Genomic DNA, 57,358 nt, shown 5'->3' with positions numbered 1-57,358 from the left:
CTTGAACCGCTTAGGGCCGCTCATCAATGTCTGAATAATAAGTCCATTCCAACGTTTGCCTAAAAAAGAAAAGGCCGTCTCGAATCTCGGGCACATCGTCAGTTGATGTTCTTCCATTGTTTTTCACCTCTCACTTGTGAAGCTTACTATTAGTTAGTATATATAATTTTACCACATTTATTCTGTAATGAACATCGTTTACCAAAAAAAAGTTCATTAACCATAACTATTATATCTTCGTTGTCAATCCCTTGTGTCTGCTTTCTGCTCCCGCTGATGAATCGCCTCAGTTACCACGTAAGCGAGGTCATCATTGCTATATAGCGATAGTACACCAAGTACGGTGTCATCGGAGATAAAACCGGCCTCTTCCTCGGATACAGTCAGTGCCAGCGCATTGCTGAGCGCCTGATTGCCCTCCTGCTGCGGATATGCCTGTAAATACAGTGCGTGCGGGTCCAGCTTGTTATTCACGCACCACTGGGCAAAGACCAGAATCATCATTTCCTCATCCCGTTTGTAGCTTTCGATAATTCTCTCTTCCATTGACTTGCCGTAATCCTGATCCTCCATGTTGTTCTCCTCTCTGCTGCTAATCTGAAATTTCAACGGCTGAGCTTCGCTGCCAGCTCATGACTCGGCAGTACGGCTGAGGCGGAAATGCCGCATTGCTCCGGTGTTGCGATGTGACTCAGGTAATGGCTGACGGCTCCGCTGAAGCCTCTGCGCTCCAGTATAGTGTCCCAGCTGCCGAAATTCTGCGTGCGCGGCAGGGAGCCCTGCTCATATAATATCGCCCGTTCCATGTCTGTCACTTCTACCGATCTGCCGTTTCCGTGCAGCTCCAGCTTCTCCAGATCAGCACCGGCATCACGCACCATGCTGTATATTCCGGTTGCTCCGCTCTTCCAGTCCAGCTGCCCCAACGACTGCAGCAATCTGTCCTCCGCATCTGTCTTCAGACTGCTGTGAAGCAATTCATAATCGCCGCCGCACAGCCATAGCAGCAGATCCAGCATATGGATCAGATCATCATGAATGGTTTCATGGCTTGTACCCTGCTGCAGCTTCGTCCGGTGCTTGATTGCGCTGCATTGGCTAATGCCTCCGGCTTTCAGCAGCCAGGACTTGGCCGCCATATACATCGGAGCATAGCGGCGGTTGAAGCCAACCCCCAGCAGAAGGCCTTTATTCTCTGCGAGCTCAGTCATCCGCCGGGATTCTTCCAGATCATAAGACAGCGGCTTGTCCACATATACGGACACCCCATGCTCCAGGCAACGGGTAACCAGTTCATAATGTGTAGGTGTTGGACTATGCACGAATACAGCATCAAGATCCCAGGATAACAGCTCATTCAGTTCTGTTGTCCCTTTCTGTAGACGATAGGTTTGAACTGCCCGCTGCACCGTCGCAGAGGAATGGCTGAGTACCCCTACAATTTCCGCCTGATCATGACGGGAGAGCAGCGGCAAATAGACTTTACGGGCAATATCGCCGATGCCGATTAATGCCACTCTTTTGCGTACAGGTATATTCATTGAGGTATCTCCCTTAAATATTGGGGATTTCTATCCCTTATAGGTGTATTATACCGTGACAAGCGGCGGCGACAATGATCTTTGCTTCAATAATCACTTTTTTTTCAGTATGATGAAATGTATGGAGTGAAGAAGGGGCATAGTAAAATGAGAAAATGGCTGACGGTAATTCTGTATGTTTCGTGCATAATCCTCGCGTTTATCTACAGGTATGAGATTCTGGCCTGGCTCAAAGAGGACCATAACCTGCTTCTGTCCATGCTTGCAGCCACTGTTCTGGCCTTGTTTCCGGTAATCCCCTACAAGCTGATCATCGGTCTGTTCGGATACGCCTATGGAAGCCTGGCGGGAGCGTTAATATGCTGGAGCGCAACCACATTGGCTGCAGCGATCGTGTATGGTCTTGTTAAATTTATGTTCCAGAATAAATCCATGACTTATCTGAACTCGATTTCGGCGCTGGATAAATTCACCGGGGCCGTGCAGCGGCGTCCGTTTGCCTCTGTAGTCCTCGCCCGGCTGGCGCCTGTAATTCCGCAAATGGCCGTAAATATCTACGCCGGTGCTGCCGGACTGCCCTTCTGGAGTTATCTTGCAGCAACCGGCCTTGGTAAAATCCCGGGGATTACCCTGTACGCCTTCCTCGGCGGCCAGATGTTCCAGCATCCGCGCAGTGCGGCCATTGCCGTGATTCTCTACATCGCCGTGCTTGCAGCTGCCGGATTCTCCATGCGGCCGCGGTCCGCTAAACTCTGAGCGGGACCCGTCAAGCTGGCAGAGCGCAGCTATTTGATTTATAATTAAATTGTGATCTATTTAATTGCATTCTATAGATGGAGGGATATTAATGAGTGAAGTTCAATCTGATTCTATAAACATCAAGACGGAAAAAGCTACGTTCGCCGGAGGATGCTTCTGGTGCATGGTATCCCCGTTTGAAGAGCTTCCCGGTATTGTCGAGGTAATCTCCGGCTATACAGGCGGTCATACTGTTAATCCGACTTACGAGGAAGTCTGCTCGGAAACGACCGGACATGTCGAGGCTGTGCAGATTACATTTAATCCGGATATTTTCCCATATACCAAGCTGCTTGAGCTGTTCTGGCAGCAGATTGACCCTACCGATGCCGGAGGGCAATTCCATGACCGCGGAACCTCCTATGGTACGGCGATCTTTACCCATTCGGAAGAGCAGCGGCAGCAGGCCGAGGCATCTAAGGCAGCACTGCAAGCCAGCGGACGTTTCTCTGCTCCTATTGTGACTCCGATTCTTCCGGCTAAGCCTTTCTATCCGGCCGAAGAATACCACCAGGGATATCACCACAAGAATCCCGGCCATTACAAGCGTTACCGCAAGGGCTCCGGGCGGGAAGCTTTTATCGAAGCCCACTGGACTCACAACGAGGACAAAAAAAGCCTGAAGGAGCGCCTGACTCCGCTGCAGTATGAAGTTACACAGAACAGCGCTACCGAATCCCCCTTCCGCAACGAATTCTGGGACCATCACGGGGATGGGATCTATGTGGATATTGTTTCCGGTGAACCCCTGTTCAGCTCACAGGATAAATTCGATTCCGACTGCGGCTGGCCGAGCTTCATGCGCCCGATCCGCGATTATGCAGTCAAGGAGAAAACTGACCTCAGCCATCTGATGATCCGCACAGAAGTGCGCAGTAAAACAGCCGATTCCCATCTCGGCCATGTTTTTAATGATGGTCCCGGGGCAAACGGGCTGCGCTACTGCATCAATTCGGCGGCTTTACGTTTTGTTCCCAAAGAAGATTTGGAGAAGGAAGGCTACGGCGAGTACCGCGTTCTTTTCCAGCATGCTTGACGCAGGTCGATAACGGCCGCCTCATCCACCCATAAGTCATCGCTACAGCAGAAAGCCTCCAGACCGGTAATAACAGGTTTGGAGGCTTTTTACATGAGTGTTATAGCCCTTATAAAAACAAACTCATACCGGGTGACCCGGCAGGCCGTTCTGAAATTCTCTGACCGCTCCAGTCAGCTGCTTATTTGTTATCCTTATCACTGTTATCCTCTTCTGGAGCTGGTGCAGCAGGCATCTCAACATCACGGTCCAGCAGTTCCCGGTTCTGTTCACGGGTGCCCTGGCGTATCTGTTCGAAGTGCTCCCGCTCCCGGCGCTTAAAGATTCTGCGGAACCAGATCACAACCGCCACAACCACTGCAGCCACGATCAGCACCGGAAGTGCAGCCGCCAGCACAACTACAAGCCACTGGAACATTACAGATAATGCCTTCATGCTGCCCTGCAGCGCCTCCGAAGCGCGTTCACCCAGCGGTCCTTGTTTTGTCACTTGCGTGACGGCGATGCTCTCCTCTGTCTGGTAAAGGCGAAGCTCCACGGTCGAGAAGGATACGTTCTGGTCAATATAACGCATTCTGCCCTTGATCTGCTCGATTTGCTCCTGGATTGCACCCAGCTGGTTGGCAAACTGCACGAGATCTGCCGGTTTGGTCGCTTTTTTCATGAAATCGATATATTGCGTCTCCATCATCTGCTTAGCCTTGAGGCGTGACTCCAGATCCACGTACTCTTCCGAGACATCCTGCCCCTGAATACTTCTCTGCAGCTTCTCATGTTTGACCTTCTCCAGATTGTTCAGAAAAGAAGAGAAGCCCGACGCCGGTACCTTGAGGATGAAGGTTCCGCCCTGTTCATATTCAGACATATTCTCTGAAAATTCAATAATGTAACCGCCTGCCAGTGTGATCATATTCCGTACTTCGGTCTGTGCCGCCCCGTAATCAGCTACCTCCATGTTGAGGTTAGCCTTATAGATCAGCTTTTTGTTCAGACCTGCCACCACATCAGTTCCTGTGAACCCGGCTGAAGCGTCTGCCGCCTGCTCTGCCCCCGGATTAGGGACCGCAGGATTCGCACCTCCGCCTTGCACCGCATTCTGATCATTCACAGCCACCGCGGTGGTGGAGTTGAAATTATCGGTCATTTCCTTTGCCGCCGGTACACTCGCAGCTGAGCCGTCTTCCGCCGCAGCCGCTGATTCAGCGGTCATCGCACTGTTTGCTGTATCCGCCGCCGAATTGGAATTGTTATTGCCTGCCCCGCAACCCGCCAGAACCACTGCCAAAACAATTAAACACAACAAAGAATGCAGACCCCATTTTCGCATGTTCATTCCTCCAAAAGTGTAATTGCGAAAGGCCGTTATATCTATAGATCTCTTCCGCGCTTATACCCTTTGACGTTCCAAAAGCTGGAAGGTTGCAGACAATTAGGAGGATAGCAGCCTTTTTTTGTGTTTTTTCCCATATCGGTAAAAATACCAAACAGGACCACTCAGCAGCTGAATGATCCCGTTGTTTGCGTAATATCTCTTTTTTTGTTACAATTGTAGTGTCTGAAAAAGACAAAAAACACCAAATACCCTCCATTCTCAAGGAATAAGGGTAGGGTGCTGTTCGGACAAGCTCCACCTTGCCGGACAGATCTATTCAATTGCTAACTGATTTATGATGCCAACTACTATAAGAGGAGGTGAAACCTCATGGCAAAAGACGTATTGTGTGCAGTTAACTCCTGTACTTACTGGGCTGAAGAAAACAAATGCAAAGCTGAGTCCATCTTCGTTGCTTACCACAGCTCCAAAGAACCTACTCAGTCTGAAGAAACAGATTGCAAAACCTTTGAAAGCAAATAATGGCTGAAGAATATTGAAGGGACCCTCCACGGTTCCTTCTTTTCTTTTTCTCATTTTATCAAGAATGATAATTATTATCAAGTGTTTCTTGCAAAAAAATGAAAATAAATCACTATAACCAGAGTGAATTACCCTGAATATAGTGATTTATTTGTGCCCGGCAGCTTTTACAGATTAGCTAAAATGTTTACCGGCTGACTGCTCCGCTCTTCTCCCGTACAAGAACTGCCGCCTTCACCATATTACGCAGCGCAGCTGTGGTCTCTTCCCATCCGCGAGTCTTCAATCCGCAGTCCGGATTAATCCAGAACTGCTGCACATCCAGAGCGCGCAGCGCCCGCTCGATAGCTGAGGTCATCTCCTCTACGACCGGAACCCGCGGACTGTGGATATCGTACACTCCGAGTCCAATGCCCTTGTCATATTCCTGCTCCTCGAAGCTTACGATCAGCTCCCCGTGGCTGCGGGAGGTCTCAATCGAGATAACATCCGCGTCCATCGCCGAGATCGAACCAATCATGTCGTTGAATTCGCTGTAGCACATATGCGTATGCACCTGGGTCGTATCTTTGACATGGTTCGTCGCAATCCGGAACGATTTCACGGCCCAGTTCAGGTAATGCTCATGATCTCCCGCCTTCAGCGGCAAGCCTTCGCGGATGGCAGGTTCATCGACCTGGATCATCTCAATGCCCGCCTCCTCCAGAGCTGTCACCTCATGGCGCAGCGCAAGTGCGATCTGCCCTGCGACGGCTTCACGGCTGAGATCATCGCGGACAAAGGACCAGTTCAGGATCGTCACCGGACCCGTCAGCATCCCCTTGACCGGGAGCTTCGTCAGCGACTGGGCATACAAGCTTTCTTTGACGGTCATCGGCTGGATAAAAGCAACATCGGCATAGATAACGGGCGGCTTCACGCAGCGTGAGCCATACGATTGAACCCAGCCGCCCCCGGTGAAGAGATAACCGGCCAGCTTCTCTCCGAAGAATTCGACCATATCCGTCCGCTCGAACTCACCATGTACCAGCACATCCAGCCCTAGCTCCTCCTGAAGGGTGATGGCCTCAGCGATTTGACGCTTGATGAACCCGTCGTAACGCTCCTGGGTCCATACCCCCTTACGCCACTTCAGCCGGGCCTGGCGGACCTCAGCCGTCTGCGGGAAGCTGCCGATGGTGGTTGTAGGCAGCAGCGGCAGACGCCACTTCTCCTGCTGAACCTTCACACGCTCTGCAAAAGGAAGACTGCGGTTGTCCGGCAGCTTCGCAAGCGACTGTACCTGCTCCGCTACATCCTCACGCCCGCGTTCCGGGAGGGCACGGAATACAGCAAGCACTTCACGGGTTGCGGCCAGCTCCGCTGCATAACGTTCAGTGCCCCCGTCTGCAGCTGCAGCAATAAGAACCAGCTCCGCAAGCTTTTCATTGGCGAAGGCTAATGCATTCTTGACCGCAGATTTCAGCTTGTCTTCCCCTTCCACTGTAACCGGCACATGCAGCAGGCTCGAAGCGGGCTGAAGAATCAGCTGCTCTTGTGGCACATATTTCTGCAGTTCAGCAACCAGCTCCAGCTTGGCATCTATATCCGAACGCCAGATATTGCGTCCGTCGATAATTCCAGCAGCCAGGGTCTTATCCTGAGGCCAGCCCAGGCGGGCAATGGACTCCAGGTTTTTGCCTCCGTCATGGACGAAATCCAGGCCCAGGCCTTGCACTGGCAATTCCAGCAATGCCTCCAGCGGCTCGGCAGCTTCGAAATAGGTCTGCAGAATAACATTAAGGCCCGGTACTGAAGCGGCGATCTCCCCGTAGATAGTCTTAAGCAATGCGATGTCCTCTGCCGTTAAGCCCGTTACAATTGCCGGCTCGTCGATCTGTACCCAGGCCACGCCTTCCTGCTGCAGCTCCTGCAGCAGCTGTACGTATACCGGCAGGAAGCGGGCAGCAACTGCGGCTATTTCGGCAGCCGGGAATCCCTTCGACAGCTTGAGGAAGGTATAGAGCCCTACTATAACAGGCTTGCCTTCAATGCCTGCCCGTTCTTTGGCAAACCGGTAGGCAGCCAGCGGCTTATTCTCTGTCAGGACAGGTGTAATGCTGCCAATCTCAGGCACGATGTAATGGTAATTCGTATTGAACCATTTGGTCATCTCGCAGGCCGTAGCTCCCGCATTGCCGCGTGCCATGGCAAAGTACAGGTCGAGCGGAATCTCTCCGCCCTGATAACCGTAGCGCGCCGGTACAATTCCGAACATCGCTGCGGTATCCAGCACATGATCATAGAAGGTGAAGTCGCCCACCGGAATCAGCTCGATGCCGGCCTGCTGCTGGGTCTGCAAATGCTGGAGCTGAATTTCTTCCATCTGTGCGCGGAAATTCTGCTCATCTATTTTCCCGGCCCAGTAAGCCTCCAATGTCTTTTTCCATTCACGGTTCTTGCCGATTCTCGGATAGCCGAGGCTGCTTGTCTTAATTCCTTTGCTCATTTATGTCCGCTCCTCTTGGGTTAAGTTAGGTGCTGCATCCTTAATCTGCTGCCATCTTACTTCACATTTTCTGCGGTCCGCAACAGATTCCGGGGAGTTTGGCTATACAGATTCCTTATAACAAAAGCAAATTCCCCCACAAAGCTGGGCTATAGCTTCGGGAATCACTCTTTTACTTTCCGGGGACTCCGAACATAATAAAAGCCGCACGCTCCAATGAAGGAGGTGCGGCTGTGGCTACCGTGCAGACGGCTCAGAACCAGATCAGATAGACTACACCGGCGAGAATAATCCGGTAGATGGCGAAGGGCAGCAGCTTGATTCTGTTAATCAGCTTCAGGAAGAAGCGCATCGACAACAGCGCGAACAGGAAGGCGCTGATAAAGCCGGCGATGAAGAACGGCAGGGCATCCAGCGTGAAGTACTGCCAATTCTTCAGCAGCGAAATCAGGCTCGCTCCGGCCATAATCGGCACAGCCATAATGAAGGTGAAATCGGCAGCCGCGCGGTGGCTCATCCCCAGCAGCACGCCGCCGGAAATCGTCGAGCCGGACCGAGAGAAGCCCGGCCACAGGGAGACACATTGGATCAGTCCGACCGATAGCGCCTGCCTATATGTAATCTGGTCAACACTCTCTGTTTTGATGGTTTTGGGTGCAAACCGGTCGGCGCAGATCATAAATATGGCCCCAACGACCAGTCCGATCAGCACTGTAGAAGTGGAAAATAAATGCTCATCAATGTAATCCTCGAACAGAAAACCGAAGATTCCGGCGGGAATCAGACCTACGATTACCTGGGCTAACTTCAGACGGCCTTCGGCAGGCGCCTGCGGCTGCCCCTCTGGCACCACCGCCAGTTCCTTGCGGCTGAATTTCTTCAGCCCGAGCAGATCGATGAACCGGTTACGGAAAATGATCACTACAGCAAGGATGGAGCCTAGCTGAATAACAACCTTGAACGTGTTCGCCGTATATTTTCCCAGAAATTCCTGCGACTTAAGCCACATATCATCCACGATGATCATATGACCGGTTGAGGATACCGGAGCAAATTCAGTCAGTCCTTCTACAATTCCCAGTATGATTGCTTTGACAATGGTCAGCAGCTCCATGGTTATCCTCCTTTGATTATTGAAAAATTATCCCCGGACCTTGCCGGCATTCAGTCTTTTACGGTAATACAGGAATCCGAGCAACAATAGTCCTGCAGCAATGATGGCATATACTACACTGGAATAGGTGCCGATAATACCGGCAATATCCTCCCACGACTCCCCGAGCGCGGCCCCCAGCAGCACCAGCAGCACATTCCAGCCCAGTGTTCCGATTGTTGTAAACAGCATGAACACGCCGAATTTCATCCCGGACATCCCTGCGGGAATGGAGATCAGACTGCGTACGAGCGGAATCATCCGGCAGAAAAGCACGGTCCAGTAGCCGTATTTGTCAAACCAGGCATCCGCCTTGCGGATATCCTTCCCGCTGATCCGCAGCAGGCCGCCCCAGCGGTCTACGATCCGCTCCAGTCTGTCCACATCCAGCATCCGTCCGATCCAGTACAGAATCACTGCACCCAGCAGTGAACCGGCGGTTGAAGCGATCAGCACGCCGGGAATCGTCATGTCAGTCGTAGTGGTCATGAATCCGCCGAAGGGGAGAATGACCTCTGAGGGAATGGGCGGAAATACATTTTCCAGCGCCAGCATCAGAAAGATGCCAAAGTATCCGAACTGCTCCATAAAATCCGTAATCCATGTTTGCATATGCGGGCCTCCTGTTTAGAGCAGATTTTTCTTGAGATTTCGTAAATAACGGCTGCGGATGAAGAAGAAATAGATTCCCTGGGCTGCCAGATATCCGGCCAGCACTGCCCCTGTCTCGGCTGCAATCGACAGATAGAACAGGCGCTGCAAGGCAATGAAAGCAAAAACACTGTGCAGGATGGCCAGCAGCACCGGAACGAAGAACATCAGGGCCAGCTGCTGGGTGACGCTGCGGTCCAGCTCCTGATCGGTGAAGCCCATTTTGGACAACGCAGAGTACTGGAAACGGTCATGCTCCAGATCCATGTACAGCCGGAAATACAGGAAGCTTCCTGCTGCGATGAAGAAAACGGTCCCCACCAGGAGGGAAGCAAACAGCATCGTACTGTACAGTGTCCGCTGAATCTCAAACAGTGTTCCGCTGACCACGACAGCGTAATTTGCCTTATGCTCATAGGCGACCTTGCCGCCGTCCGCAAGCCTTGAAGCAATGCCTACCGTCCGGGGGAAATCCTCCATGTAAAAGCCGTAGTATATATCCTGCTGGACCGGAGCTATAGAGTTATAGAGACTGTCGCTGACCACCAGGCCGCTGAAATCTCCTCCGCCCCGCCCGTCCAGCTCCGGCAGCAGATATTCGGCAACCGGCACATGCTGTGTGTAGCCAATTTCCCGGATATCTGTTCCCTGCTCCAGCGTATAAGTGGCTTTGACACGCTCACTGATCAGGCTGCGGTCCCGCTGGGAGCCGATCATCACCAGACCGTCGTGGCCTTCCAGCGGAGGTTCAGAGGAATCGAAGCCGGCATATTGGAGAGCCAGCCTGTAGTCACTGTAAGCCATGAGCGGTAACCGTTCAGTATGGTCCGGTCCGCTCTGCGCGGCCACATCGGCATATTTCACCGGGATCGACAAGGTATCATACGTTAGTCCCAACTGCTTCAGCTCCGACTCGATGCCGTCCAAATCCTGCACTGCCGTGGAACTGGCCGCTCCGCCTTTGGCGACGTAGCCTACGGCTGCGGGATAATCCAGCTTCAGCTCCCGTGACAGGGTATGGATCGACGCGAAAACACCCACCGAAGTGAAGGATACCGCCGAGACAATGGTCACCATGAAGAACATCCGCCCGTTATCTTTCCAGCGGTACGATAAACCCGAGAAGGTGATAATCCGCATCCGCTGCCAATAGAAGTGCCGGAATCTTCTCAGCTGTTCCACCACGTATAGACTCAGCTGTGTATAGAACAAGTAGGTACCCACAACCGTGATAGCCACTACCGGGAACATCATCACCTCCACCGTGGTGGCTGTAGTCAGCACTGCCAGCACATAACCGCCCAGCAGCAGCAGTGCGGAGAGCAGCGCCTGCCAGCGGTGAACGTGCGGCTCCGCATCTCCTCTGCGTCCGCCCTGGAACATTCCCCGCGGCGACTCATTGCCGATAAAAAAGAAGGTGCACAGTGAGATCAGTACGAACAGCAGCATAAAGCTGATAATAGTCAGCACAGGTGCCTGCCAGCTTAGATGGAAATCCAGCGGGGGAATGCCGAGAAAGGCGGAGCCGATCATCAGGAACAGCTTGCCGAGCAGCATCCCGAGCAGTGTGCCGGTGAGGATGGCCGAGCCGCCGATCAGCATATTTTCCAGAAACACCATCTTGTTGAGCTGCTGCTTGGTCATGCCATGCATCAGCAGGATACCGAACTCCAGCTTGCGGGACTGCAGGAAGGAGCCGACGGATACCAGGACAAACAGCGAGCAGAAAACATAGATGATTCCTTCCGCCATCATCATTGTCTTAGCCGCAGTATCCAGGATGAGAGCTCCTGAAATAACAGGATGAAAGATAAACAACGCGCACAGGAAGAAAATCATCACCGAAAAGGCACTGCTGACGAAGTAGGCGGCATACTTGCGCTTGCTCCGGGTTACATTCCTATAGGCGAATTGCCGAAAGGTCATGGCCGGCTCCTCCCAGCAGTGACAGCATGTCGATGATATTCTGGAAGAAGGCGGCTCTGCTGCTGCCCCGGTACATCTCGCTGTAGAAGCGGCCGTCTTTAATAAAAATCACCCGGTGGCAAAAGCTCGCTGCCACCGCGTCATGCGTAACCATCAGCACTGTCGCTCCCTCGGCTTCGTTCACTTCAGCCAGCAGCCCCATCACTTCTTCCGACGCCTTGGAATCCAGGCTGCCGGTGGGTTCATCCGCCAGAATCAGCGAAGGGCGGTGAATCATCGCCCGGGCAATCGCTACGCGCTGCATCTGGCCGCCGGAGATTTCATAGGTGCGTTTGTGCAGCAGCCCGGCAATGTCCAGCCTGGAGGCCACTTCGGCCAGCCGCTTTTCCATTTCCGCAACGGAACTCCCGCTTAGCGTCAGCGGTAACACTACATTCTCTTCTACCGTGAGCGTGTCCAGCAAGTTGAAATGCTGGAATACAAACCCCAGCTCCTTGCGACGGAACAGCGCCTTCTCTTTACGGCCCAGCAGGTTAGGGTCCCGGCCGCTAATCATTACCTGGCCTGAGGTGGGTTCATCAATCGTCGCGATGACATTGAGCAGCGTGGTTTTGCCGCTGCCGGACGGGCCCATAATTCCGACGAATTCCCCTTTCTCTACGGCGAACCGGATATGGTTCAGCGCGTGAATGGATACCTTGCCTTCATATATTTTGGATAAATTGTGTACGTCTAATAGGGGCAAGGGCTACCGCTCCTCTTTCACCTGGATTGCTTACATTATACAAACTGTAAACTAATGCTGCTATTTCTGAAACTTACAGCTACCTTACAGTATTGTAAGCACAGTTGTAGTTGACAGTTGACAGTGCAGAGATAAGGCCTTATATTTAAATGCATGAGCATGCATGTATTTTTGTAGAGAGCCGATTTGTTACCTAATCCCCCTGCCGCATGCCAATTCCAAGTTAAACGAAGGAGCGCGACGAATAATGAAGGATCTGTTCACCCCCTATGAGATTAAGAGCCTGAAGCTGAAGAACCGGGTAGTTATGCCGCCCATGTGCCAGTATTCGGTCACCAATAAAGATGGAATCGCTACAGATTGGCATTATAACCATTATGTGAGCCGTGCAGTCGGCGGTGCCGGACTGATTATTGTAGAGATGGCTGATGTTGAACCGGATGGCCGTATCACCGACTATGATCTGGGACTCTGGTCCGATGAACAGATCCCTGCTCTGGCTCGTATCGTAGAGGCAAGTCATGCCCACGGCGCCAAAGTAGGTATTCAGGTTGCCCATGCCGGACGCAAGGCTGAGGATGCCGTGCTTCCTGTCTCCTCTTCCGCTATTCCTTTTGACGATAAGTCCACTACTCCGCATGCCTTGACTACGGAAGAGGTGAAAGCTATGGTAGGCAAATTCAAGCTGGGTGTGCAGCGGGCTGTCCAGGCCGGTTTTGATGTCATTGAGCTGCATGGTGCCCACGGCTATCTGATTCACCAGTTCCACTCACCGCTGACCAACCAGAGAACGGATGAGTACGGACAGGACCGGACGCTGTTCGGCCGGGAAGTGATTGCTGCCGCGAAGAGCGTAATGCCTGAGGGCATGCCGCTGATCATGCGCATTTCCGCGCAGGAATACGTTGAGGGCGGCTACGGGCTCACCGAGAGCCTGGAAATCAGCAGAGCTTATAAGGAAGCCGGAGCGGATATCTTCCACATCAGTGCAGGCGGTGAAGGCCCGATAGCTGCAGCCGGCAGACCGGGCACCCACGCTGCCTATCAGGTGCCGCTGGCCAGAGCTATCAAGCAGGAGCTGAATGTGCCGGTGATTGCCGTCGGCCGGCTGGATGAAGCGGTACTCGCCAATGCGGTCATCGGCAATGAAGAGGCTGATCTCGTAGCGGTTGGACGGGGTATGCTGAGAAATCCTTACTGGACGCTGGACGCTGGTGTAGTGCTCGGCAAAGATGCTGGCGTTCCCAAGCAGTATGAGTTAGGGTTTCCCCGCGCCGCCAAATAATTGAGTATACCCTGCGGTGTCCTTCTCTTCTTCCAGATGATATACTAAAGTGAAATTTATATTCATGAATGGCATGCACCGGGAGGATTGAAGACATGAAGAACACCCCTGCAAATGACCTGATAACCAGCTGGTTGTCACTCTCTCATATACAAATGAATGTTGCCGCTGCACTTGAAGCAAAGCTGGTGGAGAACTATCAGTTATCGCTCAAGGAGTTCTACGTACTGCTGTTTCTGTCCGAGGCACCCGAGAAGAAGCTGAAGCTCCAGCAGCTTGAGTCCATGGTCGGGCTGAGCCAGAGCGCCGTATCCCGGCTGGTCAGCCGGTTCGAAGCCAAAGGCTGCGGCGCACTGGAGCGCAAGGTCTGTGATGATGACCGCAGAAGCATCTATACCTCTTTGACTGACATCGGTCAGAATAAGGTCGACCGGGCGCAGGTGACCGTAAATGAAGTGCTGCAGGAAGCCTTTCCTGTAGCCGATATACAGCAGCTGCTGGAACAGCTTGTGCAGCTGAAACAGCAATAGACCCGGGCAGAGCGCCTGCCGGGTGAACCCGCCGTCCCTTACAGGGGCGGCGGGTTTTTGATATGCACCGAACCTGATACGCCCATTGAGCATACAACGTACTAAACGAAGAATAGCGGGGTGTACGCATGCTGTTCACGGTTATGCAGCTGATTGGCGGTATCATTCTCTCTGTGGGCTGGATTCCACAAATTCTGCAAATCATCAAGACCCGGTCTGTCGCAGACCTTAGCCTGAAGTCCTACCTGCTGATGCTGCTGGGCATCGCTCTTATGGAAGCCTATGCGGTTAACCTGGCCGCTCAGGGTGTCGGACTCGCTTTTCTGATTACCAATACCCTGTCGCTGGCGGTCGTATCAACGGTCGTCCTCCTGATTATCCGCTACCGGGCCGGCAGCAGATAGAGCCGAACTGCCTCCCGCTTGTCTCAAAATATAATCCGCACTGCCGTCCCCTTGCCCACCTCCGAGGTAATCTCTACCTCATGCTCCAGCTTGCCGCAGATCTGCTTCACCAGATACAGCCCCATGCCGGTGGATTCCTGAAAGCTGCGCCCGTTGACGCCGGTAAAATAAGGATCGAATACACGCGGCAGGTCACCCGGAGGGATGCCCACGCCTTCATCGCGCACCTCCAGCACAGCCCTGCCCTGCTCCTCTAAATACCCGTGGAAATGCACAAACTTCCCCTCCTCCACTGTATAGCGCAGGGCATTGGTTATCAGCTGGGTTATGACGAAGGACAGCCATTTCTCGTCCGAGGTAATCGAAATCCCGCTCTCCACAGAAATCACCGGAAACACCCGCTTACGGATGAACAGCCGTTTCTGTTCCGAGGTCACGCTCCGCACCACGGCCGAGAGCTCCAGCCGCTCGACATAGAAATCATGCTCAAAGGTATCCAGCCGGGCGGTGTAGAGCACCGTTTCCAGACCTTTCTTCAGCCGGTCCAGCTCATCGCCGATGGCCGTGAACGGAGGCCCGTCTTTATCCTGTATCATCAGATGAATCACCGAAAGCGGCGTCTTCATGCCATGCACCCACTGGTTGATGAAGTGAATATGCTCCTCCAGCTTGTGGCGGTAGTTGTGCAGGTCGTTCTGGTACAGCCGGAACTGCTGGGTCAGCAGCATACGCAGACTCCCGGCCAAAGGCGTGTTCTGCGCCGGCCCGCCGGATTCCTCGAGCGATGCCGGCACCGTCATAAGCCGCTCATAGAATGTACGGTTTGCGAGATACCGGTAGGCAAGATAACCCAGCAGCAGAATTGTACTGAGCAGCGCCGCGTACAGGCTTACCGTGACTCCGCTTCCCCCGTCCAGCCGGTAGACAAGCGTAATTATCATAAGCTGCGCCAGATAGACGATGATCAAAGGCGATTGTTCCCGTATGAACAGCTTCATGTTACCCCTCCTCCCAATTTCCGGTGAGCCTGTACCCTTGACCGCGCACCGTCTGCAGTCCCTCCATAATATCCAGCGCAGCCAGCTTCTTGCGTACCCGGGTTACATAGACGTTCAGCGTGTTGTCATCCACAAAAGCTTCGGTATCCCAAATCTTCTCCAGCAGCCGGTCACGTGTAACGAGGGTACCGGATTTCTGCATCAGCTCATCGAGAATCTTGGCCTCGGTGTGGCTAAGGTCGATTCTGGCCCCGCCCCGCGTCAGGATCAGGCGTTCTACGTCCAGCATCAGTCCTGAAACGGTGAGGCTGCGTTCCGTGCCGCCCCCGGCGTAGGAGCCGTAAGCGCGGCGCAGGTGACTTTTGATTTTGGCCATCGCAATCTCGTAATCAAAAGGTTTCGTGATATAATCATCCGCGCCATTCTCCAGCGCCATGACCTGATCCATCTTCCCGTCGCGTGCGGAGATGAACAGAATGGGACAGGTCGAGACCGCACGGATCTGGCGGCACCAATAATATCCGTCGAATTTGGGCAGGTTCACATCCAGCAGTACCAGCTGCGGGGCGAACGCCTCGAACTCAGTCCGTACCGCTTCAAAATCATGCACCGCCCGTGTTTCGTATCCAAACTTATGTAAGTAGTCCTGGAGCAGGGTTACTAGTCCCTTGTCATCCTCAATGATAAATATTTTGAACATCATAGCCCTCCGGTTGCCGCCTTAAGTAGTCTAAGGGGTTTGCCCCATAATATATACAGTACCTGCGTTCCAGTCAAATCTGCGGTATACTTTCCGGGAAGCGGTGAATGCCAGTGCAATTCCTGTTTCTAAAAAAGAACGGGCTTAACGACCGTTACGGAGGTACACCGTATGAAGCAAAACAAATATGATGAAGCCAGCTTTTTTGAAGTTTACAGCCGGATGCCGCGCTCCACAGGCGGACTTGAGTCCGCCGGAGAATGGGGGACTTTCCGCACGCTACTGCCTGACCTGCAGGGTCAGCGGGTACTGGATCTGGGCTGCGGCTTCGGCTGGCACTGCCGGTATGCCCGTGAGCAAGGGGCCGTATCTGTAGTGGGCATCGATCTTTCCGCGAATATGCTGGAGCGGGCCAGGGCGATGACCCGCGATCCGAAGATTGAATACCTTCAGCTGGCACTTGAAGATGCCGCTTTCGGTGCGGATGAATTCGATACGGTCATCAGTTCACTTGCCATTCACTATGTAGAGGATTTCGCCAGCCTCTGCCGCCAGGTCTACTATTGCCTGAAGCCTGGCGGAGCCTTCGTGTTCTCGGTCGAGCATCCCATCTTCACCGCGCTCGCCGCGCAGGATTGGCATTACAGCCCTGAAGGCGGGAAGCAGCATTGGCCTGTTGACAATTATCATTTCGAAGGACCGAGGCAGGCTAGTTTCCTCGAACATGAAGTTACGAAGTACCACCGTAATGTTGCTACCTACATTAATACGCTGATCGGTTCCGGCTTCACCCTGACCCGGATCTCCGAGCTGCAGCCGACTGCAGCTATGCTGGAGAACAATGCTGCCTGGCAGGAGGAAACCCGGCGTCCGATGTTCCTGCTGCTGTCTGCGGTGAAGAATTAGCCGGTATAGCGTTTGAGAAACAAAGTTGCTCCGAGGGCGCGGATGGCTGGAGCTTCGAGAGCGAGGGGCTGATGGAGCCTCGAGGGCGCGGCTGGGTGGGGCTTCGAGGGCGCGGCTGGGTGGAGCTCCGAAGGCGAGGCCCGGGGGAGCTTCGTGGGCGAGGCCCGGGGGAGCTTCGTGGGCGAGGCCCGGGGGAGCTTCGCGGGCGCGGCTGGGCGGAGCCTCGCGGGCGCGGCTGGGTGGAGCTTCGCGGGCGCGGCTGGGTGGGGCTTCGAGGGCGAGGCTGGGCGGAGCCTCGAGGGTGAGGCGGAGCTCAGTATGCGCGCATTTGCTCTAGCAGAGGCCGGTGGGTTCTTCATAACTCACTCATCAGCTTGTTGAGGACTGAGTTTCCGTTATTTGTGCAAAACGGGTGATTTCACAGGGCAAGCGGACTCAGATTCCGTTATGGTTCCGGTTATTGCTCCTTTTGAGCTGAAATCAACAGGATAACGGAATCTCAGTCCGTTTCAGCCGCAAAAGAAGGCCTTTCCGGGAAATAGGGGCCTCTCAGTCCGCTTCCCTCCGCAGACCAAACAGCCGCCTCCCGGGAATCCGGCGAGGCGGCTGTTGCACTTACCAGGGAATCCCGTGAAGATGCGGCTGCATTCCGGGGAATCCGGCGAAGCTGCTGCTGCGTTCCGGGGGAATCCGCCTCGCAGGGTTCCGCGGAACCCTGCGAGGCGGCAAATTGTTACGGTTGAATTTGGATTGCCGGCTAATTCATCGCCGCTCCATTTACTTGCCGTCCAGCAGATTGCCCAATCCGCCGAGGATGCTGCCCTCTTCCTTGCGCCCGGAAGGTCCGGCGGCCGACAGAATACGGTCAGCCATCCGGCTGAACGGCAGCGACTGCACCCACACCTTGCCCGGTCCGCGCAGGGTGGCGAAGAACAGTCCTTCGCCGCCGAAGAGCGCAGTCTTCACACCTTTGACCATCTCGATATTATAATCGACAGAGGATGTCATGGCGACGAGACAGCCTGTGTCGAGCTTGATGGTCTCTCCAGGCTGCAGCGTCCGCTCCAGCACATGACCTCCGGAGTGAACGAAGGAGAGTCCGTCTCCTTCGAGCTTTTGCATGATGAAGCCTTCACCGCCGAAGAAGCCCGCCCCCAGCCTGCGCTGGAATTCAATGCCGATCGACACGCCTTTGGCTGCGCAGAGGAAGGAATCCTTCTGGCAGATGATTTTGCCGCCGTACTGCTGAAGATCCAGCGGAATAATCTTGCCCGGGTACGGGGCGGCAAAGGTTACGCTCTTGCGTCCATATGCCCCGCTGTGCGTGAAGACGGTCATGAACAGGCTTTCCCCGGTCAGCAGCCGTTTGCCTGCTCCCTTCAGCATGCCCATCAGTCCGCCGCCGCCCCGCGAGTTGCCGCTGCCGTCACCAAAGATCGTCTCCATCGTAATCTCCGGGTCCATCATCATGAAGCTGCCCGCTTCGGCAATCACGCTCTCCCCCGGGTCGAGCTGCACCTCCACACACTGAATTTCCTCACCCATAATCGCATAGTCAATTTCGTGAGCACTCATTCCCTTACATCCGCCCTCTACATTCTGAGCATAGTGTAACCTCGGGCCTTGCAGTTTGAATGAAATATATACGCGCGCTCACACCTCACGGTTTCAGTATCCAGGAACACCCGGGAGGTGAATGTGCGACCTGTTGCGCAGACGAATATGTACATATTTTACCGAAAACAAATTAACAGAAGATAATATGCCAAAATGTTGCAGATATTACAACTTCGATTCACTTATGCCGGGGTGTGCGGACGAATTGTTGTAGGAAATACAAGAATCCTCTCGGTAATCGGCTTGGAGGGGGCAGAATGCTGCATTTCATACAACAATTTCCGGTTACGGTCGATATAACGGGCGGAATGTTGTATTCTGTGCAGGATTTCTCAAAAAAAAAGACCAGCTGGACTTAAGTCCGCTGACCTTTCATCATCCCCGTATACGGGGTTCACATTGCATTGTTCACATTCACCGCGCCATCCTGAGTCTTGGCTAGTGGAGATGGAATCTTCGGAGCCTTGACCAGCTTCGGTCTGCCCAGAGACGTTGTAAAAGTAATCACATATCCGGCCACAACAACAGCCATCACTGTGTACAGGGTCTCTCTTAACGGCATATAGAAGAGGGACAATGCCAGAACAATTACATCCATCAGGATAAATACGGTTCCTACCTTAATTCCTTTCCATTCACTGATCAGCAGCGACAGTATATCGTCCCCGCCGCTCGCCCCGCCGCCCCGCAGGACCATACCTGCTCCTAGACCTGTCAGTACACCTGACAACAATGCCGCAAGCGGCAAGTTATCCTGCAGATCAATAACCCATCCGGAATAGCGTTCCATCAGTCCGTAGAATACCGTGAAGGCAGCTACAGAGATGAAGGTGTTCACCACGAACGATTTTCCTTTGAATATGATTGCGATTAAGAGTACTGGAATGTCTAAAATCAGGATCGATAGTGATGGTGAAATCCCTAGCACATATTTGCCGAGCAGCGACAGCCCTACGAACCCGCCCTCAGTCAAATGGTTCTGATAATTGATGTGATAATACGTAAATGCAAGCAATAGTGTTCCGGACAAAATAACGGCTAATCGGAGCGGCATACTCATGCCACTGTCTTGTTTCCTCATACTCGGTCTCCCCTTATCGTAAATGGCGGCTAGACGTCCCACCAGCCTCTACGAGGGGTTAAACCGGAGGTGTTGCTCCTTCGCATACAATAACTCCTTCCCTCATAGAGGCGGTTTCGTCAATTAACAACGGTACGCGCACATTCTACAGGGAAGCTAAGTATAAGACAGATCATAACGTTTCCAAATCGTCCTTTGGGGAATCGTCCTTCGGGGACACATGGTATCCTGATCCTTTCTTTAGTTTGATATGTTCTGAATAGATTATACCACGCGGAAGGGGCAGTCTAAACAGTTTCCATTAAAAATAAGCAATCAGCCCTGATTCCGCAGCAAACGGTTGACAGTTTCCCGGCGTACACCTATTAATTGCCCGATCTCTTCCTGTGTCAGCAGGTCTGTCAGCTGTGCGCCATGAGAGTATTCGTTCAGCCAGCGGGTCAGCAGCGCCATGCGTTCCCCGGGCGTTCCGACTGTAAGATGGTCGAGCCGGGTCTGCATGAACCGAACCTTCTCCTGGAGCAGAAGCGCGATCTCCATCACCTTCTCAGGGTCCTCCCGCAGCTCCCGGTACCATTCCGCAGCGGGAATGAGCTCGACCTCACTTTTCATCATCGCCACCGCTGTTCCATGCGCCTCCTTCGGCGAAATGAGGGAATGATGGGGAACTGTCTCACCCGGATACAGCAGGTTGAACAGCACCATGTTCCCGTTCTCATGCAGTCTTGTCACCTTGAACAGTCCGCTTTTCACCCGGTACAGGTTCTGGCCGCCGTCACCCTGACGGAACAAGACTTCCCCTTTGTGCAGAATCATTTCGCATTCTCCTTTGCCTTCTCTTTATATATATTTTTAATTATACCGAAATACGACAATAAAATGGAGCGTGCAAACAAAGAAACCGTATGAATGCAGAATGTTGCTCTGCTTCCATACGGTTCAGGACAGGAATGATTACGTTACTTCAATGCGAGCGGCTTCTTCCAGAGACCCAGCATCAGCCCGGAAATGACGGAGCCGATCAGGACGGCCAGCAGGAACAGCAGCGCGTTACTGGATAAGAAGGCTACGAACACGCCTCCATGCGGCGCAGGAACATTGATATTCCACAGCTGGGTCAGTCCGCCGGCTAAGGCTGAACCCACGATACAGGAAGTGAGCACACGCAGCGGATCGGCTGCAGCGAAGGGAATCGCCCCTTCCGTTATGAATGACAAGCCGAGCACGTAGTTGGTCAAACCGGACTTGCGTTCGGTATCCGAGAATTTATTCTTGAAGAACGTAGTGGCCAGCGCGATTGCCAGCGGAGGCACCATCCCTCCGGCCATAACAGCAGCCATCATCAACCCGTTCGTGTTTCCGCTTGAAGTGAATACGCCAATAGCGAAAGTGTATGCTGCTTTATTGAATGGACCGCCCATATCGATGGCCATCATACCCCCAAGCACCAATCCCAGCAGTACTTTGTTGCCTGTACCCAGATGGTTAAGCGCATCAATCATACCTTCATTGATCCAGCTGAACACCGGATTGAACAGATAGAACATAACTGCCCCGGTAATAAGCAAGCTGAATACCGGATACAGGAGAATCGGTTTCAGACCGTCAAGGGTACGCGGCAGGCCAGAGAAGGCTTTGCGGAGCATAACAACCACATAACCGGCCAGGAAACCGGCAGCCAGGCCGCCGAGGAAACCAGCATTGGCATTCAGGGCCATGATCCCGCCGACCATACCAGGCATCAGTGCCGGACGGTCGCCGATGCTAAGTGCGATAAATCCGGCCAGGATTGGAATCAGGAAGTGGAACGCCCCGTCTCCGCCGCCGATCGTCTGCAGCAGCTTCACCAGCGGATTATCGACACTGGCTACCTGTTCAATCAGGAAGGAGATCGCCAGCAGAATCCCGCCGCCCACTACGAACGGCAGCATGTGGGAGATGCCATTCATCAGGTCTTTATAAATCTTGCTTCCGATTGTACCGGACTTCGCCGATGCGGCACCATCCTCATTACGGCCGGAGCTGCGGTAGATTGGCGCATTGCCTTGGACCGCGATGCGGATTAATTCCTCTGACTTGCGGATTCCATCGCTTACGGGACGCTGAAGTACAGGCTTGCCGTTGAAGCGGTCCATCTCCACGTTCTTGTCCGCAGCGATAATAACTCCGCTTGCCCGGGCAATCTCATCCGCAGTCAGCACATTCTGCGCACCTTCAGAACCGTTCGTCTCTACACGGATGTTAACTCCCATCTCTTTGGCTTTCTTCTTCAGGGCATCTTCAGCCATGTAGGTATGGGCAATTCCCGTAGGACATGCTGTCACAGCCACAACAAAGCTCTGCAAATCCGGGTTCCCGGTGATCATCCGTGCAGGTTCAGCCTGCGGCGCCGCTGTCTTCCGGGCTTCTTGCTCCGCAGCTGCCTTAGCTTCCGCTTCCGCCTGAGCTTCGGCCTCAGCTTGCTTGGCATCGAACAAGCGCGTTACTTCAGCAGGAGTCTTGGCACTCATGAGCTGTTCGATGAATTCGCTTTCAATGAGCAGCCTTGATAACGCAGCTAGTGTGCGCAGGTGCATATTTCCAGCTCCGTCCGGCGCAGCGATCATGAAGAACAAATGAGCCGGTGCTTCATCCAGGGAAGCAAAATCGAGTCCGGCGCTGCTCTTGGCAAACACAACCGTCGCTTCCTTCACAGCTTTGGTCTTGGCATGAGGCATGGCGATGCCTCCGCCGATTCCGGTGCTGGACTGGGCTTCACGGTCCAGTATCTTTTCTTTGAACAGCTTCACGTCATTAATGCGTCCGCTGGCCGCGAGGCTGGCAATCAGTTCGTCGATCGCCGCTTCCTTCGTTGTAGCCTGCAGCTCCATAATCATAGTTTCCTGTATCATCAAATCTGTAATTTTCATTAATCTCAACTCCCCGTTTTACTTAAAATCTTTCATTATCTCGTTTACAGCTGGGAAATTACAACGAGCGGCCGAAGCTGTTCAATCTTCTGTCTGTCTGCCAGATCGTCCGAGAATGCCGTTGCGCTTCCTGAGGCGACGCCGGCACGGAATGCCTCCAGCACATCTCCGGTCAGCGACAAGGTCCCCACAAACCCGGCGATCATGGAATCTCCAGCACCTACTGAATTCTTCACCTGCCCCGCAGGAGCAGCCGCATGGTAGACACCTTGCTCGGAAATAAACAATGCGCCTTCGCCGGCCATCGATACCAGCACATGCCTGGCCCCCGCTTCCAGCAGCTTACGCCCGTAGGTGATAATCTCCGCCCTGGTGCTGATCTGAGCGCCGAACAGCTCTGCCAGCTCATGGTGATTCGGTTTGACAAGCAGCGGTCCCATGAGCAACGCGTCTTTCAGCGCCTGTCCCGTTGTGTCAATTACAAACTCTGCCCCCTTCTGTTTGCATACTGCGATCAGCCTGCTATAGAAATCTCCGCCAAGTGACGGTGGAGTACTTCCCGACAGAATAACAACATCCCCCTGCTTCAGGGCATCCAGCTTGTGCAGCAGAGAAGCGGTCTCGGGCTGCGAAATCTCCGGTCCGGCTCCGTTAATTTCCGTCTCTTCCCCGGCTTTCAGCTTGATATTGATCCGGGTATCATCCGCTATATGAACGAAATCACTTGCAATCATCTCCTGGCGCAGCCACTGTTCAATAAATCCGCCCGTAAAACCGCCAAGGAATCCGGTTGCCGTATTCTCGACCCCCAGCTGCTTCAGTACGCGGGATACATTGATTCCCTTCCCTCCGGGCAGCTTCATATCCCGTTTCATCCGGTTTAACCCGCCTAATGTAAACTCTTCAACCTCCACGATATAATCGACGGAAGGATTAAGTGTCACTGTATAAATCATCATTCATCCCTCATTTATAATGTTTGTCTTCTTAACACACTCACACCAATGTATAATCAACGTCCATCTTCTCCAGCTCCCGGCGGAAGTTATCCGGCGTATCCGTATCAAGAATGCAGTGATCCATCTCCTGCAGATCCGCCACTTTACAAAAGGAGATTTGCCCGATCTTGCTATGGTCTGCGAGCAGAATGGTCTGCTTTGCGACAGCAATCATTTTACGCTTGGTTGCAGCCTCCAGCATATTCGGAGTCGTGATGCCCTCACGTATATCCAGGCCGTTGGTTCCAAGGAAGGCTTTGTCTACCCGAACCATATCCAGTGAGCGTTCTGTCATCGGTCCGACAAAAGCCATCGTGTCCGGCCGCAGCATTCCGCCTGTAATCGAAACTTCGATATGGCGGCAATCCTTCAGCTCATTAAGCGCCATAATCGAGTTGGTGATGACCTTGAGATTACGGAATGATTTCAGCGCCCGGGCAATATGCAGCGTAGTCGTTCCGCCATCCAGAAGAATAGCATCGCCTTCCTCAATCATCTCCACGGCCTTGCGGGCAATCCGCAGCTTCTCATCAAGGAACCGGTCTTCCTTATCCGGAACAGCCGCTTCAAAGTTCACACTCTGCAGGGACACCGCCCCGCCATGCGTACGCTTCAGCAGCCGTGCTTCCTCAAGCTCCTTGAGATCGCGGCGGATCGTTGATTCTGAGACGGACAGCTCCTGGCTCAGCTCCTGAACCGATGCTCTTGTATGGTTCTCAATAAACTGCAGAATACTCAGCTTCCGTTCTTCTTCAAACATGCGCTTCACTCCTCGGACTTGCAGCACGTGCTGCCGGATTCCTTTTATACACAATCGTCTATTTGTGTTCGGGCTTATTGTTAATTGAATTTGAATAAAAGCTCATTCGTGACTGATATTGATCATTTCTGCTCATTTATGATTGTAACAGCGTTTTCATAAACTGTAAAGTGCTTTTTTATCCGCTTATTTTTCACAAAAAAAGCTTATAATATCCCTTATACAGTGGCTTTTTCCGTTATCCGCTGATCGAATGGCTGCATGGATGCTCATCTCTGCTCATTTCATCCTGAAAGGGTCAAATAGCGGCAGCAGCAAATAACCACCCGAACGCCTATTTCACAAACGCGGTCAGCGACATATTTTATATTACATATGGGGAAAAGCGGGTGAACAGGAGATGGCCTATAACAATAATAATTATGGATCCGGCTATACAGGCGGTAACAACAATAACACTAGCGGAGGCGCGGGCAAATCCTCCCCTGCAGAAGCTGAAGAACTCAGTGCCGAGGACTATGCAATCATTGCCGCAGGTTTTGGGGCATTAGGTGAAATCTTTGCTTTTCTCTCCCTGGTCAAAGCCAAACAGGTCACCAAAGAAACCGGAGGACAGGCAGGCTTTGAAGTGGACCCTATTCTATTCGTACAATCACGAAAAAAAAAAGCAGCCAGACGAAAATCCCGCCGGCCGCGTTGATATATTCTTTTGCTTATGAAATCTTCAAAGGCAGAACCTGATGCTTGGCGAATATAGAGTCCACCTTCTCGCGCTGCTCCTCATCATCAAGAAAGACAATGACTATAATATGCTCCAGCTCGGCATGCCTGGCATAAGCCTCCGCATCCTCCTGCGGAATGCCAATACCGATTAGACTCACTGTAAGACCATCCGTTTCAATATCGGCTCCAGCCAGTTTGCGTGCAGCCGGACCCGCAGCTACAGCAGTATCGGCCAGCATATCGAGTCCCACTCCTAACCCGCGGGCTGTACCGAACAAGCCCTCATTGCCTTCCCCGGTCTGCGCAGCACCAATTCCGGTATCGTGGCTGATGATCTCCAGCGTATTTTTCTGCTTCGTGACTGCAGATATATTCTTCGATTTGATTCCATTCTCTTTCAATTCCCCAATCGCCAGTGCAGCATCGCTCCGATGTCCAAAAATCCCGAGCACCAATGTAGGCATCTAACATCCCTCCTGTTATTGCGATATTACCACTCTGCCTGCAGGTTGAACCTGACAGGAAGTCTCGGCGTTAGTGAATCATTCTCTCCTAATTCGGTTATAAAGATAGAATCAGGCAAATGATATACAGCAGTCTTTTAAAATAAGATAGAACGCTGCTGCTCCTGATGCGTATACATAAACATAAATCAAGAGATTGGGGGGGCTGCTGTGCTTCAAAGCAAATATTTCCGGACATGCCTGGCCATTATCGCCTTTTTGACGATACTGTATCTGGGTTCCAAAGTTATTTTCCTATTTACGCCGCTCGTATCCATCTTTAATCTGCTGCTTGTGCCAATGATGCTGTCGGGCTTCATGTATTATCTGCTCCGCCCGCTCGTCAACTTCCTGGAGACCAAAAAACTTGGACGTGCACTCTCGATTCTCCTAATCTATCTCGTCTTCATCGGTTTGTTCGTACTGTTCTGGGTGCTGGTCTGGCCGACCCTGCGTGAACAAATCCAGAATTTCATCGACAATACGCCGTATCTGGTAGAGGGGCTGCAGAATCAGTTCAACAAAATCCAGAATGATCCGTCCTTCTCACGTTTCTTCAAAGGCGATACCGATTTAACAACAAGACTTACGGAGTACGTGAATAGCGCCATCACTTGGGTGACTAATTCCATGTCCAACCTGATCGGTGTCATCTCCAGCATTGTAGTAGTCATTGCTACACTGCCGATTATTCTCTATTACATGCTGAAGGATGGATATAAGCTGTCACCGATCCTTCAAGGCCTGATTCCAAGAAAGTACCGCAAGGAAGGCCAGGATATGCTGAAGGATATCGACAGTGCGCTAAGCGGCTTCATCGTTACGCGCGTCCTGCTGAATGTGGTGCTGGGCATCATGCTCTACATCGGATTTCTGTTTATCGGCTTGCCGTATTCACTACTGCTAGCCGTTATTTCCATTCCGCTTAACTTCATTCCTTATGTAGGCTCATTGCTGGCAGCAATTCCGGTTATTATCGTAGGATTCATTGAATCCCCTTCGATGGCACTCTGGTCTCTGATCATCATCGTCGTTGCCCAGCAGATTCAGGACAATGTGCTGTCACCGATTATCTATGGTAAATCCCTGGATGTACATCCGCTGACAACCGTTGTGCTTGTCCTGATAGGCGGCGACTTCTTCGGCATTATCGGTGTGCTCATTGCGCTGCCTGTATATATGATTCTCAAAATCCTCTTCCTGCGGATTTATGAAATCATTATCGCTGAGCGTGAGGATGATCCGAGCGGTCCCGGGCCTATAGCACCGGCAGGGATTGAGGTCGAGATTGTTAAGGAAGAGCAGTTGTAGTTCAGTTGTAGTTGAGTTAAACCTGCTTTGAGCGTTAAATTTCAAGACTGAATTCGCCCAAAGGGCGCGTCCGGCTGGAGCGATGGGCGCTGTGCAAGCTAATACAAGCTCATGCAGGCCATGAAGCTTATAAGACGACCACACATCGCTCCACTCAGACTATCGCTGGGATAGCATCCGGTGAAATCAAGAGCACTAATGCCCTTCATTTGCTCATTTGGGGCGCATCCGGTGGAATCAGAGGGATTTATCCCTTTAATTTTCCCGTTCCGCCCACTTTCGGCGGGATTAAAGGGATTTATCCCTTTAATTTTCCCGTTCCGCCCACTTTCGGCGGGATTAAAGGGATTTATCCCTTTAATTTTCCCATTCCGCCCACTTTCGGCGTGAACAGAGGGATTTATCCCTTTAATTTCACCAATCCGTCCACTTTCGGCGGGATTAGAGGGATTTCTAAACTAAGAATTCATTCATCCTTCAAACGAATCTGCCACAATTCCAAAGAATCTTATCCATAACTACTACGCAGATCTTATCCACAACAGTCAAATATCATATTATCCAAGTAACAAAAACAAAAAAACGGACAAGTCTCTAAATAAGAGGTTTGCCCGTTTTGCTGTACCTTCCGAAGTCTTCCGTTCCGCAATCTCAGCCCCGCAGAGAGCGCACCACAAAAATGTGATTGCCCTTCAGCAAGTTCTGCCCGTCGCGGAGCGTGACTGAACCCTTGGTGTGCGCTACGATGGTCGTATTGAGGGCAACCAGCTGATCGCCTTTCCAGATCGTGACCGCCGACTTGAAATATACCGCGTTGTCAAACTGCTGGCGTTCCCTCATCACGTACCCTACGGAATGGAGGACCGGGGGCAATGCCCTCTCCTTGGGAGCCAATGCCTTGATGAACACAATGTCACGAAAAGGGACGGCAATCTCCTGATGTCCGATTACGGCTACTGAAGCTGCAGGGTCCCATCTGCGCAGCACGCCTTTCATGATCGTATATGGCTCTTCTCCGCAGTACATTATGACCGGTCTGCCTACCCAATGCTTCATGGCTCCACCCCCTTCGCTGTGTCCGTGCTACTTATACATTCGGTATGGACCAATCGATTCCTGTAAGCCCGTGCGACTCCAGATAGGAGTTAGCCTGAGAGAACGGATGGCTACTGAGAAATCCGCGGTGGGCCGAGAACGGACTTGGATGCGGAGACTGAATAACCTTATGCCTGCTGCGGTCAATCGAAGCCCCTTTGAGCTGGGCATGACTGCCCCACAGGATGAACACCATCGGTTCTGTCCGTTCATTCAGCTTCTCCATGATGGCATCTGTAAACGTCTCCCAGCCTAGTCCTTTATGCGAGTTCGGCTGGCCTTCACGTACGGTCAGCACTGCGTTAAGCATCAGCACCCCTTCTTCTGCCCAGTGGAGCAAAGAACCATGGTTCGGCACAGGTACACCCAGATCATTATGCAGCTCAGTATAAATATTGCGCAGTGACGGAGGAATCCGCACTCCCGGCTCGACCGAGAAACTCAGGCCATGAGCCTGTCCCGCCCCATGATAGGGGTCCTGACCCAGAATGACCACCCGGGTCTTGCTGTAAGGCGTCAGCTTCAGCGCTGAGAACAGCTTGTCTTTTGGCGGATAGACTGTATATTGCTTATATTCACGTGCCAGCGCATAACGCAGCTCCTCGAAATAGGGCTTATGCGTTTCTTCCTGCAGTACCTCATCCCAATCATTGCCGAACATCCCGTTCTCCTCCTGCTTGCTTCCCTGTAGTATTCATTCATTACCTGTTATTAACCAAAACCTGCAGAATTTATTTGCGCCCGTAATCTGCTTTGATCTCGCCCCATACCTTAGTCTGCCATTTCAGCACCTTATTCTCATATGTATGGCTGCGCAGCCAGCTCTCCGCCCGGTCAATCAGCGTCCAGATTTCCTCTGTGGAAGCATCCCGGGGCAGGGTAGTAGCGACCTTCTTCTGCTTCACCCACTTCATCGCATTCACGGAGTCGGTATAGACCGTACGGCTGCTGCCTTCCTTCTTAAGCAGAGCCAGCGCATGGACAATCGCCAGAAATTCCCCGAGGTTATTCGTTCCCTTACTGATTGGACCGCAGGAAAAAATAATGTCCCCGGTCTGCGTGTCTACGCCTTTGTATTCTACCGGTCCGGGATTGCCGCGGGTGCCGACATCTACAGAGATGCTGTCATAATCAATCTCCTCCGACGTTTCTACCGAGGCACTGCGGCTCCAGCTGTTTCCCGTTTTACTCTTGGCACCTGCGCCGGATGAGGACGAACCTGTTCCCCAGTTGCCTTTCCAGCCCGCCTTATAAGCCGTATCCGCTGCCGCTCTGCTCTCATAAGACTTATATTTCGCTCCGGTATAATGATCGGTCTGCGCCTGGCATTCTGCCCAAGTGCTGTACACTCCCGGCTGCTTGCCTTCCCACACTACATAGTATTTCTGCTTAGCCATGAATACAGCTCCTTCCTGCACGCCTCATGAATCATCAAAATCATATTGTAATCCAAACCGCGGCGATATTGAAGTGCAAATAAGCTCAGCGCCTGCTGTGAGCCGAAATTTAAATTGGATAATTACCAGCAGGCGCGTTCATACTATTAAGGCCGCATTATTCCAGTACAGCAAGCGTAGTGTTAACGATAGTCTGGAGCTTGTCAATATCCCGGGTGGCTTTGACCATGACCCGCAGCCCGACGAGGGCATTGTGCAGATAAGCAGCAAGCGCAGAGGCCTCATGCCGGCCGGAGATCTCTCCGCTAGCCTGTCCGTGCCGGATCAGCCGTTCAATGAGATGTTCGGTATTCAGAAAAGCATCATTCGCTTTGGTTGCTGCTTCCGGATCATGATTGGACAGCTCCACTGCGGTATTCACCAGCAGGCAGCCCTTGGGCTCGTCTTCACTCCTGTGGATCGTTGCTTCGAACAGCAGGGTGATTGCAGCCTTGGCCGAGGAAATGCCTTCGATACGGCCCTCCATCCGGGAGGCGTTGATGGCTGCGAACCGCTCCAGTGCTTTTATATATAAAGTATGCTTGTCTCCAAATGTATCATACATGCTTCTCTTGTGAATCCCCATGCCGGTTACAAGATCCTGCATCGAGGTTTTCTCATAGCCCTGCTGCCAGAAGATATTCATCGCCTTCAATAGTACGTCATCAATATCGAATTCTTTGCTTCTCGCCATCATCATGCTCCTTTCTGGGTCAATTTTACCATTTATAGAACGATCGGTAAATATTATTCTGCTATTGTGAATTAAATCACATTAATTCCGCACTAATCATTCTATATTAATTTTAAAGGAAAAACGAATCTGCAGCAACACACACCCCAAGGAGGTTATTTACATGAGAAAGCTCGCAGCAATAGCAGCCGTATTCACTCTGACCCTGCTCGTCGGATGCGGCAACTCGGCAAACAACAATGCGGCAAATACAAACACGTCCGCAAATAACGGCAACACGGCCACGGCCACCGAAGCACCGGATGCTGTAACATCGGTCTCCGTCGTTGATAATAATGAAGCCTTCAAGAAGGCGATCAGCAAAGACGGCCACTGGATCGCCGCAGTCCTGAACGACCTGACCTTCACGGAAGAGCTTGTGGTAGACGGACAGTTCATCAATAAGGAAGAGCCGGCCCGCAAAATCGCGCTCTATACCCAGGACGCAGATCATAACATCACCAATTCCTTCACACTTACCGCTCCAAAATTGACAATCCGCAGTGAAAATGCCCGGATACAAGGCGGTACCTTTGTCGGGGATGTCTACGTTGAAGCTGACGGCTTCGCCGTTGTGAATGCTACCATTGAAGGCAATGTCTACTTCTCGGATGCCAAATACCAGGCTACCTACACGGCCGCTGACCAAGGTAAGGTAACCGGTGTGACTGAAGTCAAGAAATAGGTTATTCTGTACAGGAGGTGTTCCCTTCAGGGCAATCTTGCCGGGGACACCTTTTTGCGGTTTTTACCAGGAAAAGAGGTGCAGAACCATGTTATCTGTCCGTAAGTCCGTCATACTCTCCCTATTGCTGCTGCTCACATCATCCTGCAGCGGGCAAGAAGAGAAACAACAACCGCAATATCGTATACAGTCCGGTCATGATCTTAGTATTCTTACGACTACCGACACACACTATTTATCGCAAAGCCTGAGGGATCTCGGGCCTGCCTTCAATCAGTTTCTGGCTGCCGGGGATGGTAAACAGCTGGGATACAGCAACGAAATGATGGAAGCCCTCGGATACGACATTGGCATCCGCAAGCCCGATGCCGTCATCATTAGCGGAGATCTCAGCAACAACGGTGAAGAAGCCAGCCATAAGGATCTGGCCAAACATCTGAAGACCATCGAACAGGAGACCGGGACCCGGGTATATGTGATCCCCGGCAATCACGATATCCAGAATCCCTGGGCCCGCAAATTCAAGGGTAAGCGCCAATATGACACGGATTCCGTTACACCTAAACAGTTCCGCAAGATCTACGGCAGCCTCGGTTACGATGAAGCGCTGCTGGAGGATAAGGACTCGCTGAGCTATCTGGCTGCCCCGTCAGATGATCTGTGGCTGCTCATGCTCGATACTGCACAATACAAAAATAATAAAGATCTGGGAAATCCACAATTGGAGGGCAGGGTGAGCGCTTCGACACTGAAATGGATTGATGCGTGTGGTGAAATGGCTGCGGCACAAGGTGCGCAGATCATAGCAGTCATGCATCACAGCCTGCTGGATCACAGCGATTTCATCCAGGAGGGCTTCACTGTCGATGATAACGGGCAGGTAATTGAAGCCCTGCTGCGCAATAATATCCATACCACACTCAGCGGCCACATCCATATTCAGGATATAAGTAAATATCAGAAGGACGGCAACAGCATCTATGACATCGCAGACAGTGCATTATCGGTATTCCCGCATCAATACGGCATCTTAAACTATTCAGCCGCCAATCAGACCCTGGATTACAATACGGCTAAATTAGGGATGGAGCTGTGGGCCGCAGCATCGGGCAGCACAGATCAGAATCTGCTGCAGTTCAACACTTACAGCGAAGCGAATTTCCGCAAGCGCTCCGCGACCCGCAGTTATTCCCGTCTGACCGCGGACACAGCATATGCTAATTACACGGATGCCGAGCTGAACGCGATGGCGGATGTGGTCGGCCGGCTGAATGAGATTTATTTTGCAGGGACCGCCAGTACTGACAATGCAGCTGTAATCGCCACGGAAGGCTACCGCCTCTGGCAGAAGGCCCCCGCCAGCGGGACAAGAAGTTATGTCCTGGGAATGGCTGCGCGGGAAACGAAGAATAACCACCAGCTGCATATACAGCTTCCGGCCCGTTGATGTGTTTGAGCATGAAGGATTGCGTTTAATTTAGGGCTGTACAGCAATATCAAGACTGCTGAAGCGCTAAGGAGGATGACAAGCCAATGTTCAAACGCATGGATGAGATTATGATTGAGATTCCGGACGTCGAGAAACCAGATCCCAATGCCGCTGCGGCTGTACAGGAACTGCTTGGCGGTAAATTTGGTGAAATGTCAACACTCAACAACTATCTGTATCAGTCCTTTAACTTCCGTTCCAAAGAGAAGCTGAAGCCCTTTTACGATCTGGTTATGAGCATTACCGCAGAGGAGTTAGGCCATGTCGAACTCGTCTCCCATGCTGTAAACAAATGTCTAAGAGGTTCCACGGATTATAAGAAGCCGGACTCTACTCCACTGGATGCTGTAAAAGATGCCCGGCTGTCCTATCACTTCCTGGCCGGAGCCCAGGGTGCCATGCCGTTCGATTCGATGGGTAACCCCTGGACCGGGGCCAATGTGTTCAACAGCGGCAACCTGGTGGAAGATCTGCTGCATAACTTCTTCCTGGAATGCGGGGCCAGAACACATAAAATGAAGGTCTACGAAATGACCGACCATCCGGCTGCGCGCGCTGTTGTCGGTTTCCTCCTTGTCCGTGGAGGCGTTCATGTGGTCGCTTATGCCAAGGCACTGGAAATTGCCACAGGCGTCAATGTAACCAAGCTTGTGCCGATCCCTTCCCTGGACAACAAATCGTTCAATGAAGCCAGAAAGTATGAAGAAAAAGGCGTGCATACGAAGCTGTACACCTGGAGCGATAAGGATTTCAGCTCCATTGACCAGATCTGGAAGGGCACCCATCCAGAGGACGGGCTTCCGCTTGAGGTTATTCAGGGCGTGCCTGAAGGTGTACCGATTCCCGAGGCTCCCGAGTCCAAGGAGGAATTCGCACCGGGAATCTCGGCCGAGGAATTCAAGGAGATTGCCAAACGGCTTAAGATGGCCGGTAATATCAAGGATTAGCGGCTAGGGTCTGCGCATAAATAATGCGGCGGACACAGCTGGCTGAAATAAAGAAGCGGATGTTCCGGAAGCCCTGAGAGGGCTGCCTGGACATCCGCTTTGTTGTGCAGCTTGGTGCAGGAGGTGTTGCGGATAATCCGCATATACCTGCAAGATTCGCTGAATCTCTGACATTTAGGGAATCAGGATTCGTAACAAAAGGAAGCTGCCGATTGCAGCACACCTGTAATGTATTCCGAAACCCTGACATGCACCGGATGAACCAGATAGGCTTCCAGATCCGCCATGCTCTCATATTGCACAATCAGCATCAGATCGTAAGCGCCGCTGCGGACATCCACCTCCACCTTCAGTTCATGGATATGCGCGATTTGACCACGCATGCCCAGAAGCACTTCACGGGCTTCAGCAATACGTTCCGGGCTGCCATCCTTCAGCTTGATTAACAGATTGTTGGTGATCATTGTACATTTCCCCTTTCATCCTGCGGCTCTAGAAGCAGTAACGTGCTTGCAGCTTCGCGGCCATTCACCAGTAGCGTTAGGGTGTGTTCTCCCGGATAATGACGGCGGGTGGTCAGGTTGGCCCAGCGGTGCGTCCGCGTGCCAGACAGTCTGGAACCGCCGGGAACGGTTTTGTCGGACAACAAAAAGAGCTTACGCGAGGTCTTCCCCCCGGCCTTCACGAAGTTAATCCCATACTCGATCCGGATTCGCACCGGTTCACCTTCCCGGATCGTGAGGGCATACTGCAGTTCGCAGTGGTCACCGATCCGCACCTCAGCCGGTTGAACAGCGAGTACAGCGGCGGTAACCAGCGGAGCACCGCCCGCTTCAGGAGCATAACCAAACAGCTCCATGATCTCAGGGTCCGCCTTACGGATCAGCGAGCGGCAGCCATGCCGCACAATCCAGTCCGTATTCACATTATTGCCTTTCCAGCGGCGGGCCGTCTCAATGACGACAGCCGGATGGTCCTTCGCGATATCATTCAGATTGTTGGCCACACTCTTGCGTACATAGAGCGACGGGTCCGCCTTCAGCTTCTCCAGCAGCGGCAGCACCGGGGACGGATCGCGCTTGAACACCGGCAGCGCCTGGCCCCATGGGAGACGGGGCCGGCTGCCTTCGCTGGCCAGACGCCGCACATGCTCATCCGGATGCTCTGCCCAGGCCAGCATCTGAATCATCATCCGCTGCGGGTCCCGCAGCATGAACGGCCTGACGGCGAACTCTGCCGAGGATTTCGGCGTGAACCGTTCCAGCGCCGCCATGGATAACTCCCAGTGCTCCTCCCTGCCGCCAAACACCTCGACGAAATCAGGGAAGATCAGATACGGAAATCCGACACAGGCTTTATCGATGGCGTACAAAATATCTAATGCTTCTTCATAACGTGATGGCAGGAATGCCCCCAGTGTCTCCGTGATCCGCCGCATCCGAGCCTTAAGCTCCAGTTCCTCCCAAGGCTCTTTCATCGCCGCAGCGGTGAAGTCGTCCGTATCAAATGAACCGTATACGGCCTGGATCTTCGCGCCGAGGCTGCGCAGGAATTCCTTGTTGTACATTGCTTTTAATGGTTCCGCCATCCTATGATTCCTCCTGCTGATTGTGTTCAGATCACTTGTCAGAACAGCGTAACATAACAAACTGGACAGCCTTATGTCACGTTAGTGCCTGTAATGTATTGTGAGAAGCTTATTGCTCTTCACGTATCAAAAGAATGCCGCCGGATAGATCAGCTCGCCCTTCACCTTCTCCAGCGCCCCTTCCTGCAGCCCGTATACTTGAAACACTTCATCCGGTACAGTGAATTGCGTCAGCGCAAGGCCATAGGCGCGCGCGGGCGTGAAGCCGAATTGGGGATAATAGCCTGGGTGCCCGATCAGCAGAATTATTTCATAACCCAGCTGCCTGCTGCGTTCTGTGCCTTCGCGGATCAGTGCTGCGCCAATTCCCTGACGCTGCATCTGCGGATCGACTGCGATGGGGGCAAGTACGATTACTTCTTGTGAATGATTCCCGTCCAATACCTTGGCACGGCTTAATAAAATATGCCCAATTACAGCGCCATCCTGCTCGGCAACAATGGACAGCTCCGGCACGAACTCCTCCGAAGCTCTGATCCGCTCAATCAGCCTGGATTCATCCTCGCGGTTCCCGAACGCCTTGACATTCAGTTCAAATACTTGAATATAATCCTGCGCTGTCTCGGTTCTTATCTGCATCTGAGTTTCCCCTTCCATAATAACGGTTATGCCGGTCAGTTAATCAGGCGCTCCACTTCTTCAATGCTTTTCTTCGCCCGGCTGTTCAGCGCCCGTTTGTCCTTGAGTCCGAGCTGCTGCAGCTCATGGCCGGGGTCTGTCACCAGCGGCTGTGTTACCACACTTTCAAGCAGCTGCACGGCGACCCGGCAGGCGCTGAACAGCAGCTCGCGGGTAATTACTATTTTATGGGCGCGGATGATTTCTACCAGAGCTTCGGCATACATCAGTCTGACTATACTGTCTGCGCTCATCAGGTTGCGGGAGGCGAACGAAGCTGTCTTGTCCACAATGACCGGGTCCTGATAGTTCTTGGACAAGGCTTCAAGCCGGGCAACAGCCTCCCAGTCCCTGATCGACAGGCGCCCGCACCCTTCCGCGATCATCTCCTGAAACCATTGAAGCTCCATTTCCCGGACAATGCCATATTGATTGTACTGCTTAAGGGCACCTTCACGGTGCATTTGGGCCGGGCTGCCCAGATACCGGATGAATATCTCCCGCGCTTGCTGTGTTTCTCCTTCCATACTGCCCTCCACCTTATTTCCTATATTTATTGTTCACCATAACCAGCACCGCCAGCGTAGTATAAACCGTCTTACTCCCAACACTCACGAGGGAACAGCCACCTTCATCCTCCGTCCGGCCTTCCAGCACAATCCCGGGAATATTTTCAACTATTTCAGAAAAGAAATCCTATTTTCAAAATCCGCTGTCTGTCGTAGAATAGTGTTTAAGATTCTGCACCGTTATATTTATACTACACATGGAAGGGGTTGGGATTATGCCGCAGACACTTGTCCAAAATGCTGATTTCTGGGTTGCCGCTTTATCGCAGACCTTCGTGTCCGCGTTGCAGCTTGACCCCGATGGAATGTACTCCCAGGTTGGAGTCGGAATTGTAGAGAAATTCTCCGAGGAATATGTACGGCTCAAAAGATTCGACGGCACTGTCTCGCATTACGCCCGCGATATTACCAAATTCCAGCACAATCAAGCCTCACGCCGCTAACAGGCCTATGCTGTACTTTCCCCTTTGGGCCGGAGTTTTCCTGCTTGGGGAAGTGAATTTCAAAAAAGGCGTATACATGACCTGCTCATGTATACGCCTTTTGCCTGATAGCAGGCCGCAGAATTGCCTTCTGAAGCAGTCAACTTATTCCTGCTGCTTCAGCGCCTAGAGGGCTCCACGCCATCCATTGTCCAGAAATCCGTCCCGGTAAAAAACCGCTCTTTGCCCGCTGCCGCTTCCTTCTCTTCAGGAATAAATGCCCAGGCTGCACGCTTGGAACGCACCGGATCATCACCGGCTATGCCGTATTCCCGGTAAATGGCCGTCTGCATATTCCCGGGATTCCCCCAGGGGTCCCACCCGGAGGGATGAATATGCCCGCCCAGCCGGCAGTTCACAATATCTGTTCTGGCGTATCCGCGCCACGGGCGTCCCAGATAGACACCGCTAACCCCCGGGTCCGACGTAAAATAACACTCGTTGAACAGATAGCCATACTCCTGATGCTGCGGCGTGGATGCCGCTGTGATGTAACCCGGCCCGTCGTTATAATGACGCAGACTGCGGATCTCACAATGCTCGAAATAAGCTGCTGCTCCGCCAAAAATAAAATCAATCGTTCCTTCGATATAACAATTCGTGTACAGCTGGCGGCAAACGGCGTGCTGCTCCTTAAGCGGAACGCCTCCAAAGGCCTTCCCATCTTTGGTATACGGCGGCAACGGTCCGGTGAACAGTGTATCCTGATGGCCCCTGAAGCTGCAGTTCCGGAATAAGGTCTCATCACAATGGGCCGATACCGCTACAGCCTGCCCGATGTCATTTCCTTGCCCTGCTGTGTTCGCAATAATCAGGTTCTCAAGCATCAGCCTCCGGCCGCCGAGGAACAGTGTCGGTGTAGCAAAGGTACCCAGCTCTTCTCCTGACTCGTCCAGCTCCTTGGCATGTCTGTTCATGGTGATTACCACTTCCCCGATGCCCACTATATTAAGATTGGACCGGTATATTCTTACCGCCTCTTGATACACACCTGACATAATATACAGGGTCACCGGCTTCTCCAGCGGATCCCGTTCAAGTTCATCCACCGCTGCCTGGATACTCTGGTAATCGCAAAATTCCCGCTTGCCCACCAGCATAGCTTCGTCCTCCTTAAGAAATAAGTTCTGTTCAAACCGGCATACCATGACACGTAAATTATACCGCCGGCCGCAGCATTGTTCCAGATAAAATTTTAACGTGTGCATTTCAATAAAGTCTTGACTTGACGCGGCTGTAGCACTAAACTGAAATCGTTAACAATTCTATTTTCCCGGAGAGATGTCATGATTACCATCAAAGATATTGCACGCGTCGCCGGCGTCTCCCACACGACTGTATCCAGAGCGCTGAACGGCAGCCCGCTGATCAAGAAAGTCACCCGGGATAAGATTGAGCGAATCGCCGCGGAAATGAATTATGTGCCGAATTACAGTGCCAAGAGTCTGGTTACGAAGAGATCGTTCACCATCGGGCTGTTCTTCTCAAGCATTGAGCAGGGTACTTCAGCCAGCTTCCTGGTTGATGCTATCAAAGGCATTACGCATATCCTGGATGAGAATTACAATCTGACCGTTAACGGAATAGACGGTGTCCATAACTTCAGCAATATTCAGCCTCAGCGTTTCGACGGCATTCTGGTCATGAGCCAGAGCGATGAGGATAATGCCTTCATTTATCATGTGAAGAAGATGGGCATACCGCTTGTGGTGCTGAACCGCCAGCTGGAGGACCCGGGCATTATGAATGTGGTAGCCAATGACCGCGAAGGCGTGAAGGAAGCCATTGATTACGCTGTGCTTCAAGGGCACCGGAAGCTGGCTATTATTGAAGGGAAGCCCGGCTTCAAATCGTCCAGCGAACGCAAGCAAGGGTTCATGGACAGCCTGATTGCAGGCCGTCTGGCGCTGAATCCCGATTATTTCGCTTCAGGGGATTACAGCATCGAGAGCGGCTATGCGGCAATGACCGCGCTGCTCAGCCTTGAGGATCAGCCTACGGCTGTATTTTGCTCCAACGATGATATGGCCATTGGCGCGATGAACGCCTGTTATGCCCATAAGGTAGATGTACCGGGACAGATATCACTGATCGGATTCGACGACATTATGTTCGCCCGCTATACGAATCCTGCCCTGACCACCGTCCGCAAGCCCATTGCAGAGATCAGTGAACTCGGTATGAAAATGCTGATTCAGCTGCTGATCCAGCCCGAAACAGAGCCGCAGCAGCTATTCGTCAAGACCGGCCTCATGGTACGCGATACTGTCGCCAAGATCTGAGCGCGGGTTCTGCCGCAGTGAATTACCGGCATGTGCCGGGTTATCCGGCTTGCCCGCTTTGTATTTTCAGCAGACACGAATAACGTCTTACAAAGACGGAATTTCCGGGTTTGCTCAAAATAAAATGTTAACGTGTGCATTTATGACATTATATTTTAAAAGGAGATCATGACCATTATGACAAACCGTTTATCCAGAAGCACTCACCCGGAGTTAACCCTGCATCCCGAGCGAATGATCCAATTCGGTGAAGGCAATTTCATGCGCGCCTTCGTGGACTGGCAGCTGCAGCAGATGAACAACCAAGGCCTGTTCAACGGAAGCGCAGTGCTGGTACAGCCGATTGAACAGGGGCTCGGCGGATTCATGGCCGCCCAGGATAATCTCTACACCGTGCTGCTGAACGGCATTATGGATAACCAGACAGTCAACTCGCGGGAAATCATCTCTTCGGTCAGCCGCGTGATCAACCCTTATAGCGATTACGGGAGTTACCTTGCGCTCGCTGAGAATGATGAGCTGGAATTCATCACCTCCAACACGACGGAAGCCGGTATTGCCTATCTTCCGGGCGACCGTGCAGACGGCACGCCGCCGAAGAGCTTCCCGGGCAAGCTGACTGCGCTGCTCCACCGCCGTTTCGAGCTGGGCAAAAAGGGCTTCGTCATCATCCCCTGCGAGCTGATCGACCGCAACGGCGAGAAATTGCAGGAGATTGTGCAGCAATACGCCGCTGACTGGAATCTGGGCGGGGAATTCCTGCAATGGCTGAAGGAGGAGAATACCTTCTGCTGCAGTCTGGTTGACCGGATCGTTCCGGGTTATCCGCGCGATAAGGCCGCTGAGCTGGAAGCCGAGCTGGGGTATCTGGACAATGTGATGGTTACGGCTGAGCCTTTCCTGTTCTGGGTCATTGAAGGACCGGAATCACTTACTGAACGGCTGCCGCTGGCCAAGGCCGGACTGAACGTTGTAGTCACCCCTGATATGACTCCATACCGCGAGCGCAAGGTTCATCTGCTGAACGGGCCGCATACGGCTATGGTTCCGCTGGGGCTGCTGGCGGGTCTAGAAACCGTTGAGGATGTTATGAATGACGAAACGTTCTCCCGCTTCGTGAAGCAGCTGATCGAAGATGAACTGATTCCTATGCTGGATCTGCCTGCTGAAGAGCTGCTGTCCTATGCGGATGCCGTGCAGGAACGGTTCAGAAATCCGTTCATCCGCCATGAGCTGACTTCCATCTCACTGAACAGCATCTCCAAATTCAAAACCCGGCTGCTCCCGGTGCTCCTCCGCTATCAGCAGGAACGCGGCAAGCTTCCGGAGCGCATTACGCTCGCCTTCGCCGCACTCCTGCTCAGCTACCGGGGAGACCGTGTGCCGCTGCAGGACAGTCCGGAAATCCTGGAGATTTTCACACAGTCATGGAGTGATCCGGCAACCTTCGCAAGCACCATTCTCAGCAACACCAGCCTGTGGGGACAGGATTTGTCCTTGCTGCCCGGACTGGAAGCTGAAATTAACGCCCATCTGCAGCAGCTGGAGAAGCAGGATTCCCGCGCCGCTCTGCAGCAGCTTGTCGGCTAAAGCAATAACTAACAAAACTTAGGAGGGTCCAACATGAAGCACTTAATGAAAATGAACCCCAGAGATACAGTAGCTGTAGCCCTGCGGCCGATATCGGCCGGGGAGCAGCTCACCATAGACAGCTTGACGCTTCAGGCAGCACAGGATATTCCGCAGGGCCACAAGATTGCCCTGACTGATTTCCAGACTGATGAGGTTATCACCAAATACGGTTATCCTATCGGGCATGCCATCGCTCCGATTGCCGCTGGGGACTGGATTCATACGCATAATATCAAGACCAATCTGTCCGGCGAAGAGGAATATGAGTATGTGCCGGATGTTCACCAGGTTACCTACCCCCGGCGTGATCTGACCTTCCAGGGGTACCGCCGGAGTAACGGCAAGGTCGGCATCCGTAATGATCTGTTCATTATCCCGACCGTGGGCTGTGTGAACGGGATTGCCGAGCAAATGCTGCAGGAGTTCAAGGCTGAGCATCCCGATCTTGGCGGCTTCGATAACTTCACGGTACTGAAGCATCCTTACGGCTGCTCGCAGCTCGGCGATGATCACCGCATGACCCGCAGCATTCTGCTCGACGCGGTAAATCATCCGAATGCCGGCGGGGTGCTCGTGTTCGGGCTCGGCTGCGAGAACAATATAGTCGCCGAATTCCGCAGCATGCTGGGCGATTATGACGAGTCGCGGGTGAAATTCCTGGTTGCCCAGGAGGTGGGCAATGAGGTAGAAGCCGGCCTTGAGCTGCTGGAGCAGCTGTATGAGGCTGCGAAGAACGATGTCCGTGAGCCGGTTCCGCTCAGTGAGCTGAACATCGGCCTGAAATGCGGCGGCTCCGACGGGTTCTCCGGGATCACAGCCAATCCGCTGCTGGGCGCGTTCTCCGACTTCATCATCTCCCAGGGCGGAACCTCGGTGCTGACGGAAGTGCCGGAAATGTTCGGTGCAGAGAAGATGCTGATGGCGCGTGCAGAAAGCCATGAGGTCTATGAAGAGATCGTGTCGCTGATCAATAACTTCAAGCAGTATTTCCTCTCGTACGGCGAACCTGTATACGAGAATCCTTCTCCAGGCAACAAAGCCGGCGGCATCAGCACCCTGGAGGACAAATCGCTGGGCTGCACCCAGAAGGCCGGAACTTCGCCGGTGGTCGATGTGCTGCAATATGGCGTAAAGCTGCGCAAAAAAGGGCTGAGCCTCCTGCAGGCTCCCGGCAACGATCTGGTTGCCGCCTCCGCTCTCGCTGCTTCGGATTGCCAGCTGGTGCTGTTCACTACCGGACGCGGAACGCCGTTCGGCAGCTTCGTACCTACGGTGAAGGTGGCCACTAACAACGATCTTTTTGCCAAAAAAGGCCACTGGATGGACTTCAACGCCGGTCCTCTGCTGGAAACACCGATGGCCGATGTGCTGGAGGAATTCATCACTTATATCATAGATGTCGCCAGCGGCCAAAAAACACGGAACGAGCAGAATGAAGTGCGCGAGCTGGCTATTTTCAAAACCGGCGTTACGCTATAAAACCCTATCCAAATTCATGTAAAGGGAGATCTTATCCATGTTTCTTAATGAAGATTTCATGTTATCCGGCGATACCGCACGCCAGCTATTTCATCAGCATGCCAAAGCAATGCCGATTGTCGATTACCATTGCCATCTGGACCCGCGCGAAATCTATGAAGATAAACCGTTCGAGAACCTCACGGCAGCCTGGCTTTATGGAGATCATTACAAATGGCGGCTGATGCGCGCGAACGGTGTGCCGGAATCGCATATTACCGGGGATGCCTCCGATTATGATAAATTTCTGGCCTGGGCCCGGACACTCCCGAAAGCCATCGGCAACCCGCTGTACAGCTGGACCCATCTGGAGCTCCGCCGCTTCTTCGGCGTTAATGAGCTGTTGAACGAAGCTTCTGCACCGGCCATCTGGGAGAAGGTCAACCGCAAGCTGGCCGAACCGGCGTTTACACGGCGCGGTCTGATCCGCAATTCGAACGTCAAGGTAATCTGTACTACGGATGATCCGGCAGACTCGCTGGAATACCACAAGCTGCTCAGAGACTCTGAGACCGCGTTCCAGGTGTTCCCGACCTTCCGTCCCGACAAGGCACTGAACATCGATGCCGAAGGCTTCAGTGCCTGGATCGGCAAGCTGGAGGAAGCCGCCGGCCAGCCGGTTAAGACCTATGCGGCCTTGCTTGAGGCACTGAGCAACCGTGTGGACTTCTTCCATGAGAATGGCTGCCGCCTGTCGGACCATGCCCTTGATGTGCTGCGTTACGAAGCCGGTGAACCAGAAGCTGCCCAGGCGGTCTTCGCCAAAAGACTGCAGGGTGCGGCGCTATCACCGCAGGAAATCACCCTCTACCGCACAGAGCTGCTGACTGCACTGATCGGCTTCTACCAGGCCAAAGGCTGGACCATGCAGCTTCATCTGCATGCCTACCGCAACAACAACACGCCGATGTTCCGGAAGCTAGGGCCGGATACCGGATACGACGGCATTAACGACCTGCCGCTGACCACACCGCTATCGCAGCTGCTTGACCGTGCCGAGAGCGGCAGCGGCCTGCCGAAGACCATCCTGTACTCGCTGAATCCCGGCGACTACCCTGCCCTGCTGGCCTTGCTGGGCTGCTACCAGAAGGATACTGCCGGCAAGCTCCAGCTCGGCTCCGGCTGGTGGTACAACGATACGCGCAGCGGTATGCGCCAGCAGTTGACCCTGCTGGCTGACAACAGCCTGCTGGGTAACTTCGTCGGCATGCTGACCGATTCACGCAGCTTCCTCTCCTATACCCGGCATGAATATTTCCGCCGGGTGCTCTGTGAGCTGATCGGTGAACTCGTGGAACGCGGTGAGGCACCGGATGACATAGACTTACTGGGCGCTATGGTAGAGGATATCTCCTACAATAATGCAGCAGGCTATTTCGGCTTCCAGACCTCCGGCAGCTCGGTGGAGGTTACCGCCCGGGTGAAGGAGTGCTGAAGATGACGACCATCTATATTGCCGGAGACTCTACCGCAGCCCGGAAGGCGGCCTCCGAATCACCGATGACCGGATGGGGAGAATTTCTCCACGGGCATGTGGGACCGGAGGTGCGGATTGAGAACCGGGCAGTGAACGGACGGAGCACACGCTCCTTCCTGGCCGAGGGCAGGCTTGCGGAGATCGAGCAGGACTTCCAGGCTGGAGACTTCCTGCTGATCCAGTTCGGTCATAATGACCAGAAGATCGAAGATCCGGCGCGTTATACGGATCCGGATACCGAATACCGCCAGAATCTTAAGGTATTTATCGATTCCGCCCGCAGCCGCGGCGGGTTCCCGCTGCTGCTGACCTCTGTGAGCCGCCGCCGCTTTACAGCGGAGGGTGAACCTGATCCTGAGGCCGTGGGGCCATACCCGCAGGCCATGCGCGAAGTTGCGGCAGAGACCGGAACACCGCTGCTCGATATCTTCGCCTCCTCACAGCAGCTCTACCGCTCGCTAGGAATCGAAGGCTCACAACAGCTGTTCATGCATCTGCCTCCGGGAAGCCATCCCAACTACCCGGACGGGATCACGGATGACACCCATTTCTCGCAGGCTGGCGCGCAGCGGATCGCCTCGCTGGTAGCAGAAGCGATGGAACAGTCTGCGGGACTCTCGGTACTGCAGCCTTATTTGCGGGTGTAGTGCGTTAACCTCATCGCTTGAATTGGCCGCCTTGTGCCCTTGCGGACACAGGCGGCCTTATTTGCGGGAAATTGCAGAGCAAAGGAGTAGAACATATGACTGTACCGTTTCACCTCGGCGTCCGCGCCCATGATTTCAACCCGTGTCCTTTGCCGCAGCTGATTGAGAAGCTGGAAGAGCACAGCTTCTCCTCTATTCAGTTCGCGCTGCATAAGTCCTTTCCGGAGAGTGCGCCTACACTCGGCGCACTCAGTCCGGGAACGGCTGCCTATTATGGTGATGCCTTCAGGCAGGCCGGCATCAGGATTGCCGTTCTCGGCTGCTATGTAAACATCATCGATCCTGATCCCGCCCGGCGCGCACAGGCATTGAATGACTTCAGTACCCAGCTGCGGCTGGCCCGTGATTTCGGGGCGAGTCTGGTAGGTACCGAGACAGGCAGTGTGGGAAAGGGATATACGAAGGATAATTTCACTGAGGAAGCTTTTGAACAAGTTGTGGCTTCTGTCAAAGCAATGGTTGCGGAAGCAGAGCGTTTCGGGGTAACGGTCGGCATCGAGGCAGGGATTAACCACCCGCTTCACACGGCTCAGCTGACCAGACGGCTGCTGGACGAAGTGGCCTCCAGTAATCTGCAGATTATATTCGATGCCGCCAATCTGATGACGAAGGATAACTATTTGCAGCAGGAGAGTATTGTTGCAGAGGCCTTTGAGCTGCTGGGTGACCGGATCGCGGTGCTGCATCTGAAGGATTTCACGGTCAGGGACGGGCGGATTGAGATTGTCCCTGCAGGACAGGGACTGCTGAACTTCGCTCCGCTGCTCCATTACATGAAATATAAGCGTCCGCATATTCAGGGCCTGCTGGAGAGCACTCCCGAAGAGCATATGAGCGGCAGTGCAGAGCTGCTGCGGCGGATGTATAACGAAATATGAACAAGTGCCCCGGCCATATGGCGTACGGGGCACTTGTTCATGTTCGACCCGGTTTAGGAGCCGGTTCAATACTAAAAATGAGCAATTTATAGTAACCGGTCGTTCGCTCCGGTCCTAAGTGTATTTTATACAACTAAAGTGATCAATTTTTGCACTGCGAGGGTTTTAATTGCACTTTGTACACTTAAAAACCCCCATATTCCGCTAAAGTAGACTTACCGCTGATTTTAATTGTACTGGATACAGTTAAACTGACAATTCGGTTTTTTGCCGTCTTTTTAACTGCACGAAATACAATTAAATCTATTCACTTCACACTAGTTACTCTCAAAATATTTGCAAACCCAGGGTCAGTGGATCCAAATCACACAACACATAATATTTCATATGAAGTTTCTACATTTGAGCAACTGATATAGCAACAAGACCGCCCTCCAATGCCGGGCGGTCTTATCTTTTAAATTTTGTATTAGGCAACTGAAGGATTATCCTTTATCCGGCATCCGGCGGGATCACGCCTTTGGTGAGAATAATATTCCCGTACAGCGCCTCTTCCCCGGTAATCACGATCGCATAACTCCGCTTCGAGCGGTTGTAGAATTCAAAACGCTCCTCATACTCCACTTGAGCCGCCCCGTCATGTTTGGCCAGGATCTCCTTGTACGTCTCCCATATCACCGGAACGGTAGGATCACCCTCCACTACAGCCATGAATGCCGCCTGTGCGGGCACATAATGATCCAGCGGCAGCAGCTCCAGGATCGCATCCAGCAGCCGGGGAATGCCGATGCCGTCCGCCCGGAGCACTCTGGAATGCAGCCCGTGGCCCGGATAATTGGCATCCGCCAGAACCAGTTCATCCCCATGGCCCATTTCCATCAGGGTACGGACCAGCTCGGGGGAGAGGAGCTTGGGTATTTTTTTGAGCATGACTACTATCCTCCTTCATTCCTGTGTCGAAGCCACGGCTTACATGCCGTAGAACGATCTCAAAGCTACCAGCTCCTCGATCCGGTGCTGAGGAAGCTCACGTTCCCCGCCGATCATCCGGGTCAGGAAGGTTAGCTTCGCCGTATATTCCAGCCGCTCCATATTCATATAGGCAGCCATGACATCCTTGCCCCAGGTCAATGCGCCATGGCTCTCCAGCAGGACAGCCGTTTTCTTGCCGAGGAAGGGGATCAGCGAATCCGGAATCTCCTCGGTTGAAGGCGTTCCGTATACCGCCAGTGGAATGTCCCCCATGGCAATCACCGATTCAGGCATCATCATCTTGTCGAGCGCTTCGCCCTTGATGGCAAAAGCGGTCGCATACGGCGGATGCGCATGCACCACGCCGCCCATCTCCGGCAGCTCATTGTAAATCTTCAGATGCATCTTCACTTCCGTGGATGGCCGGTAGCCTTCCGCGGCTTCAAGGATATCCCCCTGCAGATTCACTTTGACCAGCATATGCGGCTGCAGATAGCCTTTGCTGACTCCTGTTGGTGAGGTGATTACCTCTGTAGCCGACAGGCGTGCCGAAATGTTGCCGTCATTGGCGGCAATAAAGTCCTTATTAAACAGATTGCGGCCGATATCACAGATAAGCCGGCGCAATTCCTCTTCCTTCGTATTCATCATTGTCCTCCTTGATCGCTATGAATAATTGATAAAGCCGGCTGATACCGGACAGGGGCACTGGAACGGGCTACAATTGTTCTGGCTTCGGATGCTTCAATCGCTCCCAGTGCCGTCAATTGCACCAATACGTTGCCGATTGCACTTGCCTCTACCGGTCCGGCAATGATTTCTTTGCCTGTGGCATCCGCTGTAAGCTGGCATAGCAGCTTGTTCTGGATGCCTCCGCCGACCATATGAATGCAGCTGACCGGTCTGCCTGTAAGTGTCTCCAGTTCACGGATCGTGCTGGCGTAAGACTGGGCCAGACTCTCCAGAATGGTACGGATGATCTCCGCCCGGCTCTGCGGTACAGGCTGGCCTGTGCGGATACAATACGATTCAATCCGCAGCGGCATATCCCCCGGGGTGCTGAAGAGGGGATCGTTCGGGTCCAGAACGGCTATGCGCGCTGTCGACCGGTCCAGCCCCTCAGCCAGCTCTGCCGCCTCCTGATGGCTGAGCGGTTCTCCCGCTTCTGCCCAGCCGCGCTGGGTCTCCTGCAGCAGCCACAGGCCGGTGATATTCTTCAGCAGGCGGTTCGTGCCGCCGAAGCAGCTCTCATTGGTGAAGCCGTAGGCGTCGGCCTCGGCGCTAAGTATAGGCTCCGCAGTCTCCAGGCCGACCAGCGACCAGGTTCCGCAGCTGATGAAGGCGGCGGAACCCTCTCCGCCGGTGGAGCCTCCAAGCCCGTAAGGGATGGAAGCCACAGCGGAAGCAGTGTCGTGCGAAGCCCCGGCAATGACCTTGAGCGGGCCGGAACCAAGCTCTTTCTGCAGGCCTGGCCGAAGCTCGCCGATTACAGTGCCCGCCGGCACCAGCCGGGGAATCAGCTTCACCGGGAGCTCCAGCCTGCGCAGCACTTCGCTTGCCGGAGCAGACGAATCCGGATTCAGCAGGCCGCTGGTGCTCCAGATGGTCTGCTCAGCGACCGCCGTGCCGCTGAACATATAATTGAACAGGTCAGGCATCATCATCAGCAGACTGGCCTTTTGTGTAAGCTCCGGGTTAGCCTGCAGATCGGCAAATAATTGATACACCGTATTAATCGGGCTGGACTGGTTGCCCGTCAGCTTGAACTGCTCCTCAGGGGGCAGGGCTGCCTCCAACGCCAAAGCAATACCCTCCATCCGCTGGTCCCGGTAGTGATGCGGGGAGTACAGCAGCTCCCCCTCAGCATTCAGGAAGCCATAGTCGACTCCCCAGGTATCGACACTCATAGACTGCAATGGGCCGCGGGACTTCACGGCCTCCAGAATCCCCTGCTTCATCTCATGAAACAGCTGCTGGACATCCCAGTACAACTGCCCGTCAGCCTCTACGGGCCCGTTAGGGAAGCGGCGGATTTCTTCTACCTCCACCTTCCCTCCAGCATACGTTCCCAGCATGACCCTGCCGGAGCTGGCACCCAGATCGATGGCCAGCAGCTTGATTATCTCTTCGCCCATGTTCTCCGCACCCGCTTCATTTTGAAGATTTAGTAGAGCGGCCCAAAGTTACGGCAGGCTCTGTAGTCAGCACTTTCCAGATCCTCTGTGCCGAATAGCGACCAGACACGCGGCCGGAAAATACGCGATTCCTCCACGTTATGCATACTGACCGGAATCCGCAGGATCGAGGCCAGGGTAATCAGATCGGCTCCAATATGCCCGTAGCTGATCGCACCGTGGTTGGCGCCCCAATTGTTCATCACATCATATACAGACTGGAACGAGCCCTTGCCTGTCAGCTTAGGTGCGAACCAGGTTGTCGGCCAGGTAGGGTCCGTTCGCTGGTCGAGCGTATCATGCACTTCTCCCGGCAGCTCCACCGTGAAGCCTTCCACCAGCTGGAGCACAGGCCCGAGCCCCTTGACCAGATTCAGCCGGGCCATGGTGACCGGCATTCCGCCCTTGGTCAGGTAGTCTGTCGAGAAGCCGCCCCCTCGGAAATATTCCTGCGAGGCCGGGCGGAACTGGGTCTGTGCGAGACAGGCAGCCGCTTCCTCATCCGTGATGTCCCAGAACGGCTTGATCACCGGCTTGCCGTCAATGCTCTGCTCACCGGTTCCGTCCAGTGCCGCTGAACCGGAGTTAATCAGATGCAGCAGACCGCCTGCCGCTGCCCCCTCCAGCTCGTATCCGGTCACACGCTTCACTGCAGCCGGACTCCAGAAGGTGCGGACATCGGCAAAAATCTGCGCCGTATTCGTCAGCAGATAATTGAACAGCATCGTGACCCCGTTCAGGCTGTCATTCTCGGTAGCGACAATATAAGGCGCCCGTCTACCGTTCCAGTCGAACGAGGAGTTAAGAATCGTCTCCATGAAATCGCCGTTCGGGAAATGGTCCGTCCATTGACGCTGGCCCTGGAAGCCGCCCAGCAGAGCGTTGTGGCCGTTCGCTTCTTCCTCGAAGCCAAGCTTCGCAAGCTCCGGATTGCCGGTCATCAGATCGCGGGCGATCAGCGCCATTTTGACACAGGTCTCCCATTGCTCTTCCTTAACCTCTTCGCTGAGCTGCAGATGCTGCGGGTTATTGTCCGCTCCCACCCGGCAGTTGTCCTTGACCCAGGCCAGTGCCCGCTTGAATTCCTCAGGATCATAGATCCCTTCCTCAAATCTCCGCACATATTCAGACATGTCGATATACTCATTGCGCATGCCGAGGTACTCCTGGAAGAACTGCTCGTTGACGATAGAACCGGCGATCCCCATGGATACGGAGCCCATCGACAGATAAGACTTCCCCTTCATCAGTGCAGCCGCAAGTGCCGACTTCGCGAACTGGAGCAGCTTGGCCTGTACATCCGCCGGGATCTCCTCACTGCTGGATTCCTGAACATCTTCGCCGTAGATGCCGAAGGCCGGAATGCCTTTTTGCGCATAAGCAGACAGCACTGCCGCCAGATACACCGCCCCGGGGCGTTCCGTTCCGTTAAATCCCCATACCGCATGCGGAATCGAAGCATCCATATCCATCGTTTCTGATCCGTAACACCAGCAAGGTGTGACCGTAATTGATACGCCTATACCCGCACCTGCGAACTTCTGCGCTGCCGCCGCAGCTTCCTTCACACCGCCAATGGTAGAATCAGCAATAATACACTCCACCTGCGAACCGTCCGGATAAAATAAATTCTCCTGCAAAAATGCCGCCACACGCTGTGCCATCCCCATAGTCTGGGCCTCAAGCGATTCACGCACCCCGCGTCTTCTGCCGTCAATCGTAGGCCGTATACCAATCTTCGGATAATTTGCTGTCACTGCCGTTCCTCCCCGGAATCAATGGTTGATTTGGATAAAATAATTTCATTGGAGCTGTACACTCCGATTAGTAAGCGCTATCAAATACAGCCTGCTACTGTCTGCAAACTATGGGCATTCTCCGCCGACTAATCCTTTTCTTCTCCATCATAGATTTCTAAACTCATAAAGTCAACAATATTCCACACTTTATATTTGATATTTATGTGGTATTGTGTGATATAATTCAAATATAGTGTGGGATTATGTTCGTTTTAATTATTTAAGTTTTGGAGAAATATGTAGTAAACTAGTTGATATACTATGGCTAGAACTATTTAATCAAGGGTGGGCAACGCGATGAAGGCTTTTGAACGGCGGGATCTGGTAATCAACGAGCTATACAGGCATAAGAAGGTTCACGTAGCGGACCTGGCGCAGAAATTTGGTGTATCGGAGGAGACGATCCGGCGCGATCTCGACCGGCTGGATAAGGAGGGTATTGCCAAGAAGAATTACGGCGGAGCCATTCTGAACGCCCATACCAACGAGGACCCCTCCTACTCCCACAGACATCAGGTCAATATTGAAGCGAAGCGGATGATTGCCGCATGTCTGCTGGAGCTGATCAGTGACGGGGACAGTGTGATGACCGATACCAGCACAACGGCTTTTGAAGGCTTGCGGAGAATCGTGGAGGACAAAAAAAATCTGACAATCATCACCAATTCCCTGGCGGTATTGTCAGAGTTCCAGCATTCCGGACAGAAGCTCATTTCCACGGGGGGCATTCTGGGTCCGGAGACCAGCTCTTTTGTAGGGCCGACGGCGTCGCAGACGATCCTGAAATATAATGTGGATGTGGCCATCTTCAGCTGCAAGGCGCTCTCCATGACCGGCGGCCTCAGCGATTCGAACGAAGCGGAGACCGAGCTCAAGGTGCTGATGCAGCAACAGGCGAACAAAGTTGTCCTCCTGGCCGATCATTCCAAGTTTGACCGGATCGCCTTCATCCGGCTGTTCAGCTTCGACAAAGTCGATTATATCGTCACCGATCAGCGGCCGTCCGAAGAATGGATTGATTTCTTAAGCAAATATCAGGTGTCTCTGCTCTATCCTGCGCTGCAGTAGCGCAAACTCTGCACCGGAAGGAGGTGAACCACAGAATGGGGATGATCCAGATTGCTGCAACCTCCGCTCCGCTGTGGTTTCCGCTGGTTCTCGCCGCCGTCGGCGTGTGTCTGATTTCGCTTTTGTGGATGGTATTCAAGAAATTCGGCTGATCTTTTGAATGCGCTTACTTGGAGTCTGGAGTGCTGTTCTTAAAAGCCTGCGCCGACACATAGACGAACCGTTCGGCTCTGGCCATCATATGAAATTTCTGCTCCGGGAAGTGGCGGTACAGGTGATCGACGAAATACCCCGGATTCTCGGCGTTACCGGCGTACAGATCATAATGCAGCGGAACGACGGTCTCAAAACCGCTGGTCGCCGCAAACTCCGCCGCTTCCCGGTAGTTCATATTGCCGACAATATTGCGGCTTCCCCGGTAGTAGTCACGGCCGTTAATCGGCAGCAGCGCCAGATCAACCTTCCGGCTGCCGACTTCCTCAATCAGCTCAGGGAACAGAACCGTATCTCCGGCATGATACAGCGTGACCCCGTTCAGCTGCAGGATGTAGCCGACATACTTGGGGTTGCCCTGTTCATCGCGCTCCAGCTGTTCATGCGCCGCAGCAACCGGGAACACCTGCAGGCCGGGTGCGGGTTCTGCTGCATGAGCAGGCAACGCTGCGGTTAGGCGCTCCTTCTGTATTCCGAGTCCCTGCAACCGTTCCAGGCAGACCGCCGGAGCTATAAACCGGGCTGCGGGATTGAGCTCTGCAAGCATCGGCAATGCCCGCTCATCCAGATGATCCGAGTGGTCATGGGTGATCAGGCATACATCCATGTTCGTAATCTCCGCAGGCGGAATCGGCGGCGGGAACGTCCGGTCCGGGTCAGGAGAGACATATGGATCAATATAAACGGTCACCTCTGCCCCTTTGATAATGACACTGGCTTGTCCCAGAAACCAGACGGCCAGACAGCCATAGGGCACCTCGGTCGCCCGGACTTCCTCGATCAATTCTTTTCCTGTTAACGGCATGTACATGCCCTCCCTTCTTCTCGGCAAAATTCTAACCCAAAACCAGCTTGCACGCAAACGCGGCCCGCAGGTCCCTGGCTTCAATCGCGGATTTTGCTCCTCCGCCCGTTGTTTTACCGCTGCACAATCCTCTTCCCTGCCATCCCGCTTTTGTGGACCGGCGCTTGCTTCAAGCAGCTCTGACAGGCCGGTTCGTCCGCCAGGCTATACATCCGGATCATAGATGCACTACTATAGATAAAGAAATAATCCACAAACGGAGGGAAAGTCATGAGTGAAATTGCTAACACACCAGCGCCCCCTTATTATGCAGTGATTTTCACATCCGAACGGACAGACGGGGATAACCAATATGCGGAGATGGCCGAGGAAATGGACAAACTCGCAGCCGCCCAGCCTGGATTTCTTGGAGTAGAGAGCGCCAGAGATGGTGTAGGGATTACTGTCTCTTATTGGGATTCTCTCGAGGCTATCCAGCAATGGAAGCACAACGAACGGCATCTGGTCGCCCAGCGGAAAGGGATTGCGGACTGGTATATGACTTATAAGACAAGAATCTGCAAGGTTGAAAGAGACTATGGATTTGAAAAGGGGAGCCCCCCGGTCCGTTAGTCCACCCCAAAAATTAATGGTTAGGTACCGGCTGAATCCCCCATTGAAATTAGCAGCTGCTTAAATGGTCATCCTAGATCATACCCACTCTGGCTCTACATCATTAGTAGCAATTGGATAAACGTATCTTTTGGATGTTTTGGAGTGTCAGAGGTAATTAGTTGGAGAAACGTATCTTAATTCGGATGTTTTGGAGCGTCAGAGGTAATTAGTTGGAAAAACGTATCTTAATTCGGATGTTTTGGAGCGTCAGAGGTAATTAGTTGGAAAAACGTATCTTAATTCGGATGTTTTGGAGCGTCAGAGGTAATTAGTTGGAAAAACGTATCTTAATTCGGATGTTTTGGAGCGTCAGAGGTAATTAGTTGGAAAGAAACGTCATTTAATTTCGAGCGTTCCCCCTACTCCAGACTATTTCCGATAAAGTAAGTGCTGTTTATCCAACTGCTGCCCGGCAAATGCGCCTCCGTTCATGATCAAGTGGAGAAAATCCACCTATTGCCTGCCGCCAACGCTACCACACTCACTCCTGCCAACTGCCAAAGCTGTTCCCGGCTTCTTCTTTAGGAGCTTCTTCGAAGTTAAACACATTTGCGTGAATTGAATGATTTCCTAATCTACCAAAAAGCGCGTCCCGTTCGGCTGCTGCTTATTGCTGCAAATCCCCGCTTGTTACCAATGCCATTTGATGGGTACAATATTTAGATAGTGTACTTCTACTAAAGGACAGGTAAAGGACAGGTGAAATGCATGCAGAATCACGGATTCGCGCGAGTCGCTGCCGCTTCCCCCGAGCTCAAGGTGGCCGACTGCGTATTCAATTCCGAACAAATTATTGATGTCATAAACAATGCCGCGGCACAGGAGGTTGAGTACCTGGTACTCCCGGAACTGTGCATCACGGGGTACACCTGTGCGGATCTGTTCCTGCAGCCCAGGCTGCTGGACGCCGCCACGGAGGCACTGCTCCGGATCACTGCCGCAACGGCAGAACATACAATGATCGTTATTGCCGGCCTGCCCATCTCCATCAAGAGCCGGCTGTTCAACTGCGCTGCTGTCATTCAGCAGGGTCATATTCTCGGAATTGTCGTGAAGACCTGCATTCCCGGTTATAGCGAATTCTACGAGCCGCGCTGGTTCGCCGGTGCTGAAGAGCTGGAAGTGTCCGAGCTGCGGATCGGCGGAGCCGTTGTACCGATCGGCAATGATCTCATCTTTGCCTGCGAGAGCAATGGCAATGTATCCTTCGGCGTGGAGATCTGTGAGGATCTCTGGGTGCCGGTGCCGCCAAGCAGCCTGCTGGCCCAGGCAGGGGCAACGCTGCTGTTCAACCCGTCTGCCAGCAATGAGCTGGTCGGCAAAGCCGATTACCGCCGCCAGCTAGTGGGCAGCCAATCCGCTTCCTGCGTAGCCGGGTATGTCTATGCCGGCTGTAATACCGGCGAATCCACCACGGATGTTGTCTTCGGCGGGCACTCGCTGATCGCGGAGAACGGCCAGCTGCTGGCCGAGTCTGAACGCTTCACCCATGAGAGCCGGATGATCACCGCCGATATTGATCTGCCGCGGATTCAGTATTCCCGCACCGTGATGGGCACCTTCCGGGCCGGCAAGGGCGGACGCAATTACCGCGAGCTGCTCTACGCTTCACCAGTCCGTGAGAACAGCCAGCGTGAGTTCAAACGGACAGTCGGCGTCAATCCGTTTGTCCCGGGCAACCCGCTGCAGCGTGATGAACGCTGCCAGGAGATCCTCTCGATCCAGACCTCCGGCCTGATGAAGCGCATCCGCCACATCGGCACCAAGCAGGCCGTGATCGGCATCTCCGGCGGCCTCGACTCTACACTTGCGCTGCTGGTCGCAGTGCGGGCGATGGAGCTGCTCGGCCGTCCGGCCAGCGATGTGCTTGCCGTCACAATGCCGGGCTTCGGCACAACGAACCGGACCTACGACAATGCCGTCGGCCTGATCAAAGCGCTCGGCGCCTCGCTTCAGGTCGTTGATATCAAGGCTGCCTGCCTCCAGCACTTCGAGGACATCGGCCATGACAAAGATGTGCATGACTTGACTTATGAGAATGTCCAAGCCAGGGAGCGTACGCAGATTCTGATGGATCTCGCCAACAAGAACGGCGGCATCGTCATCGGCACCGGCGACTTGTCCGAGCTGGCGCTTGGCTGGTGTACCTATAACGGCGACCATATGTCGATGTACAGCGTCAATTCCGGCATTCCGAAGACGCTGATCCAATATGTCGTCGCCTGGTATGCGGATCATGAAGCCGATGAGACGGTGGGCAAGTTCCTCTACAGCATCATCGAGACCGGAATCAGTCCGGAGCTGCTGCCGCCTTCCGCAACCGGAGAGATCGCCCAGCTTACCGAGAATATTCTGGGACCTTACATTGTGCATGATTTCTTCCTGTATTACATGCTGCGTACAGGGGCTTCGCCCGGCAAAATGCTCTACCTCGCCCAGCACGCTTTCGGTGAGGCTTACCCCAAAGAGCAGCTCGTTGCCTGGCTGAAGGTATTCGTTACACGCTTCTTCACCCAGCAGTTCAAGCGCTCCTGCCTGCCGGACGGACCAAAGGTCGGTACGGTCAGCCTCTCGCCGCGCGGTGACTGGCGTATGCCGAGTGATGCATCCGCTGCACTCTGGCTCCAGGAAATTGAAGCGCTGTAAATTCTGAATACAGCAGTGCCTAGTTAAGGCGTCCCCTATCCTCAATGAGGATAGGGGACGCCTTTTTACGTTTAGCAGCAACAACCGAGATCCGCATGATGAGTAATTCATTACAGACTATAGAGACTCATTATTATATGATTGGCTTGTACACTTCAAAGCTGGGGGCGGAACAATGAAATGGAAGGAACAATACGAAATTCAGTATAGGGAGGGCATGAAAACACTAATAACGAGTTTATTCGTCTTTGCCTTAATATGTATTGCCCGCGTCAATGTGAGAGTTTTAGAGAGGTGGATTAATACCTACACTTATATAGAATTTCTTTTCTACGGAGTTTATTTTCTATCCATTCTTGCAGTTATTCTGATTTACATAGGATTGGGTGGCAGGACTTGGAGGTCAGAGCATAGGCTTTTTGTTTTATCTGGAGATTTTTTTGTTATTGCCGTATGTTCAGGTATATTGTTTAACTATTTTAGCGGTATGGGCTTTAAAAGCATCAACAATGGGCGGATTTTTTCATTTCTGTTTGGTTGTACGAGTATAATGGCTATAGTTTGGCTGACTTTTTTTCTGTTCACATTGCTCTATCCATTCATCAAAAAAAGAAAGAAGAATTCCGAACAAACACCCACTAAAGATCGTTCTAGTCCCAAAGTAATGATAAACCGGGAGACAGATGGTTCAAAAGAACAAGACCTTCTAAACCGGTATAAGTTTGCTGAAGAGCTGAAAGATCATTTGTTAACTGAACGGAGTGAAAGCTACACAATCGGTATATTGGGAGCATGGGGGTCAGGAAAAAGCTCCTTTATCGCTATGACTAGGAAACTTCTTAAAGAAGCGAACCATTCTGACTATATAATTATAGATTTTACTCCGTGGTATTTCGGGGAGGGGAATCACATTATTCTTCAAAAATTCCTAATCCAACTTTCAGATGAAATCCGGAAGAATTATGGCGCCTTTCCAAAGTTATATCGGGAAATTCGGCAGTATGCAAAATTACTATCTTCAGTAACTTTTAGGCCTAATTCATGGAGTTTCTCTTTTAAAGACTCTCTGGATTCACTTTTTCCAGGAGATGAAGCCAAAAGCTTATACTCTCTCAAAAAAGATATTGAAGTATCATTAAAATCATTAGGAAAAAACTTCATAGTGTTTATTGATGACCTGGACCGATTAGATCCAAGTGAAATACAAACTGTACTAAAATTGATTCGACTTGTCGCAGATTTCCCCAATATCACTTATGTACTGTCTCTAGATGAAGAGATTGCAGCAAGCTCCATCCAAAAGTTATACTCACCCAGTGAGCACGGGGAATACGAGCAGGGCAAAAAGTATCTTGAAAAATTCATTCAACTTCCCATCTATCTTCCTAAGACAAATCCTTCCTCACTTTTCAGCCTCTTTTCTGCGGGTTTGGAAGAGATCAGGGAAAATCTGGAGATCAGGGATAGCATGTTATTCGATGATGTTTTGAAAGAACTGGCTGCCTTAGACTTTTCCCCAAGGAACATCAAGAGGATTTTATTTACATATGAATTCCATTTAAAAATTCTTCAAAATGAAGTGGACAAGGCCGACTTGTTCCGATTGACCATCCTTAAAATCCTAAAGCCCGAAATATATGAATACATATATCAAAACAAGGCTTTCTTCACTTCTACGAACAATAATCTCGATGATGCTAAGATGAATAAGTTCAAAAAAATACGAGATTATGAACCCTTTAAGCAACTGTTAGTTCATCTGGCTCCCAACAGCGGAAGACTCTACGGAGATTCTAGCATCAAAGACAATATTGTGCTTGGAAAGAAACGGCTGGCTGATAAGACTTATTTCGAGCGCTATTTTCGTAATGTATTGTTGGACAACGAGGTATCCGAGCACAGCATCAATGAGT

At 52.8% G+C, this 57,358-nt stretch carries 55 protein-coding genes (2 of these 55 only partly in view); 23 read left to right on the top strand and 32 right to left on the bottom strand.

Going from position 1 to position 57,358, the window contains the following annotated elements; translation table 11 throughout:
* From MHI42_RS31850 to MHI42_RS31840, 3 genes are all read right to left on the bottom strand, one after another.
* On the bottom strand, window positions 1-117 hold the start of the coding sequence (locus tag MHI42_RS31850) for a helix-turn-helix domain-containing protein (protein WP_042138775.1). The gene continues 201 nt to the left of window position 1, outside the view; the window shows 117 of its 318 coding nt (coding positions 1-117); its start codon is at window positions 115-117; its stop codon lies beyond the left edge, outside the window.
* Between the two features lie 126 nt (window positions 118-243).
* Entirely contained in the window at window positions 244-573 is a 330-nt protein-coding gene (locus tag MHI42_RS31845) for a hypothetical protein (RefSeq protein ID WP_042138776.1), read from the bottom strand.
* 32 nt (window positions 574-605) lie between these two features.
* Window positions 606-1,541: a Gfo/Idh/MocA family oxidoreductase gene (locus MHI42_RS31840; protein ID WP_342421791.1), complete on the bottom strand. Its 936-nt coding sequence runs from the start codon at window positions 1,539-1,541 to the stop codon at window positions 606-608.
* Between the two features lie 147 nt (window positions 1,542-1,688).
* On the opposite strand from MHI42_RS31840, the gene MHI42_RS31835 reads away from it, so the two are divergent.
* Together MHI42_RS31835 and msrA are read left to right on the top strand one after the other, a co-directional pair.
* Window positions 1,689-2,297, top strand: a complete 609-nt coding sequence (locus MHI42_RS31835) for a VTT domain-containing protein (RefSeq protein WP_171716808.1) — start codon at window positions 1,689-1,691, stop codon at window positions 2,295-2,297.
* Between the two features lie 91 nt (window positions 2,298-2,388).
* On the top strand, window positions 2,389-3,375 hold the full coding sequence (gene msrA / locus MHI42_RS31830; RefSeq protein WP_342421790.1) for a peptide-methionine (S)-S-oxide reductase MsrA: 987 nt from the start codon (window positions 2,389-2,391) through the stop codon (window positions 3,373-3,375).
* A gap of 181 nt (window positions 3,376-3,556) precedes the next feature.
* Here the strand turns inward: msrA and MHI42_RS31825 are convergent, their stop codons facing one another.
* Window positions 3,557-4,702, bottom strand: coding sequence for a DUF4349 domain-containing protein (locus MHI42_RS31825; protein WP_342421789.1), 1,146 nt, complete (start codon window positions 4,700-4,702; stop codon window positions 3,557-3,559).
* Between the two features lie 375 nt (window positions 4,703-5,077).
* Between MHI42_RS31825 and MHI42_RS31820 the strand changes: the two genes are divergently transcribed.
* Complete coding sequence (locus MHI42_RS31820; protein ID WP_081972158.1) at window positions 5,078-5,230, top strand: DUF1540 domain-containing protein; 153 nt, start codon at window positions 5,078-5,080, stop codon at window positions 5,228-5,230.
* Between the two features lie 187 nt (window positions 5,231-5,417).
* Here the strand turns inward: MHI42_RS31820 and metE are convergent, their stop codons facing one another.
* The 5 genes from metE to MHI42_RS31795 all read right to left on the bottom strand — a co-directional run bounded on the left by metE (window position 5,418) and on the right by MHI42_RS31795 (window position 12,193).
* The gene (gene metE / locus MHI42_RS31815; RefSeq protein WP_342421788.1) at window positions 5,418-7,718 is read right to left on the bottom strand and encodes a 5-methyltetrahydropteroyltriglutamate--homocysteine S-methyltransferase; all 2,301 of its coding nucleotides are present in this window, start codon (window positions 7,716-7,718) and stop codon (window positions 5,418-5,420) included.
* A 253-nt stretch (window positions 7,719-7,971) separates the two neighbouring features.
* A complete protein-coding gene (locus MHI42_RS31810) occupies window positions 7,972-8,832 on the bottom strand; it encodes an undecaprenyl-diphosphate phosphatase (RefSeq protein ID WP_171716812.1) in 861 nt (286 codons plus the stop codon).
* A 27-nt stretch (window positions 8,833-8,859) separates the two neighbouring features.
* Window positions 8,860-9,483: a DedA family protein gene (locus MHI42_RS31805; RefSeq protein WP_039295402.1), complete on the bottom strand. Its 624-nt coding sequence runs from the start codon at window positions 9,481-9,483 to the stop codon at window positions 8,860-8,862.
* A 15-nt stretch (window positions 9,484-9,498) separates the two neighbouring features.
* The gene (locus tag MHI42_RS31800) at window positions 9,499-11,448 is read right to left on the bottom strand and encodes an ABC transporter permease (RefSeq protein ID WP_342421787.1); all 1,950 of its coding nucleotides are present in this window, start codon (window positions 11,446-11,448) and stop codon (window positions 9,499-9,501) included.
* A complete protein-coding gene (locus tag MHI42_RS31795; RefSeq protein ID WP_171716814.1) occupies window positions 11,423-12,193 on the bottom strand; it encodes an ABC transporter ATP-binding protein in 771 nt (256 codons plus the stop codon). Before MHI42_RS31795 ends, MHI42_RS31800 begins: the two co-directional genes overlap by 26 nt.
* Before the next feature lie 247 nt (window positions 12,194-12,440).
* Between MHI42_RS31795 and MHI42_RS31790 the strand changes: the two genes are divergently transcribed.
* From MHI42_RS31790 to MHI42_RS31780, 3 genes are all read left to right on the top strand, one after another.
* Window positions 12,441-13,478: an NADH:flavin oxidoreductase/NADH oxidase gene (locus tag MHI42_RS31790; protein WP_342421786.1), complete on the top strand. Its 1,038-nt coding sequence runs from the start codon at window positions 12,441-12,443 to the stop codon at window positions 13,476-13,478.
* A 95-nt stretch (window positions 13,479-13,573) separates the two neighbouring features.
* Window positions 13,574-14,008, top strand: coding sequence for a MarR family transcriptional regulator (locus MHI42_RS31785; RefSeq protein WP_171716816.1), 435 nt, complete (start codon window positions 13,574-13,576; stop codon window positions 14,006-14,008).
* 128 nt (window positions 14,009-14,136) lie between these two features.
* Window positions 14,137-14,412, top strand: a complete 276-nt coding sequence (locus MHI42_RS31780; protein WP_039295394.1) for a PQ-loop domain-containing transporter — start codon at window positions 14,137-14,139, stop codon at window positions 14,410-14,412.
* 23 nt (window positions 14,413-14,435) lie between these two features.
* Here the strand turns inward: MHI42_RS31780 and MHI42_RS31775 are convergent, their stop codons facing one another.
* The gene (locus MHI42_RS31775) at window positions 14,436-15,410 is read right to left on the bottom strand and encodes a sensor histidine kinase (RefSeq protein WP_342421785.1); all 975 of its coding nucleotides are present in this window, start codon (window positions 15,408-15,410) and stop codon (window positions 14,436-14,438) included.
* Between the two features lies 1 nt (window position 15,411).
* Window positions 15,412-16,110, bottom strand: a complete 699-nt coding sequence (locus tag MHI42_RS31770) for a response regulator transcription factor (protein WP_039295391.1) — start codon at window positions 16,108-16,110, stop codon at window positions 15,412-15,414.
* Window positions 16,111-16,281: 171 nt separating this feature from the next.
* On the opposite strand from MHI42_RS31770, the gene MHI42_RS31765 reads away from it, so the two are divergent.
* Window positions 16,282-17,016: a class I SAM-dependent methyltransferase gene (locus tag MHI42_RS31765; RefSeq protein ID WP_342421784.1), complete on the top strand. Its 735-nt coding sequence runs from the start codon at window positions 16,282-16,284 to the stop codon at window positions 17,014-17,016.
* 777 nt (window positions 17,017-17,793) lie between these two features.
* Here MHI42_RS31765 and MHI42_RS31760 read toward each other — a convergent pair.
* The 6 genes from MHI42_RS31760 to MHI42_RS31735 form a co-directional block, all read right to left on the bottom strand.
* A complete protein-coding gene (locus tag MHI42_RS31760; RefSeq protein WP_039295387.1) occupies window positions 17,794-18,591 on the bottom strand; it encodes a TIGR00266 family protein in 798 nt (265 codons plus the stop codon).
* A 436-nt stretch (window positions 18,592-19,027) separates the two neighbouring features.
* The gene (locus MHI42_RS31755) at window positions 19,028-19,714 is read right to left on the bottom strand and encodes a YitT family protein (protein WP_342421783.1); all 687 of its coding nucleotides are present in this window, start codon (window positions 19,712-19,714) and stop codon (window positions 19,028-19,030) included.
* A gap of 315 nt (window positions 19,715-20,029) precedes the next feature.
* Entirely contained in the window at window positions 20,030-20,530 is a 501-nt protein-coding gene (locus MHI42_RS31750) for a Crp/Fnr family transcriptional regulator (protein WP_042138790.1), read from the bottom strand.
* Window positions 20,531-20,673: 143 nt separating this feature from the next.
* Window positions 20,674-22,623, bottom strand: a complete 1,950-nt coding sequence (locus tag MHI42_RS31745) for a fructose-specific PTS transporter subunit EIIC (protein WP_342421782.1) — start codon at window positions 22,621-22,623, stop codon at window positions 20,674-20,676.
* A 44-nt stretch (window positions 22,624-22,667) separates the two neighbouring features.
* A complete protein-coding gene (gene pfkB / locus MHI42_RS31740; RefSeq protein WP_342424845.1) occupies window positions 22,668-23,579 on the bottom strand; it encodes a 1-phosphofructokinase in 912 nt (303 codons plus the stop codon).
* A 40-nt stretch (window positions 23,580-23,619) separates the two neighbouring features.
* Window positions 23,620-24,381 (bottom strand): DeoR/GlpR family DNA-binding transcription regulator, encoded by a 762-nt coding sequence (locus MHI42_RS31735; RefSeq protein ID WP_342421781.1) that lies wholly within the window; start codon window positions 24,379-24,381, stop codon window positions 23,620-23,622.
* A 400-nt stretch (window positions 24,382-24,781) separates the two neighbouring features.
* Between MHI42_RS31735 and MHI42_RS31730 the strand changes: the two genes are divergently transcribed.
* Complete coding sequence (locus tag MHI42_RS31730) at window positions 24,782-25,081, top strand: hypothetical protein (RefSeq protein WP_171716573.1); 300 nt, start codon at window positions 24,782-24,784, stop codon at window positions 25,079-25,081.
* 13 nt (window positions 25,082-25,094) lie between these two features.
* On the opposite strand, the gene MHI42_RS31725 is transcribed toward MHI42_RS31730, so the two are convergent.
* Window positions 25,095-25,568 (bottom strand): general stress protein, encoded by a 474-nt coding sequence (locus tag MHI42_RS31725; RefSeq protein ID WP_342421780.1) that lies wholly within the window; start codon window positions 25,566-25,568, stop codon window positions 25,095-25,097.
* A 210-nt stretch (window positions 25,569-25,778) separates the two neighbouring features.
* On the opposite strand from MHI42_RS31725, the gene MHI42_RS31720 reads away from it, so the two are divergent.
* Window positions 25,779-26,918, top strand: coding sequence for an AI-2E family transporter (locus MHI42_RS31720; protein WP_342421779.1), 1,140 nt, complete (start codon window positions 25,779-25,781; stop codon window positions 26,916-26,918).
* Between the two features lie 651 nt (window positions 26,919-27,569).
* Here the strand turns inward: MHI42_RS31720 and MHI42_RS31715 are convergent.
* From MHI42_RS31715 to MHI42_RS31700, 4 genes are all read right to left on the bottom strand, one after another.
* Window positions 27,570-27,974: a hypothetical protein gene (locus MHI42_RS31715; protein ID WP_039295375.1), complete on the bottom strand. Its 405-nt coding sequence runs from the start codon at window positions 27,972-27,974 to the stop codon at window positions 27,570-27,572.
* A gap of 31 nt (window positions 27,975-28,005) precedes the next feature.
* Window positions 28,006-28,674, bottom strand: a complete 669-nt coding sequence (locus MHI42_RS31710) for a uracil-DNA glycosylase (RefSeq protein WP_342421778.1) — start codon at window positions 28,672-28,674, stop codon at window positions 28,006-28,008.
* 70 nt (window positions 28,675-28,744) lie between these two features.
* Window positions 28,745-29,410: a ribonuclease H family protein gene (locus MHI42_RS31705; RefSeq protein WP_342421777.1), complete on the bottom strand. Its 666-nt coding sequence runs from the start codon at window positions 29,408-29,410 to the stop codon at window positions 28,745-28,747.
* A gap of 157 nt (window positions 29,411-29,567) precedes the next feature.
* Window positions 29,568-30,149 (bottom strand): TetR/AcrR family transcriptional regulator, encoded by a 582-nt coding sequence (locus tag MHI42_RS31700; protein WP_342421776.1) that lies wholly within the window; start codon window positions 30,147-30,149, stop codon window positions 29,568-29,570.
* Between the two features lie 157 nt (window positions 30,150-30,306).
* On the opposite strand from MHI42_RS31700, the gene MHI42_RS31695 reads away from it, so the two are divergent.
* The 3 genes from MHI42_RS31695 (at window position 30,307) to MHI42_RS31685 (ending at window position 33,303) form a co-directional block, all read left to right on the top strand.
* Window positions 30,307-30,867 (top strand): hypothetical protein, encoded by a 561-nt coding sequence (locus MHI42_RS31695; RefSeq protein ID WP_342421774.1) that lies wholly within the window; start codon window positions 30,307-30,309, stop codon window positions 30,865-30,867.
* Window positions 30,868-30,955: 88 nt separating this feature from the next.
* Entirely contained in the window at window positions 30,956-32,314 is a 1,359-nt protein-coding gene (locus tag MHI42_RS31690) for a metallophosphoesterase (RefSeq protein WP_342421773.1), read from the top strand.
* A gap of 86 nt (window positions 32,315-32,400) precedes the next feature.
* Window positions 32,401-33,303 (top strand): manganese catalase family protein, encoded by a 903-nt coding sequence (locus MHI42_RS31685; protein WP_039295366.1) that lies wholly within the window; start codon window positions 32,401-32,403, stop codon window positions 33,301-33,303.
* A gap of 182 nt (window positions 33,304-33,485) precedes the next feature.
* Here the strand turns inward: MHI42_RS31685 and MHI42_RS31680 are convergent, their stop codons facing one another.
* The 4 genes from MHI42_RS31680 to MHI42_RS31665 all read right to left on the bottom strand — a co-directional run bounded on the left by MHI42_RS31680 (window position 33,486) and on the right by MHI42_RS31665 (window position 36,096).
* The gene (locus MHI42_RS31680; RefSeq protein WP_042138801.1) at window positions 33,486-33,767 is read right to left on the bottom strand and encodes a Dabb family protein; all 282 of its coding nucleotides are present in this window, start codon (window positions 33,765-33,767) and stop codon (window positions 33,486-33,488) included.
* A complete protein-coding gene (locus MHI42_RS31675) occupies window positions 33,764-34,891 on the bottom strand; it encodes a hypothetical protein (protein WP_342421772.1) in 1,128 nt (375 codons plus the stop codon). Before MHI42_RS31675 ends, MHI42_RS31680 begins: the two co-directional genes overlap by 4 nt.
* A 126-nt stretch (window positions 34,892-35,017) precedes the next feature.
* On the bottom strand, window positions 35,018-35,530 hold the full coding sequence (locus MHI42_RS31670) for an N-acetyltransferase (protein WP_171718190.1): 513 nt from the start codon (window positions 35,528-35,530) through the stop codon (window positions 35,018-35,020).
* A gap of 35 nt (window positions 35,531-35,565) precedes the next feature.
* A complete protein-coding gene (locus tag MHI42_RS31665) occupies window positions 35,566-36,096 on the bottom strand; it encodes a hypothetical protein (RefSeq protein WP_342421771.1) in 531 nt (176 codons plus the stop codon).
* 257 nt (window positions 36,097-36,353) lie between these two features.
* Here MHI42_RS31665 and MHI42_RS31660 point away from each other — a divergent pair, with 257 nt between their 5' ends.
* Entirely contained in the window at window positions 36,354-36,581 is a 228-nt protein-coding gene (locus tag MHI42_RS31660) for a hypothetical protein (RefSeq protein WP_052421961.1), read from the top strand.
* 158 nt (window positions 36,582-36,739) lie between these two features.
* On the opposite strand, the gene MHI42_RS31655 is transcribed toward MHI42_RS31660, so the two are convergent.
* Complete coding sequence (locus tag MHI42_RS31655) at window positions 36,740-37,720, bottom strand: pectinesterase family protein (protein WP_342421770.1); 981 nt, start codon at window positions 37,718-37,720, stop codon at window positions 36,740-36,742.
* A 186-nt stretch (window positions 37,721-37,906) separates the two neighbouring features.
* On the opposite strand from MHI42_RS31655, the gene MHI42_RS31650 reads away from it, so the two are divergent.
* The 6 genes from MHI42_RS31650 (at window position 37,907) to MHI42_RS31625 (ending at window position 45,114) form a co-directional block, all read left to right on the top strand.
* Complete coding sequence (locus MHI42_RS31650) at window positions 37,907-38,902, top strand: LacI family DNA-binding transcriptional regulator (protein ID WP_171718187.1); 996 nt, start codon at window positions 37,907-37,909, stop codon at window positions 38,900-38,902.
* A 177-nt stretch (window positions 38,903-39,079) separates the two neighbouring features.
* Window positions 39,080-40,492 carry a tagaturonate reductase gene (locus tag MHI42_RS31645; protein ID WP_342421769.1) on the top strand — a complete coding sequence of 471 codons (1,413 nt, stop codon included), beginning with the start codon at window positions 39,080-39,082 and terminating at the stop codon, window positions 40,490-40,492.
* 33 nt (window positions 40,493-40,525) lie between these two features.
* Entirely contained in the window at window positions 40,526-42,013 is a 1,488-nt protein-coding gene (locus MHI42_RS31640; RefSeq protein WP_042138808.1) for an altronate dehydratase family protein, read from the top strand.
* Between the two features lie 37 nt (window positions 42,014-42,050).
* Window positions 42,051-43,487, top strand: coding sequence for a glucuronate isomerase (gene uxaC, locus MHI42_RS31635; protein WP_342421768.1), 1,437 nt, complete (start codon window positions 42,051-42,053; stop codon window positions 43,485-43,487).
* 2 nt (window positions 43,488-43,489) lie between these two features.
* Window positions 43,490-44,176: a rhamnogalacturonan acetylesterase gene (locus MHI42_RS31630; RefSeq protein ID WP_342421767.1), complete on the top strand. Its 687-nt coding sequence runs from the start codon at window positions 43,490-43,492 to the stop codon at window positions 44,174-44,176.
* A 95-nt stretch (window positions 44,177-44,271) separates the two neighbouring features.
* Window positions 44,272-45,114 (top strand): sugar phosphate isomerase/epimerase, encoded by an 843-nt coding sequence (locus MHI42_RS31625; protein WP_342421766.1) that lies wholly within the window; start codon window positions 44,272-44,274, stop codon window positions 45,112-45,114.
* A 492-nt stretch (window positions 45,115-45,606) separates the two neighbouring features.
* Here the strand turns inward: MHI42_RS31625 and fucU are convergent, their stop codons facing one another.
* The 4 genes from fucU to MHI42_RS31605 are packed head-to-tail and all read right to left on the bottom strand — an operon-like array spanning window position 45,607 to window position 50,017.
* Window positions 45,607-46,044 carry an L-fucose mutarotase gene (gene fucU / locus MHI42_RS31620; protein WP_342421765.1) on the bottom strand — a complete coding sequence of 146 codons (438 nt, stop codon included), beginning with the start codon at window positions 46,042-46,044 and terminating at the stop codon, window positions 45,607-45,609.
* A 39-nt stretch (window positions 46,045-46,083) separates the two neighbouring features.
* Window positions 46,084-46,737, bottom strand: a complete 654-nt coding sequence (locus tag MHI42_RS31615; protein WP_231575179.1) for a class II aldolase/adducin family protein — start codon at window positions 46,735-46,737, stop codon at window positions 46,084-46,086.
* Window positions 46,734-48,221 carry a rhamnulokinase family protein gene (locus tag MHI42_RS31610; protein WP_342421764.1) on the bottom strand — a complete coding sequence of 496 codons (1,488 nt, stop codon included), beginning with the start codon at window positions 48,219-48,221 and terminating at the stop codon, window positions 46,734-46,736. Before MHI42_RS31610 ends, MHI42_RS31615 begins: the two co-directional genes overlap by 4 nt.
* A 29-nt stretch (window positions 48,222-48,250) precedes the next feature.
* Window positions 48,251-50,017, bottom strand: a complete 1,767-nt coding sequence (locus tag MHI42_RS31605) for an L-fucose isomerase (RefSeq protein WP_342421763.1) — start codon at window positions 50,015-50,017, stop codon at window positions 48,251-48,253.
* A gap of 339 nt (window positions 50,018-50,356) precedes the next feature.
* Here MHI42_RS31605 and MHI42_RS31600 point away from each other — a divergent pair, with 339 nt between their 5' ends.
* Window positions 50,357-51,127, top strand: a complete 771-nt coding sequence (locus MHI42_RS31600; RefSeq protein WP_039295325.1) for a DeoR/GlpR family DNA-binding transcription regulator — start codon at window positions 50,357-50,359, stop codon at window positions 51,125-51,127.
* Window positions 51,128-51,293: 166 nt separating this feature from the next.
* Here MHI42_RS31600 and MHI42_RS31595 read toward each other — a convergent pair whose 3' ends face one another.
* Entirely contained in the window at window positions 51,294-52,145 is an 852-nt protein-coding gene (locus MHI42_RS31595; protein WP_342421762.1) for an MBL fold metallo-hydrolase, read from the bottom strand.
* A 270-nt stretch (window positions 52,146-52,415) separates the two neighbouring features.
* Between MHI42_RS31595 and MHI42_RS31590 the strand changes: the two genes are divergently transcribed.
* The 3 genes from MHI42_RS31590 to MHI42_RS31580 all read left to right on the top strand — a co-directional run.
* Complete coding sequence (locus MHI42_RS31590; RefSeq protein WP_042138817.1) at window positions 52,416-52,757, top strand: antibiotic biosynthesis monooxygenase; 342 nt, start codon at window positions 52,416-52,418, stop codon at window positions 52,755-52,757.
* Between the two features lie 750 nt (window positions 52,758-53,507).
* Window positions 53,508-55,445, top strand: a complete 1,938-nt coding sequence (locus MHI42_RS31585; protein ID WP_342421761.1) for an NAD(+) synthase — start codon at window positions 53,508-53,510, stop codon at window positions 55,443-55,445.
* A 175-nt stretch (window positions 55,446-55,620) separates the two neighbouring features.
* Window positions 55,621-57,358 carry the 5' portion of a P-loop NTPase fold protein gene (locus tag MHI42_RS31580; protein ID WP_342421760.1) on the top strand. It continues 947 nt past the right edge of the window, so only the first 1,738 of its 2,685 coding nucleotides appear in the window; it begins with the start codon at window positions 55,621-55,623; the stop codon falls past the right edge of the window.

The organism is Paenibacillus sp. FSL E2-0178 (genome assembly GCF_038593005.1).
Lineage (GTDB): Bacteria > Bacillota > Bacilli > Paenibacillales > Paenibacillaceae > Paenibacillus_AQ > Paenibacillus_AQ phytohabitans.
This window is presented reverse-complemented; position numbering and strand designations above follow the sequence as displayed.

Bases quoted from the DNA above. Each gene is read 5' to 3' on its own strand.
- MHI42_RS31785 (WP_171716816.1), top strand. From the start codon at position 13,574: ATGAAGAACACCCCTGCAAATGACCTGATAACCAGCTGGTTGTCACTC.
- MHI42_RS31700 (WP_342421776.1), bottom strand. From the start codon at position 30,149: ATGATGATGGCGAGAAGCAAAGAATTCGATATTGATGACGTACTATTG.
- MHI42_RS31665 (WP_342421771.1), bottom strand. From the start codon at position 36,096: ATGGAAGGAGAAACACAGCAAGCGCGGGAGATATTCATCCGGTATCTG.
- MHI42_RS31840 (WP_342421791.1), bottom strand. From the start codon at position 1,541: ATGAATATACCTGTACGCAAAAGAGTGGCATTAATCGGCATCGGCGAT.
- MHI42_RS31585 (WP_342421761.1), top strand. From the start codon at position 53,508: ATGCAGAATCACGGATTCGCGCGAGTCGCTGCCGCTTCCCCCGAGCTC.
- MHI42_RS31835 (WP_171716808.1), top strand. From the start codon at position 1,689: ATGAGAAAATGGCTGACGGTAATTCTGTATGTTTCGTGCATAATCCTC.
- MHI42_RS31705 (WP_342421777.1), bottom strand. From the start codon at position 29,410: ATGGCTAAGCAGAAATACTATGTAGTGTGGGAAGGCAAGCAGCCGGGA.
- MHI42_RS31810 (WP_171716812.1), bottom strand. From the start codon at position 8,832: ATGGAGCTGCTGACCATTGTCAAAGCAATCATACTGGGAATTGTAGAA.
- MHI42_RS31595 (WP_342421762.1), bottom strand. From the start codon at position 52,145: ATGCCGTTAACAGGAAAAGAATTGATCGAGGAAGTCCGGGCGACCGAG.
- MHI42_RS31590 (WP_042138817.1), top strand. From the start codon at position 52,416: ATGAGTGAAATTGCTAACACACCAGCGCCCCCTTATTATGCAGTGATT.
- uxaC (WP_342421768.1), top strand. From the start codon at position 42,051: ATGTTTCTTAATGAAGATTTCATGTTATCCGGCGATACCGCACGCCAG.
- MHI42_RS31685 (WP_039295366.1), top strand. From the start codon at position 32,401: ATGTTCAAACGCATGGATGAGATTATGATTGAGATTCCGGACGTCGAG.
- msrA (WP_342421790.1), top strand. From the start codon at position 2,389: ATGAGTGAAGTTCAATCTGATTCTATAAACATCAAGACGGAAAAAGCT.
- MHI42_RS31780 (WP_039295394.1), top strand. From the start codon at position 14,137: ATGCTGTTCACGGTTATGCAGCTGATTGGCGGTATCATTCTCTCTGTG.
- pfkB (WP_342424845.1), bottom strand. From the start codon at position 23,579: ATGATTTATACAGTGACACTTAATCCTTCCGTCGATTATATCGTGGAG.
- MHI42_RS31765 (WP_342421784.1), top strand. From the start codon at position 16,282: ATGAAGCAAAACAAATATGATGAAGCCAGCTTTTTTGAAGTTTACAGC.
- MHI42_RS31745 (WP_342421782.1), bottom strand. From the start codon at position 22,623: ATGAAAATTACAGATTTGATGATACAGGAAACTATGATTATGGAGCTG.
- MHI42_RS31680 (WP_042138801.1), bottom strand. From the start codon at position 33,767: ATGATCACCAACAATCTGTTAATCAAGCTGAAGGATGGCAGCCCGGAA.
- MHI42_RS31675 (WP_342421772.1), bottom strand. From the start codon at position 34,891: ATGGCGGAACCATTAAAAGCAATGTACAACAAGGAATTCCTGCGCAGC.
- MHI42_RS31750 (WP_042138790.1), bottom strand. From the start codon at position 20,530: ATGATTCTGCACAAAGGGGAAGTCTTGTTCCGTCAGGGTGACGGCGGC.
- MHI42_RS31775 (WP_342421785.1), bottom strand. From the start codon at position 15,410: ATGAAGCTGTTCATACGGGAACAATCGCCTTTGATCATCGTCTATCTG.
- MHI42_RS31715 (WP_039295375.1), bottom strand. From the start codon at position 27,974: ATGAAGCATTGGGTAGGCAGACCGGTCATAATGTACTGCGGAGAAGAG.
- MHI42_RS31845 (WP_042138776.1), bottom strand. From the start codon at position 573: ATGGAGGATCAGGATTACGGCAAGTCAATGGAAGAGAGAATTATCGAA.
- MHI42_RS31730 (WP_171716573.1), top strand. From the start codon at position 24,782: ATGGCCTATAACAATAATAATTATGGATCCGGCTATACAGGCGGTAAC.
- MHI42_RS31805 (WP_039295402.1), bottom strand. From the start codon at position 9,483: ATGCAAACATGGATTACGGATTTTATGGAGCAGTTCGGATACTTTGGC.
- MHI42_RS31645 (WP_342421769.1), top strand. From the start codon at position 39,080: ATGACAAACCGTTTATCCAGAAGCACTCACCCGGAGTTAACCCTGCAT.
- MHI42_RS31690 (WP_342421773.1), top strand. From the start codon at position 30,956: ATGTTATCTGTCCGTAAGTCCGTCATACTCTCCCTATTGCTGCTGCTC.
- MHI42_RS31610 (WP_342421764.1), bottom strand. From the start codon at position 48,221: ATGGGCGAAGAGATAATCAAGCTGCTGGCCATCGATCTGGGTGCCAGC.
- metE (WP_342421788.1), bottom strand. From the start codon at position 7,718: ATGAGCAAAGGAATTAAGACAAGCAGCCTCGGCTATCCGAGAATCGGC.
- MHI42_RS31725 (WP_342421780.1), bottom strand. From the start codon at position 25,568: ATGCCTACATTGGTGCTCGGGATTTTTGGACATCGGAGCGATGCTGCA.
- MHI42_RS31695 (WP_342421774.1), top strand. From the start codon at position 30,307: ATGAGAAAGCTCGCAGCAATAGCAGCCGTATTCACTCTGACCCTGCTC.
- MHI42_RS31660 (WP_052421961.1), top strand. From the start codon at position 36,354: ATGCCGCAGACACTTGTCCAAAATGCTGATTTCTGGGTTGCCGCTTTA.
- MHI42_RS31670 (WP_171718190.1), bottom strand. From the start codon at position 35,530: ATGCAGATAAGAACCGAGACAGCGCAGGATTATATTCAAGTATTTGAA.
- MHI42_RS31615 (WP_231575179.1), bottom strand. From the start codon at position 46,737: ATGATGAATACGAAGGAAGAGGAATTGCGCCGGCTTATCTGTGATATC.
- MHI42_RS31790 (WP_342421786.1), top strand. From the start codon at position 12,441: ATGAAGGATCTGTTCACCCCCTATGAGATTAAGAGCCTGAAGCTGAAG.
- MHI42_RS31625 (WP_342421766.1), top strand. From the start codon at position 44,272: ATGACTGTACCGTTTCACCTCGGCGTCCGCGCCCATGATTTCAACCCG.
- fucU (WP_342421765.1), bottom strand. From the start codon at position 46,044: ATGCTCAAAAAAATACCCAAGCTCCTCTCCCCCGAGCTGGTCCGTACC.
- MHI42_RS31755 (WP_342421783.1), bottom strand. From the start codon at position 19,714: ATGAGGAAACAAGACAGTGGCATGAGTATGCCGCTCCGATTAGCCGTT.
- MHI42_RS31735 (WP_342421781.1), bottom strand. From the start codon at position 24,381: ATGTTTGAAGAAGAACGGAAGCTGAGTATTCTGCAGTTTATTGAGAAC.
- MHI42_RS31800 (WP_342421787.1), bottom strand. From the start codon at position 11,448: ATGACCTTTCGGCAATTCGCCTATAGGAATGTAACCCGGAGCAAGCGC.
- MHI42_RS31770 (WP_039295391.1), bottom strand. From the start codon at position 16,110: ATGTTCAAAATATTTATCATTGAGGATGACAAGGGACTAGTAACCCTG.
- MHI42_RS31760 (WP_039295387.1), bottom strand. From the start codon at position 18,591: ATGAGTGCTCACGAAATTGACTATGCGATTATGGGTGAGGAAATTCAG.
- MHI42_RS31650 (WP_171718187.1), top strand. From the start codon at position 37,907: ATGATTACCATCAAAGATATTGCACGCGTCGCCGGCGTCTCCCACACG.
- MHI42_RS31710 (WP_342421778.1), bottom strand. From the start codon at position 28,674: ATGTTCGGCAATGATTGGGATGAGGTACTGCAGGAAGAAACGCATAAG.
- MHI42_RS31630 (WP_342421767.1), top strand. From the start codon at position 43,490: ATGACGACCATCTATATTGCCGGAGACTCTACCGCAGCCCGGAAGGCG.
- MHI42_RS31825 (WP_342421789.1), bottom strand. From the start codon at position 4,702: ATGCGAAAATGGGGTCTGCATTCTTTGTTGTGTTTAATTGTTTTGGCA.
- MHI42_RS31655 (WP_342421770.1), bottom strand. From the start codon at position 37,720: ATGCTGGTGGGCAAGCGGGAATTTTGCGATTACCAGAGTATCCAGGCA.
- MHI42_RS31640 (WP_042138808.1), top strand. From the start codon at position 40,526: ATGAAGCACTTAATGAAAATGAACCCCAGAGATACAGTAGCTGTAGCC.
- MHI42_RS31820 (WP_081972158.1), top strand. From the start codon at position 5,078: ATGGCAAAAGACGTATTGTGTGCAGTTAACTCCTGTACTTACTGGGCT.
- MHI42_RS31600 (WP_039295325.1), top strand. From the start codon at position 50,357: ATGAAGGCTTTTGAACGGCGGGATCTGGTAATCAACGAGCTATACAGG.